The 57,671-nt window shown below is 68.8% G+C and carries 47 protein-coding genes and 4 pseudogenes (2 of these 51 cut by a window edge); 27 read left to right on the plus strand and 24 right to left on the minus strand.

All coding sequences use genetic code 11. From position 1 onward, the window contains the following. From ACWC2B_RS18360 to ACWC2B_RS18380, 5 genes are all read right to left on the minus strand, one after another. Nucleotides 1–286, minus strand: the beginning of a protein-coding gene (locus ACWC2B_RS18360; protein WP_450717695.1) for a glycoside hydrolase family 43 protein. 1,142 nt of this gene lie to the left of the window's left edge; the window shows 286 of its 1,428 coding nt (coding positions 1–286); the start codon lies at nucleotides 284–286; the stop codon falls past the left edge of the window. Nucleotides 287–333: 47 nt separating this feature from the next. Further along, nucleotides 334–2,676, minus strand: a complete 2,343-nt coding sequence (locus ACWC2B_RS18365) for a beta-L-arabinofuranosidase domain-containing protein (protein ID WP_450717697.1) — start codon at nucleotides 2,674–2,676, stop codon at nucleotides 334–336. A gap of 152 nt (nucleotides 2,677–2,828) precedes the next feature. After that, nucleotides 2,829–2,963, minus strand: coding sequence for an RICIN domain-containing protein (locus tag ACWC2B_RS18370; RefSeq protein ID WP_450717949.1), 135 nt, complete (start codon nucleotides 2,961–2,963; stop codon nucleotides 2,829–2,831). After that, nucleotides 2,960–3,406: a hypothetical protein gene (locus ACWC2B_RS18375; RefSeq protein ID WP_450717699.1), complete on the minus strand. Its 447-nt coding sequence runs from the start codon at nucleotides 3,404–3,406 to the stop codon at nucleotides 2,960–2,962. Before ACWC2B_RS18375 ends, ACWC2B_RS18370 begins: the two co-directional genes overlap by 4 nt. Before the next feature lie 337 nt (nucleotides 3,407–3,743). Beyond that, complete coding sequence (locus ACWC2B_RS18380) at nucleotides 3,744–4,145, minus strand: transposase (protein WP_450717701.1); 402 nt, start codon at nucleotides 4,143–4,145, stop codon at nucleotides 3,744–3,746. Here ACWC2B_RS18380 and ACWC2B_RS18385 point away from each other — a divergent pair. Both ACWC2B_RS18385 and ACWC2B_RS18390 read left to right on the plus strand, forming a co-directional pair. Further along, complete coding sequence (locus ACWC2B_RS18385) at nucleotides 4,132–5,064, plus strand: phage tail tape measure protein (protein ID WP_450717703.1); 933 nt, start codon at nucleotides 4,132–4,134, stop codon at nucleotides 5,062–5,064. The two genes, ACWC2B_RS18380 and ACWC2B_RS18385, sit on opposite strands and share 14 nt — an antisense overlap. Beyond that, nucleotides 5,061–5,723 (plus strand): hypothetical protein, encoded by a 663-nt coding sequence (locus tag ACWC2B_RS18390; protein WP_450717705.1) that lies wholly within the window; start codon nucleotides 5,061–5,063, stop codon nucleotides 5,721–5,723. The genes ACWC2B_RS18385 and ACWC2B_RS18390 overlap by 4 nt, the downstream gene beginning before the upstream one ends. A gap of 860 nt (nucleotides 5,724–6,583) precedes the next feature. Here the strand turns inward: ACWC2B_RS18390 and ACWC2B_RS18395 are convergent. Beyond that, nucleotides 6,584–7,319: pseudogene (locus ACWC2B_RS18395) on the minus strand (IS6 family transposase). A gap of 200 nt (nucleotides 7,320–7,519) precedes the next feature. Between ACWC2B_RS18395 and ACWC2B_RS18400 the strand changes: the two are divergent. Continuing rightward, entirely contained in the window at nucleotides 7,520–7,651 is a 132-nt protein-coding gene (locus tag ACWC2B_RS18400) for a hypothetical protein (protein ID WP_450717707.1), read from the plus strand. Between the two features lie 531 nt (nucleotides 7,652–8,182). Here ACWC2B_RS18400 and ACWC2B_RS18405 read toward each other — a convergent pair. Further along, the gene (locus ACWC2B_RS18405) at nucleotides 8,183–8,320 is read right to left on the minus strand and encodes a hypothetical protein (RefSeq protein WP_450717709.1); all 138 of its coding nucleotides are present in this window, start codon (nucleotides 8,318–8,320) and stop codon (nucleotides 8,183–8,185) included. Between the two features lie 282 nt (nucleotides 8,321–8,602). Beyond that, nucleotides 8,603–9,670 (minus strand): hypothetical protein, encoded by a 1,068-nt coding sequence (locus ACWC2B_RS18410; protein WP_450717951.1) that lies wholly within the window; start codon nucleotides 9,668–9,670, stop codon nucleotides 8,603–8,605. 877 nt (nucleotides 9,671–10,547) lie between these two features. On the opposite strand from ACWC2B_RS18410, the gene ACWC2B_RS18415 reads away from it, so the two are divergent. From ACWC2B_RS18415 to ACWC2B_RS18445, 7 genes are all read left to right on the plus strand, one after another. Further along, nucleotides 10,548–10,856, plus strand: coding sequence for a transposase (locus ACWC2B_RS18415; protein WP_450717711.1), 309 nt, complete (start codon nucleotides 10,548–10,550; stop codon nucleotides 10,854–10,856). Between the two features lie 8 nt (nucleotides 10,857–10,864). Beyond that, nucleotides 10,865–11,299 carry an IS3 family transposase gene (locus ACWC2B_RS18420; protein WP_450717713.1) on the plus strand — a complete coding sequence of 145 codons (435 nt, stop codon included), beginning with the start codon at nucleotides 10,865–10,867 and terminating at the stop codon, nucleotides 11,297–11,299. Next, nucleotides 11,296–11,784, plus strand: a complete 489-nt coding sequence (locus ACWC2B_RS18425) for an IS3 family transposase (RefSeq protein ID WP_450717715.1) — start codon at nucleotides 11,296–11,298, stop codon at nucleotides 11,782–11,784. The genes ACWC2B_RS18420 and ACWC2B_RS18425 overlap by 4 nt, the downstream gene beginning before the upstream one ends. 297 nt (nucleotides 11,785–12,081) lie before the next feature. Further along, entirely contained in the window at nucleotides 12,082–12,888 is an 807-nt protein-coding gene (locus ACWC2B_RS18430) for an SGNH/GDSL hydrolase family protein (RefSeq protein WP_450717717.1), read from the plus strand. 232 nt (nucleotides 12,889–13,120) lie between these two features. Further along, nucleotides 13,121–13,927, plus strand: coding sequence for a GNAT family N-acetyltransferase (locus tag ACWC2B_RS18435; protein WP_450717719.1), 807 nt, complete (start codon nucleotides 13,121–13,123; stop codon nucleotides 13,925–13,927). 48 nt (nucleotides 13,928–13,975) lie between these two features. After that, nucleotides 13,976–21,502, plus strand: a complete 7,527-nt coding sequence (locus ACWC2B_RS18440; protein ID WP_450717721.1) for an SDR family NAD(P)-dependent oxidoreductase — start codon at nucleotides 13,976–13,978, stop codon at nucleotides 21,500–21,502. Between the two features lie 272 nt (nucleotides 21,503–21,774). Continuing rightward, nucleotides 21,775–24,189, plus strand: a complete 2,415-nt coding sequence (locus tag ACWC2B_RS18445; protein WP_450717723.1) for an MMPL family transporter — start codon at nucleotides 21,775–21,777, stop codon at nucleotides 24,187–24,189. A gap of 447 nt (nucleotides 24,190–24,636) precedes the next feature. On the opposite strand, the gene ACWC2B_RS18450 is transcribed toward ACWC2B_RS18445, so the two are convergent. From ACWC2B_RS18450 to ACWC2B_RS18460, 3 genes are all read right to left on the minus strand, one after another. Further along, entirely contained in the window at nucleotides 24,637–25,920 is a 1,284-nt protein-coding gene (locus ACWC2B_RS18450; RefSeq protein WP_450717725.1) for an erythromycin esterase family protein, read from the minus strand. Nucleotides 25,921–25,975: 55 nt separating this feature from the next. Then, nucleotides 25,976–26,584, minus strand: a complete 609-nt coding sequence (locus ACWC2B_RS18455; RefSeq protein WP_450717953.1) for a CatB-related O-acetyltransferase — start codon at nucleotides 26,582–26,584, stop codon at nucleotides 25,976–25,978. 89 nt (nucleotides 26,585–26,673) lie between these two features. Next, nucleotides 26,674–28,200 carry an FAD-dependent monooxygenase gene (locus tag ACWC2B_RS18460; RefSeq protein WP_450717727.1) on the minus strand — a complete coding sequence of 509 codons (1,527 nt, stop codon included), beginning with the start codon at nucleotides 28,198–28,200 and terminating at the stop codon, nucleotides 26,674–26,676. Nucleotides 28,201–28,331: 131 nt separating this feature from the next. Here ACWC2B_RS18460 and ACWC2B_RS18465 point away from each other — a divergent pair, with 131 nt between their 5' ends. From ACWC2B_RS18465 to ACWC2B_RS18490, 6 genes are all read left to right on the plus strand, one after another. Next, nucleotides 28,332–28,922: a TetR/AcrR family transcriptional regulator gene (locus ACWC2B_RS18465; protein WP_450717729.1), complete on the plus strand. Its 591-nt coding sequence runs from the start codon at nucleotides 28,332–28,334 to the stop codon at nucleotides 28,920–28,922. A gap of 348 nt (nucleotides 28,923–29,270) precedes the next feature. Continuing rightward, nucleotides 29,271–30,158 carry a LysR family transcriptional regulator gene (locus tag ACWC2B_RS18470; RefSeq protein WP_450717731.1) on the plus strand — a complete coding sequence of 296 codons (888 nt, stop codon included), beginning with the start codon at nucleotides 29,271–29,273 and terminating at the stop codon, nucleotides 30,156–30,158. A gap of 1,587 nt (nucleotides 30,159–31,745) precedes the next feature. Beyond that, on the plus strand, nucleotides 31,746–33,788 hold the full coding sequence (locus ACWC2B_RS18475) for a galactose oxidase-like domain-containing protein (RefSeq protein WP_450717733.1): 2,043 nt from the start codon (nucleotides 31,746–31,748) through the stop codon (nucleotides 33,786–33,788). A 339-nt stretch (nucleotides 33,789–34,127) separates the two neighbouring features. After that, the gene (locus tag ACWC2B_RS18480) at nucleotides 34,128–34,337 is read left to right on the plus strand and encodes a hypothetical protein (RefSeq protein ID WP_450717735.1); all 210 of its coding nucleotides are present in this window, start codon (nucleotides 34,128–34,130) and stop codon (nucleotides 34,335–34,337) included. A gap of 406 nt (nucleotides 34,338–34,743) precedes the next feature. Beyond that, nucleotides 34,744–35,082, plus strand: coding sequence for a hypothetical protein (locus ACWC2B_RS18485; protein WP_450717737.1), 339 nt, complete (start codon nucleotides 34,744–34,746; stop codon nucleotides 35,080–35,082). A gap of 98 nt (nucleotides 35,083–35,180) precedes the next feature. Further along, entirely contained in the window at nucleotides 35,181–36,092 is a 912-nt protein-coding gene (locus ACWC2B_RS18490) for a hypothetical protein (protein ID WP_450717739.1), read from the plus strand. A gap of 55 nt (nucleotides 36,093–36,147) precedes the next feature. Here the strand turns inward: ACWC2B_RS18490 and ACWC2B_RS18495 are convergent, their stop codons facing one another. After that, nucleotides 36,148–36,864, minus strand: a complete 717-nt coding sequence (locus ACWC2B_RS18495; protein ID WP_450717741.1) for a TetR/AcrR family transcriptional regulator — start codon at nucleotides 36,862–36,864, stop codon at nucleotides 36,148–36,150. Nucleotides 36,865–37,074: 210 nt separating this feature from the next. On the opposite strand from ACWC2B_RS18495, the gene ACWC2B_RS18500 reads away from it, so the two are divergent. The 5 genes from ACWC2B_RS18500 to ACWC2B_RS18520 all read left to right on the plus strand — a co-directional run bounded on the left by ACWC2B_RS18500 (nucleotide 37,075) and on the right by ACWC2B_RS18520 (nucleotide 41,558). Further along, the gene (locus ACWC2B_RS18500; RefSeq protein WP_450717743.1) at nucleotides 37,075–37,422 is read left to right on the plus strand and encodes a darcynin family protein; all 348 of its coding nucleotides are present in this window, start codon (nucleotides 37,075–37,077) and stop codon (nucleotides 37,420–37,422) included. Continuing rightward, nucleotides 37,422–37,856, plus strand: a complete 435-nt coding sequence (locus ACWC2B_RS18505; protein WP_450717745.1) for a hypothetical protein — start codon at nucleotides 37,422–37,424, stop codon at nucleotides 37,854–37,856. The genes ACWC2B_RS18500 and ACWC2B_RS18505 overlap by 1 nt, the downstream gene beginning before the upstream one ends. Then, nucleotides 37,853–38,665, plus strand: coding sequence for a multicopper oxidase family protein (locus ACWC2B_RS18510; RefSeq protein ID WP_450717747.1), 813 nt, complete (start codon nucleotides 37,853–37,855; stop codon nucleotides 38,663–38,665). The genes ACWC2B_RS18505 and ACWC2B_RS18510 overlap by 4 nt, the downstream gene beginning before the upstream one ends. 154 nt (nucleotides 38,666–38,819) lie before the next feature. Further along, complete coding sequence (locus ACWC2B_RS18515; protein ID WP_450717749.1) at nucleotides 38,820–40,766, plus strand: exo-alpha-sialidase; 1,947 nt, start codon at nucleotides 38,820–38,822, stop codon at nucleotides 40,764–40,766. Between the two features lie 495 nt (nucleotides 40,767–41,261). Then, a complete protein-coding gene (locus tag ACWC2B_RS18520) occupies nucleotides 41,262–41,558 on the plus strand; it encodes an acetyl-CoA synthetase (protein WP_450717751.1) in 297 nt (98 codons plus the stop codon). A gap of 98 nt (nucleotides 41,559–41,656) precedes the next feature. Here ACWC2B_RS18520 and ACWC2B_RS18525 read toward each other — a convergent pair whose 3' ends face one another. From ACWC2B_RS18525 to ACWC2B_RS18555, 7 genes and pseudogenes are all read right to left on the minus strand, one after another. Next, on the minus strand, nucleotides 41,657–44,332 hold the full coding sequence (locus ACWC2B_RS18525; RefSeq protein WP_450717753.1) for a glycosyl hydrolase: 2,676 nt from the start codon (nucleotides 44,330–44,332) through the stop codon (nucleotides 41,657–41,659). A 286-nt stretch (nucleotides 44,333–44,618) separates the two neighbouring features. Then, complete coding sequence (locus ACWC2B_RS18530) at nucleotides 44,619–45,095, minus strand: hypothetical protein (protein WP_450717755.1); 477 nt, start codon at nucleotides 45,093–45,095, stop codon at nucleotides 44,619–44,621. A 56-nt stretch (nucleotides 45,096–45,151) separates the two neighbouring features. Continuing rightward, the gene (locus ACWC2B_RS18535; RefSeq protein WP_450717757.1) at nucleotides 45,152–45,472 is read right to left on the minus strand and encodes a hypothetical protein; all 321 of its coding nucleotides are present in this window, start codon (nucleotides 45,470–45,472) and stop codon (nucleotides 45,152–45,154) included. A gap of 361 nt (nucleotides 45,473–45,833) precedes the next feature. Then, nucleotides 45,834–46,136, minus strand: coding sequence for a hypothetical protein (locus ACWC2B_RS18540; protein WP_450717759.1), 303 nt, complete (start codon nucleotides 46,134–46,136; stop codon nucleotides 45,834–45,836). 359 nt (nucleotides 46,137–46,495) lie between these two features. Further along, complete coding sequence (locus tag ACWC2B_RS18545; RefSeq protein WP_450717761.1) at nucleotides 46,496–47,989, minus strand: DUF4246 domain-containing protein; 1,494 nt, start codon at nucleotides 47,987–47,989, stop codon at nucleotides 46,496–46,498. 203 nt (nucleotides 47,990–48,192) lie between these two features. Beyond that, nucleotides 48,193–48,363: pseudogene (locus ACWC2B_RS18550) on the minus strand (IS5/IS1182 family transposase); the annotation flags it as partial. A 172-nt stretch (nucleotides 48,364–48,535) separates the two neighbouring features. After that, complete coding sequence (locus tag ACWC2B_RS18555) at nucleotides 48,536–49,630, minus strand: serine hydrolase domain-containing protein (protein WP_450717763.1); 1,095 nt, start codon at nucleotides 49,628–49,630, stop codon at nucleotides 48,536–48,538. Between the two features lie 210 nt (nucleotides 49,631–49,840). Between ACWC2B_RS18555 and ACWC2B_RS18560 the strand changes: the two genes are divergently transcribed. Beyond that, on the plus strand, nucleotides 49,841–50,596 hold the full coding sequence (locus ACWC2B_RS18560; protein WP_450717765.1) for a helix-turn-helix domain-containing protein: 756 nt from the start codon (nucleotides 49,841–49,843) through the stop codon (nucleotides 50,594–50,596). Nucleotides 50,597–50,760: 164 nt separating this feature from the next. On the opposite strand, the pseudogene ACWC2B_RS18565 reads toward ACWC2B_RS18560, so the two are convergent. Beyond that, nucleotides 50,761–51,012 (minus strand): annotated as a pseudogene (locus ACWC2B_RS18565) (leucine zipper domain-containing protein); the annotation flags it as partial. 94 nt (nucleotides 51,013–51,106) lie between these two features. Continuing rightward, on the minus strand, nucleotides 51,107–51,841 hold the full coding sequence (locus ACWC2B_RS18570) for a TetR/AcrR family transcriptional regulator (RefSeq protein WP_450717767.1): 735 nt from the start codon (nucleotides 51,839–51,841) through the stop codon (nucleotides 51,107–51,109). A gap of 152 nt (nucleotides 51,842–51,993) precedes the next feature. Between ACWC2B_RS18570 and ACWC2B_RS18575 the strand changes: the two genes are divergently transcribed. Beyond that, the gene (locus tag ACWC2B_RS18575; RefSeq protein ID WP_450717769.1) at nucleotides 51,994–53,448 is read left to right on the plus strand and encodes a serine hydrolase domain-containing protein; all 1,455 of its coding nucleotides are present in this window, start codon (nucleotides 51,994–51,996) and stop codon (nucleotides 53,446–53,448) included. A gap of 32 nt (nucleotides 53,449–53,480) precedes the next feature. Here ACWC2B_RS18575 and ACWC2B_RS18580 read toward each other — a convergent pair whose 3' ends face one another. Together ACWC2B_RS18580 and ACWC2B_RS18585 are read right to left on the minus strand one after the other, a co-directional pair. Next, a complete protein-coding gene (locus ACWC2B_RS18580) occupies nucleotides 53,481–53,900 on the minus strand; it encodes a hypothetical protein (protein WP_450717771.1) in 420 nt (139 codons plus the stop codon). Nucleotides 53,901–54,082: 182 nt separating this feature from the next. Then, nucleotides 54,083–54,475, minus strand: a complete 393-nt coding sequence (locus ACWC2B_RS18585; RefSeq protein WP_450717773.1) for a hypothetical protein — start codon at nucleotides 54,473–54,475, stop codon at nucleotides 54,083–54,085. Nucleotides 54,476–54,941: 466 nt separating this feature from the next. On the opposite strand from ACWC2B_RS18585, the gene ACWC2B_RS18590 reads away from it, so the two are divergent. Next, nucleotides 54,942–55,583, plus strand: a complete 642-nt coding sequence (locus tag ACWC2B_RS18590) for a histidine phosphatase family protein (RefSeq protein WP_450717775.1) — start codon at nucleotides 54,942–54,944, stop codon at nucleotides 55,581–55,583. Between the two features lie 123 nt (nucleotides 55,584–55,706). Here ACWC2B_RS18590 and ACWC2B_RS18595 read toward each other — a convergent pair. Further along, nucleotides 55,707–55,922, minus strand: a pseudogene (locus ACWC2B_RS18595) (hypothetical protein); the annotation flags it as partial. A gap of 231 nt (nucleotides 55,923–56,153) precedes the next feature. On the opposite strand from ACWC2B_RS18595, the gene ACWC2B_RS18600 reads away from it, so the two are divergent. The 3 genes in view from ACWC2B_RS18600 to uppS are tightly spaced (at most 1 nt apart) and all read left to right on the plus strand, a layout consistent with a single transcriptional unit that may run on beyond the window. Beyond that, entirely contained in the window at nucleotides 56,154–56,756 is a 603-nt protein-coding gene (locus ACWC2B_RS18600) for a DUF6230 family protein (protein ID WP_450717777.1), read from the plus strand. After that, nucleotides 56,753–57,142 carry a DUF6114 domain-containing protein gene (locus tag ACWC2B_RS18605; RefSeq protein ID WP_450717779.1) on the plus strand — a complete coding sequence of 130 codons (390 nt, stop codon included), beginning with the start codon at nucleotides 56,753–56,755 and terminating at the stop codon, nucleotides 57,140–57,142. Before ACWC2B_RS18600 ends, ACWC2B_RS18605 begins: the two co-directional genes overlap by 4 nt. Nucleotide 57,143: 1 nt before the next feature. After that, nucleotides 57,144–57,671: the start of a polyprenyl diphosphate synthase gene (gene uppS, locus ACWC2B_RS18610; protein WP_450717781.1), read on the plus strand. It continues 1,344 nt past the right edge of the window; 528 of the gene's 1,872 nt are visible here — the first part of the coding sequence; the start codon lies at nucleotides 57,144–57,146; the stop codon falls past the right edge of the window.

Here is a 57,671-nt window from a genome sequence, read left to right on the forward strand (position 1 = left end):
ACCGGCTGCCGTCGGGAGAGCGAACCAGCGCGGGGTCGCGCACCCCGCGCGTGCCCACGGTGGAGCGCAGGATCGGTGCGCCGCCATTGAGATCGTTCCAGTGCAGGCCGTCCGTGCTGTGCGCGAGGTACAGCATCTGGCCGGTCGCGGAGTCGCCGGTGAAGTGCACCATCAGGTAGCCCGGTTCGGCGGCAGCAGCGTGCACGGCCGCGCCGAAGACTTGCGAGGCGAAGAGCAGACCGACGGTGACGATGATCGCCGCCAGTCGGGAGAGAACCGCGGACATGCGCATCTCCTGCGTTTTGCAATCGAGTTCGGGGTGCTGTGGAGGCCCTAGTTCCGCACGATGCGCCAGCGGTTGTCGGCGGTACCGTTGTCCGAGTCCTGGACCGCGAACGCGCCGACAGCGGTGGAGTTGTTCGCGATGGCGAGCAGTTTGCCGCTGTGCTCGTTGCGGATCTTGTAGGTCCCGTCGCCCTGGTCGAGCAGCGTCCATCTGTGGTCGGCGGTGCCGTTGTCCGACCACTGCAGGACGGTGGCGTTGTCCGCCGTGGACATCCCCTGGACGCCGAGCACCTTGCCGCTGTGGGCGTTGCGGAAGCGGACCGCGTTTCCGTCGGTGATCATTTGCCAGTCGTGGTCGGCGGTGCCGGAGTTACTCCACTGCAAAGCGCGGCCGCCGTCGGCCGTGGACATGTCCTGGATGCCAAGCACCAGCCCGCTGCCCACGTTGGCGAGGCGGACAGTTCCGGTGCCGCTGGTGTTCCAGTAGACGGTGTAGTTGTGGCCGTGTGCGTTGTGGAACGGGCCCAGGTTGACGGTGGAGCCGTTGGCGGTGGCGGTGAAGGCGAGTGAGCTGCTGCTGGTCCGGGTGATCGAGGACGTATTCAGCGACGGGAGGGCGCTGAGCGCGGAGTCACCGTAGTCGCCGGACAGGACGACCGGGCCGTAGGTGATCGCGGCGACGTTCGCGCTGTCGTTGGCCGCTCGCATGATGATCCGCATGGGCAGGCGGACGGTGACCGTGTCACCGGAGGCCCACGAGCGGCTCACAGTGGCGTAGCTGCCAGGAGTGGTGGCGATGGTCTGCGCGACGCCGTTGACGCTGATGGCGGCCCCGGTGGTCCAGCTCGGGATGCGGATGCGCATCGCCCAGGTTCCGCCGGCGTTGCCGGTGACGCGCAGGGTCGTGGTGTCGCTGTCCGGGTACGACGTGGCCTGGGTGACCGTCATCCCGCGCTCCGACCAGGTGAGCACCGAGGGCACGAACAGGTTCACGATCAGCGCGTTGTCACGGTGGAAGTAGATGGAGTCCATCAGCCTGGTGTGCATTTCCAGGCCCGTGCCCTGGCAGCACCAGAAGGTGCCGTAGTCGGTGCTCCAAGTGCCGCCGCCCCAGGCAGGGCCGACGCCGCGCCGGCCTCCCGGGTTGAGCGGGGTGAAGTAGGTGACGTGCCCGTGGTCGTCGGCCGGGTTCTGCTGGCCGATCATCTGGTTCAGCCACGCGCGCTCGTAGTAGTCGAACAACACGGCCCGGTCCGGGTCCAGCGCGAAGAGCTCACGGGTGAGGGTGAGCATGTTGACGGTGTTGCAGCTTTCGCAGGTGTCCTTGTTCAGATATCCGGCGAGGGCGTTCGGCGCACGGAAATGCTCCGCCTGGCTGTTGCCGCCGATGGCATAGGTGTGGGAGCCGACACAGATGTTCCAGGCGTTGGTGGCGATGTCCCGGTAGCGGGTGGTACCGGTGGCCTTGTACTCCCGAACGGCCCCGATCCACTTGGGCACTTGAGTGTTGGCGTGCAGTCCGTTCAACGTGTCCTGGTTGGACGCCAGCGGGTCGAACACCGCGGCGTGGTCGAAGCGCTGGGCGACGGTGAGCCACCGCGCGTCATTGGTCTGCTGGTAGAGATCCGTCAGTACGGCGTTCATGCCGCCGAACTCGGTCTCCAGCATGGCCTGCATCTGCGCACTGCTCAGCCTGCCGGTGCGCAGGTCGACCCATCCCGCCAGGGCGAGCAGCACGTCACGAGCTTGGGTGCTGCCGATGTGGCGCCATACGTCCAGCAGTCCGACGAGCGTTTTGTGGATGGTGTAGTACGGCACGTTGCCGTTGGCCAGGGTGCGCTGCTCAAGAGCGGTGAAGTCGGACTCGGGGTAGCCGGAAAGATACCCGGCGTTGAAACCGGCGGCGCTGTTGTTCGCCTGGCATTTCGCCAACTCGGCAACCATGTACGTCGCCTTGTCCCGGCAGACCGTGTCCCCGGTCACGGCGTACAACTGCGCCCATGCCGTGAGGAAATGCCCTTGGACGTGGCTGCGGAAGGGGAACGTCGGCGCGTCCCATCCCCCGGTGGCAGCCGCGCCGTTGGTGGACAGACGGTGGTTGGCACGGAAGTTGTACAACAGGCGGTCGACATCGACGAACCGCAGGTAGTTCCGCGTACGGTCCTGGTTGTCCAGCCAGCGGCTTGCGGTGAGCCGGACCTGGCCGAGCTCGAAAGGCTGCGCCAGAACTCCGACGGCGGTCCGCGCGGAGGGGGTCGCGGCGCGGGCGGAAGAGCCGCCGATGAAGGGCCCGGTGGCAGCGGCCGCGGCGGTGGCCCCGGCTATGTGCAGAAGCCTCCGTCTGCTGACTGAGGGCCTGTTGGCTGAGGGCCTGTTGGCTGAGGACGACATCTTGCGCCTTTCGGTGACGAGAGAGTGTTTGCTCGGTCGTTGTGGTGCCGGGTCGCGACTGCCGGGGTGGCTCCCGAGCCACAGGAGCCGCTAGCCGGTGACGCGCGGGAAGGACCATCGCTGGTTGGAGCTGCCGACGTCGCAGTACTGGATCAGCGCGGCGCCGTCGGCCGTACTGCCGCCCTTGACGTCGAGGACTTGCCGCTGAGGCGGTTGACCAGGACGAACTCGCCGCCGGCTGCGGGGCGCAGCTGCCACTGCTGGCTCGCCCGGCCGTCGGTGGTCATCTGCACGACCGCCCCGCCGTCCGCCGTCGAGGCCCCGCCACGTCGAGCGCCTTGCCGCTGCTGACGCAGGTGAGGGTGTGGTAGCCGTCGCCCGTGGCTGGAAGGCCCACTGCTGGGCGGGCCTGCTGATCGAGGGCCACTGGATCACGGGGGCATCGTCCGCCGCCGAAGCGCCGGAGACCTCGGGCCCCTTGCCGCTGCGCACGCTCCCGGATGCATTCCCAGTCGCTAAGATCGGCCGGGGTGATCGGGTTGACGTAGGTGCCGTCGCCCTGGTCGCCGCCCTGGTCGCCCCACGCGTCGGCCGGAGGTGTGGCCGCCGCGGCTCGGCCCGATGGCAGCAGGCCCGTCAGCGCGAGCGCACCGGCACCGGCACCGGCACCGGCACCGGCACCGGCACCGACCACGGTGAGCCGGCCGAACTGTCGTCTTGTGATGTCCATCATCCGTCCTCGGTCAGCGTTTCCCCGCGGGCACGTTGCGTCTGGAATGCGGGAAGTTCGGAGCATCAGGCTCCTTTCGGACGCCGAACCGTTTCCCCATCACAGAAGTTCGATATCTCGAACACCTGTCGAACTATCGGACACAACGGCGCTGAACGTAAGGGGCGCCCAGCGCAGAAGTCAACGCATGTGACAACACTTGCGACCGAAGTCCCCTACGCCATCCGGGATTTCGAATGAACCGGCGCTCTCCGGACACCCGGCGCCGGATCTCGCGCCGACAGTCCTCCACGGCCCTAGAGGCAATACCAGGACTCTGCTGGTGATGTCGGCCAGGTCATCCGGTGGCTGAGCACAGAGTGCGGAAGTGCGTGGCCCGGCGTCGTGTTCTGGGTGTGGTGTCGATCCGGTCGGCGAGGCGGGCGACGTTGCAGGCCATCGCGGTGAGGACGTGCTGGACGTGGGTGCGAGCCAGGCCCCGGTAGCGGGAACGTCGTAGCCCGTGTGCTCGGACGTTCTGCGAAAGGGTGGCCTCGATGCCGGCGCGGATCGCATAGCGGCGCTGCCACTGTTCGGTCTGCTGGTCGAGCCGGTTGCGCGTCTGGATCTCGTGCAGCGCTCGGGGCAGCACAGCGATGGAGCGGGGCCGGGTCGCGGAGGTGGTGCACTGGGTGCGGTCCGGGCAGGGACGGCAGTCTGCCTCGGCGAACCGGGCCTGCAGATACGTGTTCTCCTTCATCCTCAGCTCGGTCCAGGACACACTTGTGGCCCCGCGCGGGCAGATGGCCTGCTCGTTGTCCCAGTCGACGGTGAAGGCCGCCTTGCCGAAGCCCGAACCGGCCTTGGCCTGGCTGCTGTGGTCGGCGACGACCGGGCCGAGCAGCGTGACGCCACGAGGCCATGGACCGGCAGAAGGTCGCCGGCAAGCTCCAGGCCCAGCTCGGCGCCACCGGCCCGGTAGCGGCCAAGTACGGCAGGGTCGCCGGCGCCCTGTACTCCGGGGCGATCGTCGATTGGTCGAGGACGGCGCCGAGGTCATCAAGGGCATCGCCCAAAACGGCCTTCTGCCGCCCGAGGCGACGCAGGCGCAGGTCCAGACGATGGGCAAGCGCGTTGCCGACACCGCCGCGGTCATGGGCGAGGACGTCGGCAACGTCTCGCGTGTGGTCGGAACGATGCTGCAATCCGGCATCGCGAAGTCCGCCGACGAGGCGATGGACGTCCTTGTCCGGGGCTCGCAGAACGGCACGAACGCGGCCGAGGAACTCCTCGACACCTTCTCCGAATACCCCACGCAGTTCCGCGACTTGGGGATCGACGCGCAGACCGCGATGGGCCTCATGCAGCAGGGCCTCCAGTGCGGAGCACGTGATGCGGACACCGTCGCCGACGCGTTGAAAGAATTCGCGATCCGCTCGAAGGACATGAGCAAGACGTCCGTCGACGCGTTCACGTCGATCGGCCTCAACGCCGACACGATGGCCGCCACCTTCACCAAGAGCGGCCGGCCGCCTCCAAAGCCCTCGGTGATGTTCTCCAGCGGATCAAGGCCATCAAGGACCCGGCGGAACGCAACGCGACCGCCGTCGCCCTCTTCGGCACCAAGGCCGAAGACTTTCAGGGGGCGCTCTACAAGCTGGACCGGGCGACCGCCGTGAAGGCGCTCGGCGCGGTCAAGGGCGCCACCGACAAGGCCGGCGACGCGATGCGCGACAACGCATCGACCAAGATCGAGCAGTTCAAGCGGACGCTTGAGACGAACGTCGTCAACTTCATTGGCGGCAAGGCCATTCCGGCAATTGAGGCGCTCGCCAAGTGGGTGGACGGGCGGGATCGGAAAGGCGTTCCGGGCTCACGCATCGTCCCGGGCCGCGGGTGGCGGTATCCGGTGGGCGGCCAAGGTCTTGCGGATCGTGGAGGCCGCGACCCGGTGCCCGAGCTGGCGCAGCTCGCCCTGGATGCGCACCACGCCCCACCGGCGATTATCTCGGGCGAGTCGGAGGATCAGCTCCGCGAGCCTGGCGGGGATCGGCGGGCGTCCCGGCGGTTTCGGCTGGCGCCACTTCGCTGCGACGAGCTCGCGGTGCCAGCGCAGCAGCGTGTCCGGGGTGACGATCCGGTGCCCACGCAGCGTCTTCGGCCCGATGTGGGCGAGGCTGCGAGTACAGCCCGATCCGGCCACGCCGGGCGCGGCATCGGGCTCACCCGGCGCAGGATCGCGACCTCATGCCGGAACGCGAGGATCTCCGCGTCCTTGGACGCCGAGGACCGGGCGAGGAGCGTCAGCCAGGACAGCACCGTGACCAGGAGCCGGTAGACCAGCGGGACAAGCACGGGAACTGATCATGGTCATGCCGAAGCTGCAGGCCAAGCAATGTGGCTGAGTTTTCGACCAGCACAGGCCTTGCCCTGGTCGTCCGCCTAAAGGAGCGTCAACGCTCGACTTGAGCAGGGTGCCGCGGGGTGGACTTCACCCCGGTCGTGGTGTCGATGGCCCGGCGCCAGGTGGCCCACGCCCTGATCGATGCCTCCCTGCTTGGCCTGCTGCTCGGCCTGGGCGACCACGTCGAGCGCGATGATCCGGGCGTACGTCGGGTTGTTCGCCGAGCTCTACAAGTTGGCGCAGGACCGGTGACCGGCCAACCCGCCCCCACCACGAGAACTTGCTTGCCCCAACCTTCGAGGACGGCTGGACCAACGACTCCGCCCGCCCCGCTGCCACCACAGGGCGCCTTCCAGGATCCTGAACATGAACAGGGCCCGCGTTTCAGAACTACCGGACGCCATGAAAGCCGGGGAGCATGAGCACTTTGTCACCGACGTCGCCGAAGGGCCCGTCGGAAGGGACAGCCATGGCGGTGGTGATGGTGAGTCCGAAGATGCAGGCAGTTCCGAGGATAACTGCGGCGATACGGCGCATGAGGTTCCCTTTACTGTCCAGGCAGTGGGGCTTGACCCAGTGGATTGTTCGAGCCATCGCATGGTTGCCCGACTCGGTGGGCAGACATGCGCCTGTCACTCGAACGGGACAAGCAGAAACGCCCACCTGTACGACCCCTCTCATTTCACTGTCTGACCAGCACCGCCCGAATTACTCCCAAGGGCCTTGTCGCGTTGTTGAGGTCGGGGTGGTCTGATGGTGTGTCAGGGTGTAGTTGTGCCCCGGGCGTACCGGGGTCAGGCGCCGGCGGGGCGTCCGGTGGCCTGGGTCCAGGTGCGGAAGCGGTCGGTCATGTCGGTGCGGCAGGCGTGGGCGGCGCGCAGGTGGCGGCGGGGCCGGAAGCGGGGGTGAGATTCCGGAGAAGGCGGAAAGGAACCGTTGTGCTCCGCCGGCTGGGCGGAAGCGTTTCATCGCGCGCTCGCGCTGCCTCGTGGGCTGGTGGCTGTTCTCCACGCGGTTGTTCAGATACGTCGGCGAGCGGCTCCACCGAGGGCATGACGGTGCGGTGGGCGGCGCCGTAACTGCGCGGCTTGTCGGTGACGATCACACGGGGCACGTACTCAGGGTCCTTGAGCAGGCGCCGGAAGAACCTCTTCGCGGCCTGCGCGTTCCGCTTGGGCTGCACGAGGATGTCGAGGACGTTGCCGTCCTGGTCAACGGCCGCCACAGGTAGTGCTGGCGTCCATGGATACGGATGAAGACTTCGTCCATGTGCCACTTGTCGCCGGGCCGCGGGCGGCGCCGAGGCAGCCGGTTCGCGTGGTCCTGCCCGAACGTGGCGCACCACTGGCGGACGGTCTCGTAGGAGACCTCGACGCCGCGTTCCAGCATGAGCTCCTCGACCTCGCGGTAGGACAGCGGGAACCGGAAGTACAGCCACACGCAGTGGGAAATGGGCTCCACCGGGTATCGGTGGCCCCGGTAAACGGCGCTGCGGACTCCACGACCAGCCCCCCTCCCCGAGACACTCAACCCCAAGATCGTCTCACGGGCCCAACTCGACGTGACAGTGCCGGCCGAGGAGCTCCTTGCCGCTGTCGACCCGAAGTCGGCCGAGCTTGTACGGCGGGCTGAACAGGCCACAGCAGGACTGGTGCAGTGACATGACATCCCGTCAAGTGGCCTCAGCGCCAGGCGCGTTACGGCAGAACCCGATAAGGAGTGATTGCTTCATGGACATTGAGCAGGCGCGCACCCGTATTGCCGCGATCCGGGCGGCCGGTGACACCGTGTGCGACATCGGTGAATTGGACCGGTTGTGGGCGGTACTGGAGACCGTGGGGGCTTGGGCGCTGTCTACGTAGCGCGGACGCCGACGCTCGGCCAGGACGGCCCGGTACAGGCCCATCTGCGGGCGCAGCCGCCTGTCCAGGGTGGAGTGCGGCCGGCGGGACCTGGCCTTCACCGCCCGGCGAACCATGCTACGCGGTCCCAACATCCCTGATTCCAGGTCGACTTCCAGACTCCGGCGCCAGAGCAAGTGATAGAGGACCGGCAGCACCGCCAGCCGGTCGCCGACCCGCTCGGCTCCGGCCAACAGGGCTCCTGGTTCGGCGAATGCCGCCGCCAGCTCCGAGGCCGCGGGTTCCCGGTGGTTGCGCGGGTGCCGATAGCCGGCCAGCCATCTGATGTTCGCCAGCAACACCGGATCGATCGCCCCCCATTCGGCGAAAGGTCCATCCGGCGAGCTCGCAGGCCCGTGCAGTCGCCGCGAACGCCTCCGCACCGTCCGGCTCGATGTGCTCATGCAGACGGACGTCCACCACGAGTCCACCACCGTTATCAAGCCGAGCGAAGAAATCCGGGACGTGTCCCCGGCGGCCCCGCCGCCCCGGTCAGAACAGTCGGAACGGCTGGCCGACCAGGCCCGTGACCTGCGGATCGAAGTCCATCAGCATTGCGTGGTGCCGTTCCAGATGGGACTCGCAGGGCAGTTGCCCTGCCGTCGTAGCCGCCCAGTAGTCACGGGTCACGGACCGCTGCCCCTTATGGGACTTGACTTGACAACCATCGCGCCCAACTCGACTGTAGGCCCTCAGCGCGAATGCCCCTTTCTCTGCTCCCGTGTCCTTTGTTCGGCCCAAAGGACACGGGAGCAAGACGGACGAGTCGTCGGGTCGCGTTCGGGCTGACGGGTTCTCACACTCGATCTCATGTGTGGTGGCAGATTTTCACCGCGCTACGTGCCGAGTGTTGGCGTGTGTTTCAGCCAGGGGTTCGAGCGCGCTGTGGCCGCCAGCCGATCGCGGGCCGGGTCAGCGGGCGGAGTCGAACTCGCGCACCACCTGTGGCAGGGCCTTGAGGACGGTTGTGGAGTGGTCGAACTGCCCGACATCGCTTAGCTGCTGGACAGTTCCGTGGGAGGCCAGCTGGCGTTGGCAGTACAGGGCGTTCGCGAAGGAGACGTCCTTGTCACCCCTGGCGTGGAAGAGGTGCACCGGGACTGAGGACCTCCAGTCACAGGTGTTGTCCATCACCTGCAGCTTCCGTTGCAGAATCCCCGTGGGCTTGCGCACCTTCTGGAGGAACTCATCGGTGAACAGGTCCTTCGAGGTCGCCGGCAGCGCGGCCGCGATCTCCGACGCCTGGTGGTTGCCGTCGAACAGCGTGTCCACCTTCTTGTCGTAGGGGGCACGGAATGCCTGGTCCGCCGTGTCGTACAGGCCGTACATCCGGTTCCACGCGGTGGTGAAATAGGCGAGGTAGAGGGATGACCGGGCCACCTTGTCGGCTGCTGCGGCCGCCTCAAAACCGCTCAGGTCGAAGGGGCCGGAGACCGGGACCAGAGCCCCCGGACGGAAGTACGGGTCGACGCCCTGTTGCAGGGCCCGCCCGACCAGCATCGTGGCCGGTCCGCCCTGGGAGAACCCGCTGACCAGTACACGCCGGTCGAGCGTGCGACCATCCTGGCGGGCGAAGGCACGAGCCGCCCGTAAGGCATCCACCGACGCGCTGACGGTCGCCTCCGGGTTCCCGTACGGATGGATCCCAGGGCCCTTTCCCAAGCCGAGGTAGTCCGGTGCGGACACCGCCCGGCCGGTCGAGGCGAACAGCAACGCCGTGGCCCGGTCGGTGGACTCGTCGTTCACCGAGGCCACCTCCCCTCGGTACACCTGCGTGCCGTGCAGCCAGGACACCACCCGAAGATCGCGGACGTCGCTTATCGGCATCGCGACCAGCTCGCTCGCGGTGGTGGACTTGCCGTTGATGTCGACGGTGCGATAGACGATCCGGTGGGCCCGGACGCCGTAGCGGACCTGTGCCGCATCGATGCCGGCCTTTCCCAAACGAGCCGCGACCTCCTTGGCGCTCAAGTCCGCCACCGGGGTTGCAGAGATCACCGAACCACGTGCTGCGGGCTGTTGGTACGCGACAGGGGAGGCGGGCGAGGAGGACCGCTGAGGGTCAGTGCCGCACCCTGCCCCTGTCAGTACGGTCACGGTGCACACCAGAGCGAGCACACCGCGCTTGGCTGACCTTCCATGGAGCCGAGAAAAGTTCATGTCTGGACTCTGCTGGTCCCGGCAGGCTCGGCGCATTGGGACGAACACCCCACCTGGCAGGGGGATTTCCCTACCTCTGATCTTTGGGCAGGGTGAACTGCTCAAGCGTGGAGCCGACCAACTGCCACAGGACGCAACAACGTGCCGAAGGCACGGCAAAGGACACCGGGGGGAACGCCAACACCGCCGCCCCCGTCGAACGAGCCATCCGCATCGCCCTCCTCGAACGCTGACCAACCAGCCCGAACCCCGACACCAGAGCCACGGCACCCGGCCACACGTGGTCGGGTAGCCAGGGCACGGCAACGTGACCCGACACCCGGCCACAGGCCTCTCGCTGGTGGTCTGCACACTGAAGCCGGTAGTAGCTGGGCGCGCGAGCTGCTCGTCGGCCTGTCGACGGCCATGTTCGGCGCCGGGAAGCAGCCAGGCCCGGTGGCTGGCTCTGCGCGGATACCGATTCGTCGGTCACGCCCGTCGGGCGGACTGGTGTGGGGTACATCCCCATCGAGTGGGATGGAGCCTGGCACGAGTCCTCAGCTGGCGTGCGCTATCTCCGCGGTGCCTGGGATCGGGGCGTCTTTGCCTCGGGCTTGCCCGGCTCGATGGTGCGCGGGTCGACGGCTTCCAGGGGAGCCCACCCGGTGTCCCTCCCCTCGTAGCGTGGAGTCCGTGATTGCAGGGGGAGTTGAGGCTCATGGAATCCACGCAACGGGTGTATGACGCCGAGTTCCGTGGCGGTGCTGTACGCATCGTGATCGAGACGGGCAGGCCGATCCCGGAGGTCGCCGAGGAGCTCGGTGTCCGGTCCGGCACGCTGCACAGCTGGGTGTCGCGGTGGCGGCGTAACAGCTCGGCATCCTCCGACCGGCCCGCGCCGGCCGCGCCCGGCAACCCGGTCAAGGAGTCGGAGCGGGCCGAGCTGAAGCGGCTGCGGCGGGAGATGGGCGAGAAGAACAAGCGGATACGGGAGCTGGGGATGGAGCGCGATGTCTTCAAACACTGAATGGCCTTGTGGGTGAAGTAGCTGCGGCGGCCCCGGCCCAGGTGGCCGGGGTGATTAGCAACTGCAAGGCCCAGCAGGACATTCCGCACACCCTGACGTGCCGCGCCCTGGGCGTGAGCCAGTCATGGTTCTACAAGTGGCGCCACCAGCCCGTCACTGGCCGCGAGGTGCGGCGCGGGAAACTGGCCGACGCGATCAGGCAGATCTTCGACGCCTCGGGCGGCACGTATGGCTCGCCGAAGGTCCGGATCACGCTCGTGCGCCAGGGCTGGAGGGTGTCGGTGAACACCGTCGCCCGTCTCATGGCCGGACTCGACCTGACCGGACGGAAGATCCGCAGGCGCCGGGGGCCGACCAGACCGGGCAAGCGGCCCGTGTTCCCGGACTTCGTGCGCCGCGACTTCACCGCCGATGCCCCGGACCAGGTCTGGCCGGGGACATGACGGAGATCGTCACCGGCGAGGGCAAGCTGTATCTGGCCACCGTGATCCATCTTTTCTCGCGACGCCTGCTCGGCTATGCGATGGGCGAGCGCCACGACGCGGAGCTGGTCGTCGCCTCCCTGCATATGGCCGCGGCCACCCGCGGCGGCGGCGTCAGAGGCGTGATCTTCCACTCGGACCGCGGCAGCGAATATCACTCCCGGCGCTTCCGCCGGGCCTGCCGCCGGCTCGGCGTGACCCAGTCCATGAGCCGTGCCGGCTCATGTTTCGACAACGCCGTCAGCGAGGCGTTCAACAGCGTGCTCAAGGTCGAGTACCTCCATCGGCACCCCCTCGCCACCCGCACCGAAGCACGGCTGAAGACCGCCACCTGGACCACCGGTTTCTACAACACCCGTCGGCTACACAGCGTGTGCGGATACCGGAGCCGGACCGACTACGAACGAGACCATCAAGCCGGCCCCACCATGGAGCTGGCCGCTTGAAAGATCTCCACGGCGCGAAGGGATTGACAGATCTGAATGTGGGCAAGGTTGCTCAGCCGTTGTGGGGGGCGGCGCTCGCGGAAAGGGAGTTGGAGGTGAGCGGCAGCTGGCCCGGCGGGGAGCCACCTGTCTGTGCGGGTCGGCGCGCTCCCGGCGCATAGTCCATTGGGCGCGCCCGTAGGGTGTCCGGCACACTGCCTGGGGCTGCTGTGAGCCCTCGTGGGCTCCGTGTCCTGTCCGTGTCCTCGTCGTTGGCGAGGTATGACGAGAGCTATCAGGCTGCGCCACCGTCTTGCGGTGACGTTCGCAGGCCCGTTGTCCCTCCTGCTGGCGTGTGCGGCCGCCCCGGCCGCGCACGCCACCGGTGAATCGGCCAAGAAGACCAGCCCTGTCGGCGGCTATACGGCCCTGGGCGATTCGTTCGCCTCGGGTGTCGGTGCCGGTGACGCCGGTGGCGAGTGCCGTCGCAGCTCGCTCGCGCACACCGCGTTGTGGGCCGCCGGACACCACCCGGGGCGGTTCGACTTCGCGGCCTGCTCAGGGGCGAGCAGCACCGATGTCACCGCGACGCAGCTGTCCGGGATCAACGGCGGCACGACGCTGGTCAGCATCACCGTCGGCGGCAACGACGTCGGTTTCGCCGAGGTCATGAAGACGTGCACCCTGAACAGTGAGAGCGCCTGCCTGGAGAGCGTCGCCCGATCCGAGCACGTCATGGACCATGAACTGCCCGGAAAGCTCGACGCCGCCTACCGGGCCGTCAAGGCCAAGGCCGCACATGCCCGGGTGGTGGTGCTCGGCTACCCGCACCTGTTCACCCAAGACACCTGCCTGATGGGGCCGGTGAGCGGGCGGGAACAGTCCGCGCTCAACACCGCAGCCGACCACCTCAACAGCGTCACCCGGGGTCGCGCCCGCGCGCACGGGTACGTCTTCGCCGACGTCACGGCCGCCTTCACCGGCCACGAGATCTGCTCCGCGGACCCGTGGATCCATGCTCCGTCACTCCTCACCGCGGACGTGGCCTACCACCCCACCGCGGAAGGCCAGCGCGAGGGCTACCTCCCAGCCCTGGCCACGGCAGCCGGCCCCGGCCATGCCTGACGGCGACGGCAGGGGGGAGGAGGGAGTTCCGGCAGGGGGTGCATCCAGTGTCAGATCCTGCTCGCACACCACGGACGCCAACACGCGGGACGGGACGAGCAGGTGAATGGATCCCCCGAACGGTCCCTCTCCCGGAGTAAGACGACGGATCTCCCGTCGTATCGCGCTACTGCGTGTCACGGTGGACGCCGCCGTCGGCTGCCGGTGACATCCTCACCCCGGTGGTCCGCTCATGCGAGACGGGCTCGTGAAAGGGACGTTCACTGTGGCCTCGCCTGAACTTGCCGGAAGCCCCTCTTCGGCCGGGCAGAACTCGTGCTACACGCTGTCGTTGGCACGGCACGTGCAGGACGTGCGGGCTGCCCAGCGGCTCCGCCACCTGGTGTTCGTGGAGGAGTTGGGGGCTCGGTCCGGTACACCGCTTGACGGCCATGAGATGGACGGCCTCGACGAGCACTGCGACCACCTGCTCGTACGCGAGACGGGTACCGGAGCTGTCGTCGGCACCTGTCGGCTGTTGCTGCCCCGGAGTGCTGCAGCCGCTGGGCGTCTCGACGCCGAGGCGGACTTCGATCTGAGCGGGCAGGCGCGGCTCCACGGTGACCTGGTGGAGATCAGCAGGGCTTGCCTCCATCCGGCTCACCGCGGTGGTGTCCTCGTTCCGCTACTGACGCTCGGCGTCGCCCGATACGTCCTTGCGGCCGGCCATGCATGGGTCGGCGGAAAGTGCATGGTACCGCTCGGGGATGGCGGTGAACTGGCCTCCAGAGTATGGCAGTTGGTCGCTCCTGGGCATTTGTGCCCTGCGGAGTACCGGGTCAGCCCACGGACGCCCCTGCGCCGGAGTGACGTAACCGCGCCACCGGACCCTTGCCTGATTCCGCCTCTGGTGCGCGGTGCCCTCACGCTCGGCGCGTGGGTGTGCGGAGAACCCGGATACAACCCCAGGTTGGACGCGGCCGCCCTGTACCTCCTCATGCCGATGCACCGTGTCGACCCGGTGCTGTTGCAGGGCCTCCCCGACCTCTCCCCTTCGTGAAACCGACCTCCCCCCCAGGTCGATGACGCCGAGCCACAAGGAGCAGCCATGAAGTCGCACCGTCCTGACCTTGGTGTCCCCATCGCTGTAGTGGGTGCCTCCTGCCGGCTGCCGGGTGGGATCAGCACGCTGGACGGGCTGTGGTCGGCGCTCGTCGAGGGGCGGGATCTGGTCGGTGAAGTACCGCGGGACCGGTTCGACCCGGATCGCTGGCTCGACCCCGTTGCGTGGCGGCCGGGGAAGACGTACACCGTTGCCGGTGGGTTCCTGGACGACATCCATGGTTTCGACGCCGGGTATTTCGGGATGTCGCCGCGTGAGGCCGGGCGTCTGGATCCGCAGCAGCGGCTCTTCCTGGAAATGGCGGTGGAGGCGCTGGACGACGCCGGTATCGCCTCCGCGTCGCTCGCCGGGTCCGACACGGCGGTGTACGCGGGCGTCTCCAGCCCGTCCTTCGGGGTGATGCAAGGGCTGCAGGAGATGTCGACCGATCCTTACACGATGACGGGTGGCGCCCTGTCGAACGTCGCCAACCGGGTCTCGTACTTTCTTGACCTGCATGGGCCCAGCCTTGCGGTGGACACCGCATGTTCCTCCGCGCTGGTCGCCCTGCACCACGCCTGCGAGGCGGTGCGCACCGGGCGCTGTGGGATGGCGCTGGCGGGCGGGGTCCACGTCCTGCTGAGCCCTTTCGAGTTCCTGGGGTTCGCCAAGGCGTCAATGCTGTCCCCCACCGGGCGCTGCCGTACTTTCGCCGCGGCGGCGGACGGCTATGTACGGGCCGAGGGGGGCGGTCTCGCGGTCCTCAAACCGCTGTCCCGTGCGCTGGCGGACGGTGACCGTGTGCACGCGGTCATCCTCGGCAGTGCCGTCAACACCGACGGGCGCACACCGGGGCTGGCCCAGCCCAGCCCGGAAGCTCAGGCGGCGCTGTTGCGCGAGGTGTACGAGGCGGTGGGCGTCGAGGCCGACGATGTCGCGTATCTGGAGATGCACGGCACCGGTACGCCGACCGGAGATCCCACGGAGTGCCGTGCCGTCGGGCAGGCCCTCGGGGTGAGGCGGGCGCCGGGCCGGGTGCTCCCGGTGGGGTCGGTCAAGAGCCAACTGGGCCATCTGGAACCGGCGTCCGGCATGGCCGGGATGTTCAAGGCCATGCTGGTCCTGCGGCACCGGCGGGTGCCCGCGAACCTCCATGCCCTCCCGCTGAACCCGCAGATCGACTTCGACGGCCTGCAGATCGCCCCCGTCACCGAAACCCGCCCTCTGGAACAGTCACCGGGCGGGCGGCCCGTGGCCGGGGTGAACTCCTTCGGTTTTGGAGGCGCGAATGCTCATGTCGTCCTCGCCGCCGGGCCCGAACGCCAGCCGGCCGCATATCGCGATGTAACAGGTCCGCTGCCGGTCATGGTGTCAGCCCGTACCCCCGAGGCGGTTGTCACGGCGGCCGGTCGTATGGCCGAGCGCCTCGACACCTGCGCCGAGCAGGACTACTACGACCTGGCATACACCGCTTCCCGTCGGCGCGGCCACCACGAACACCGGGCAGCGGCGCTGGCGGACAACCCCGTCGAAGCCGCCGACATCCTTCGCCGGTTGGCCTCCGGGGAGCAGCATGTCGCGGGTGCTCTGACGGCCGCTGCCGAGCGAGGGCAGGTGGCGCTGGCGTTCTCCGGCAACGGCTCGCAGTGGGCCGGGATGGGGGCGGACCTGCTGGCGGCCGAGCCCGTCTTCCGGGAGGCGGTGGCCGATGCGGACGAGGCGCTGCGCCCACACCTGGGCTGGTCAGTGCTGGAGGAACTGGCCGCCGACGCCGGACGCCGACGGCCGGAGACCACCGATGTCGCCCAGCCGCTGCTGTTCGCCGTGCAGGTAGGGCTCGTCGCGATGCTCAAGGGCTTCGGGGTCCGGCCGGCCGGCGTCGTCGGGCACAGCTCCGGTGAGATGGCCGCCGCATGGGCGGCCGGTGTGCTCGAACTGGACGCGGCGGCACAGGTGGTCGTGGCACGCTCGCGAGCCCAGGCGTCGACGGCCGGGGAATGGGGCATGGCGGCGGTCGGCGCGGATGAGGATTCCGCCCGACTGCTGCTGGAGCCGTATGCCGGGCGGCTGGAGATCGCCGGGATCAATACCGCGCGGGACGTGACGGTCAGCGGTGACAAGGCCGCCCTGGCGGCACTGGGCCAGGACCTTCGGCAACAGGACGTCTTCTTCCAGGACCTGGGCCTGGAATATGCCTTCCACAGCCATGCCATGGACGGCCTGGAGGACGGCCTGCTGGCAGCACTGGCCGGCCTGAAGACCCACCGCGCGCACACCCCGTACGCGTCGGCCACCACGGGGACGGTGCTGGCCGGTCCCGAGATGGACGGGGCGTACTGGTGGCGCAATCTGCGCCACCCGGTGCAGTTCGCGTCGGCGGTTGGGCACCTGCGCGAACTGGGCTGCGACATCTTCCTTGAGGTCGGCCCGCATCCGGTGCTGAGCAGCTATCTGCGGCGCTCGGCACATGCCCAGGGGCTCTCCCGGGTCACCGTCGTGCCCACCGTCAGCCGGGACATTCCTGGCCCGGTGGCGGTGCGCACCGCGGTCAGTCATCTCGTGGCGGCGGGGGCCCGGGGCGTCACGGACGCCTTCTTTCCGCAGCCCGGCCGCGTGGTGGATCTGCCTGCCTACCCCTGGGAGCGCGAGTCCCACTGGAACGGCAGTCCGGCTGTCTGGGTGCGCCGCTGCGGTGACGGCAGCACCGACCACCCTCTGCTGGGTGAACGCGCGACCGTGGCAGAACCCACCTGGCACGGCGTCTTCGATCCCGCACGCGCTCCCTGGCTGGCCGGCCATAAGATCGCCGATGCGGTGCTCATGCCCGCAACAGGCTTCACGGAGATGATGCTGGCCGCCGGCCGACGGGCCTGGAGCACTGCCGTAGAGGTAACCGACCTCACCATCCCCCGAGCGCTCGTACTGCCCTTCGACGACAGTCGGCAGGTCCAGATCCAGACCACGCTGACAACGGACGACGGTCTGGCCCGGATCGCCAGCTGCGGTGAGGGTAGTGATGCCTGGCAGGAGCATGCCCGGGGACGGGCCCGCAGGCTGCTCGAACCCCGGCCCGAACGCATCGACGTCGACGCTCTCGCGGCCGGGCTGACCGAGCGCCGGACGCCGCAGGAGTTCTACCGCGGGATCGAGCGAGCGGGTGTCCGGTACGGCCCGGACTTCCTCGTGCTGAGCGACGATCTCCTCATCGGCGAGGGCCAGGCTCTGACCCGCTACACCACCGAGGCCGATCTGTCCGGCTACGAGGCACACCCCGCTCTGCTGGACGGAGCCGTCCAGACCGGCCTCGTCCTGATCGAAGACCTGGCCGTGCAGGGGATTCCGCATCTTCCCGCGTCCCTCGACCGGGTCCGCGCATGGCAACCGCTGCCTGCCACCGGCTATTTCCACGCCCGGATCCGGGCCCGGTCCACTCGTGAGTCGCTCCTGGACCTCACCGTCCTCGACGCCGACGGGCAGGTCTGCCTGCTCCTGGAAGGCGTCCGGCTGCGGCGGATCGACAAGCCTCCCACCGCCGGCGCACGCCACGTCACAGTGATGCGCGCGGCCTGCCGCCCCGGCCACGATGCAGGACCCAGCCCGCTTCCCGGCCCCCATGAGGTCGCGCGCGCATGCGGCCCCGGCGTGAACGAGCTGCGCGCGTCCTTGCGCCGCGGCGACCGCGCCCATGCGTTTGACGTGGCACGAGAACTTGCAGCGCACTTCGGTATGGCGGCCGTCGCGAGCGTACTGCCCGACGCGGGAGCCAACGGTTTCACGGTGGCCGAACTGACCGACACGGGCGTATCGGACCGATACGTGAAGCTGCTCGGTCTGCTGCTGGAGACCGCGCAATCTCACGGGCTCGTCACGTTCAACGGCCACGAGTGGCGGATCGTGCGCTCTGCCGTCCCGCAGGAGCGCTTCCGTGAACTCACCGACCGGTATCCGAGCCTGGCCGTCGAACTCACCTTGCTCGGCTCCTGCGGAGCACAGCTGCCCGAGGTGCTGCGAGGCCGCGCCCCTGAGGACGTCCTGCTCACCGAGACCAATCGGCCCCTGCTGGAGGAGATGTACACCGGGGGCGGCATGTCCTGGTTCAGCGCACGAGCAGCCCGCACAGCCCTGGAGACCCTGGTCGGCGCCTGGCCCGCCGACCGGCCCCTGCGCATCCTGGAGGTCGGCGCGGGAAGCGGCGGCACCACCGGGCTCCTGCTGCCCGTACTGCCGCCCGAGCGAACCCACTACGTGTACACCGACATCTCCGAAAGCCACTTCCCCCGGGCCCAACGGCGCTTTCGCGCCCATGACTTCGTCACCTACCGGACGCTGGACCTCGACCAGGACCCCGTGCCGCAGGGACTGCCCGAGGCATCCTTCGACATCGTGGTCGCCGGCCACGCGCTGCACACGGCACAGGACGTGCAGCGCGCGCTCGACCACATCGGCCGACTCCTCGCGGACGGCGGCCACCTCCTCGCCACGGAGAACCACGACCCGGCCGCCTCCGCACTCCTCTTCGGTATCCTCCCCGGCTTCTGGCAGCAGCACGACACCGGCTTGAGGCCCAACGGCCCACTCTTGTCCGCCGGCACGTGGACACAGGTCCTGGCACGGGCCGGCTACGACGATCCGGTCGTGCTGGGCCAGAACGAACACGACGCCTCCGTCCTCCTTGCCCGGCGACCGCACCGCACCGCACCCGCCTGCGCCCCGGTTCCGGCCGCGCCCACCGAGAAGACGCGCACCTGGCTCGTCGCCGCGGACCCGCAGCACACCCCGCTTGCCGACGCACTCGTCCGACAGCTCCGCGCGAAGGACGGCCCGGACGCGTGCCGTGCCGCCCTGAGCACCGAACCCGCCGACTGGCAGACCCTGCTCGACGAACGACCCGGGGACACCGGAGTCGTCCTGCTGCTCGGCCAGGACACCGGCGCCTGCCCGGACCTGGACATGGACCGCACGGTGCGCCGCCTTGCGACGCTCAGAGCCCTGGTCACGTCCGCCTCCCGGCGCAACGATGTCGACCTGTGGCTGGTCACACCCCCCACCGGGGTGCTGCCGGCCCCCGAACGCCCCCTGGCCCCCGAGACCGCGACGGTGTGGGGCGTGGGACGCTGCCTTGCCGCCGAACACCCTCAACTGTCCGTCCGCCGCATCTCCCTGGAAACCGGCGACCGGCCCGAGACGGACGCCGCCCGGCTGGCCGCGGAACTCGCCGACCCCACCGCCGAGGACGAAATCCTCCTCACCCTCTCCGGCCGCTTCGTGCCCCGGATCCACGCCCGGCCCGCGCAAGCGACCGCCCAACCTGCCCCGGAGGGAACCCCCTTCGCGCTGCGGATGCGCGCCCCCGGGCGCGCCTACCAGCTGGCCTGGGTACCCGCCGACGTTCCCTGTCCCGGGCCGGACGACGTGCTCATCTCCGTGCGCGCCGCAGCGCTGAACTACCGCGACGTCCTGCAGTCCCTCGGCGTGATCCCGCTCAGCGCGCCGAAGGACGGAGCGTCCGGCAAGGACGGAGCCCTCGGCCTGGAGTGCGCCGGGGTGGTCACCGCGGTCGGCTCCGGCGTCACCGGGTTCGCTGTGGGAGACCGGGTCTTCGGCTTCGGCTGCGACACCCTGCGCTCCCATGCCACCATCCAGGCATCCTTGGTCGGCCACGTCCCCGACGGCATGGATTTCTGCCGGGCCGCCACGCTGCCCGCCGTGTATCTCACCGTCCATCACAGCCTGCACCGTCTCGCCCGGCTCGCGCCCGGCGAGACGGTCCTGGTTCATGGGGCGGCCGGCGGAGTGGGCCTGGCCGCGCTCCACTACGCGGCACACGCAGGCGCCGAGGTCATCGCCACCGCCGGCACCCCCGCCAAGCGCGACCTGCTACGGCTGCTCGGCGTCCGGCACGTCCTGGACTCCCGCTCTCTGGACTTCGCCCACCAGGTGAAGGACCTCACCGGCGGCCAAGGGGTCGACGTCGTCCTCAACTCCCTCGCAGGCGAAGCCATCAGCCGAGGGCTGGAGACGCTCAGGAGCGGCGGCCGCTTCATCGAGCTCGGCAAACGCGACCTCTACGGCAACAGCCGACTGCTGCTACGTCCCTTTCTCAAGAACCTCACCCTGTCAGCAGTGGGCGACATCAACGAACTGCTCACCCACCACCCGGAAATCGCACGTGTCGAGGGCCCAGAAATCACCAAGCGGGTACGCGACGGCGTCTACCGGCCCATCCTGCACCACGTCTACCCCGCCGACCGGATCACCGACGCCTTCGAGGCCCTGCAGCACTCACGCCACATCGGCAAAGTCGTCATCTCCCTGGACCCGCCGCCGCACCTGGAGAACGAGCCGACACCAGTCACCCTGGATCCTCAGGGGACCTACCTCGTCACCGGGGGACTCACCGGCTTCGGCGCCGCCACCGCCCAGTGGCTCACCAGTCAAGGAGCACGTCACCTCGCGCTGACCGGCAGGCGCGGTGCGAACACGCCCGAAGCACCCGCGCTCCTCAACGCGCTGCGCCGGCAAGGCGTGCAGGTCACCACCCATGCCGCGGACGCCTCCGACGTCACGGCCATGCGTGCCGTCCTGGACGCCGTCGACACCCCCGAACACCCACTGCAAGGCGTCGTCCACGCGGCCGCGGTGTTCGACGACGCGCCCTTGACGGAGCTCACCGACGAACGTCTCCGGCAGGTACTCGCCCCCAAGGCGGCAGGCGCCGCCGTCCTGGACGAACTGACCCGCGACCGTGACCTCGCACTGTTCCTGCTGCACTCCTCGGTCACCGGACTGATCGGCAATCTCCACCAGAGCAACTACGTAGCGGCCAACGTGTTCCTGGAGGCCCTGGCCCGCGCCCGCCGACATGCGGGACGGCAGGCGCTGGCCGTCGGCTGGGGAGCCGTCGCCGATGTCGGCCACGTCGCACGCAACGACATGGGCGCATACCTGCGGAGCATCGGCCTGCCCCCGGTCCCCCCGGCCGAACTCCTGCAACCGCTCGGCTCCCTCCTTGCCTGCGGCAGCGACGTGACCGTTCTGGCCGAAGTCGACTGGAAGCAGGCGCAGCGTCTGAGCCCGGCCGCCTCCGCCGCCCGCTTCTCCACCGTCCTGCCCGCCGACCAAGCCATCCACCAAACCGATGACAGCCTGCTCCGGCAACTGGCCACAGCGACACCCGAGGACGCCCTCGCCCTGCTCACCGAAGCCCTCACCGGCGTCCTCGCCAGCATCCTGCAGACGACCGCGGACCGGCTGCCTGCCCACCGGGCCCTGGCTCAACTCGGTCTGGACTCCCTCATGGGCATGGAGCTCAAGAGCGCCATCCAGCACAGACTCGGCTGCGACCTCCCCATGCTGGAAATCGTCAACAGCGCCTCGATCAGCGACCTCTCTCGACGCTGCCTCCACCGGCTGAACCACCGCCCGACAAGCCCCTCGGAAACACCTTCACAGGAGCCGGAACCCGTCGGCCTCAATGGCCCGGCAGTCCCACCACAACCGGAACCAGCAAGCAAAGAAGAAGAACGAGAATGAACCGCACCGTCGAAGCCGTGAAGGAACCATCGAAAAGCATTGGCGGCCCCACACCCACCGCGTTTGGCAGCCAGGCGCGCTACCGACCCTCGCTTCCCCACCGCTACCTGTCCGTCCGGGTCTCTCGTTCGTCTTGACGCCGCCGGTCTAGCCCGCCTTGCTGAAGACCGTCGGGCCCAGCAGACGGCCCGACGGAAACTTGTTGCCCCGGCTCCCCGGGGCGGACAGCCTCCAGCCTGCACTGATCGTTCCAGACAGGAGTCGGCTTGCCCATGGACCGCCCTACCCGGTACGGGTGCTCCACCCGCCCTGGTCTGTCCGCACTGCTGGAACGGGTCGCATGCTTCAGTGTGCGCAGACGGCGGGCGATCCTCGTTGCCGCCGCACTGATTGTGATCGTCAGTGTTCCGTCCGCACTGGGGTTGTCCTCCCGCCTGGTCAACGGCGGATGGATTTCCCAAGACTCCGCCTCAGCACGTGCGCGAACGCTCCTGGACACGACATTCCATGCGGACCCGGCGGACGTCCTGCTCCTGGCCCACGCGAACACGACGGTGGACAGTGCCCCGGCCCGTCAAGCGGGAACGGCACTGACCGACCGTCTGCTCCAACAGCCGGGTGTCACCAGTCTTGAGTCGTACTGGACCAGCCTCCGTGCGCCCAAGCCGACGGCGACTGCCAGCAGATCGAACGCTGCGCAGCCCGCCACGGCCGACACATCCCGGCTCCGCTCGGCGGACGGCCGCACTGCCCTGGTCGCTGTGCGCCTAGAAGGCGATACCCATCAACGACGCACCACCACTGACCGCATCCTGAGCTACGCGAACGGCCGACACGGCCCTCTGCTCGTGCAGGCTTCCGGCGCGGCCATCGTCTCCCACGCGCTGAGCGAGCAGAGCGAAAGAGACCTGGTCCGGACCGAGATGCTCGCACTTCCCGCCACCTTGCTGCTGCTGGTGCTCATCTTCGGCAGCGTCCCGGCCGCCTGCCTGCCCCTGGCCGTCGGCCTGGTGGCCACATCCGGCAGCGCGGCTCTGCTGCGTGCCCTGACCACGGTGACCGAGGTGTCCACCTTCGCACTCAATGTCACCACGGCGGTGGGGCTCGCACTTTCGGCCGACTACAGCCTGTACCTCGTCACCCGGTACCGCGAGGACATCATTGCGGGGTACACCCACGACGAGGCGCTCAACCGCTGCGTCCGCACGGCAGGACGCATCGTTGTCGTCTCCGCCGCTGCCGTGGCACTTCCACTCCTGGGACTGCTGTTCTTCCCCCTGTATTTCCTGCGCTCACTCGCCTACGCGAGCATCAGCGTGGCCATCCTGGCAGCCGCGGCGTCTTTGCTGATCGTCCCCGCTGGACTGGCCTGCTTCGGCCATCGCATCGCCCATGGCGACGTGCTCGCCCGATGGCGACGTCGCACCAGCTCGAAGGGCGGAGCCTGGCAGCGCCTGGCACTGGCCGTCATGCGCCGCCCCGTCTCGGTCACCGTGGCCTCCGTCGGACTTCTGGCGGTTCTCGTACTGCCCTTCCACCACGCCGCTTTCGGCTTCAGCGACGAACGAGGACTGCCCCCCAACGCCCCCGTGGCACAAGCCGCGCGCGCCCTGCGCACCGCCTTCCCCCGGCCAGGCACCCAGATCGACGTGGTCCTCCCAGGCCGACGCCGCGCCGCCGAATCGAATACCCCAGGCGGCGCCACCGCTCTGGACGCCTATGCCCGGAGCCTGTCGCAGCTGCCAGGCGTGCAAGCAGTGCGCACAGTCACCGGCAACTACGCCAACGGCGCACCGGCCAGTCCCGTTTGCCACCCACACGCGAACCCCGTCGCGGCCCCGCCGTCCGGATGTCCCCTGTTCCAGCGCTACCGCAGCCAGTCCGGCGTGTGGCTGTCCATCACGACCCCGAGCGACACCTACGCGCCCTCCACGGTCGACCTGGTGCGCCGCATCCGCGCCCTGCCCGCCCCAGTACACCCGCTGGTCGGCGGGCCGACAGCCGAATTCCTCGACACCCAGACCATCATCTCGCACCGCTTGCCGGCCGCCCTCCTTCTGGCCACCACAGCGACCTTCCTGCTGCTCCTCGCCTACACCCGCAGCCTGTTCCTTCCGTTGAAAGCGCTCTGTCTCAACCTGCTCAGCCTCACCGCCACCTTCGGCGCCATGGTCCTCATTTTCCAGGACGGGCACTTGCGCTGGCTCGTCGGCGACTTCGTCCCCACGGGCACGATCGACGTGATGATGCCCATCGTGGTCTTCTGCCTGGCATTCGGCCTGTCCATGGACTACGAGATCCTGCTCCTGTCCCGCATCATGGAAGCCCGCACCCGTACCCATGACACCGAGCAGGCCACCGCCGCGGGCCTGCAAGCCGCAGCACCGCTCTTCACTGCCTCCGCTGCCCTGGTCGTCACCGTTCTGCTGGCCCTGGCCACCGCAGAGGTCGCCTCCGTGAAACTCATCGCTGTCTGCACGACCCTGTCTGTCCTGCTGGACACCGTCCTCATCCGGCCGCTGCTTGTGCCCGCAGTCATGAAGCTCGCCGGATCCGCCAACTGGTGGCTTCCCCACCCCTTGCACCGTTTCCTGCCGCCTCGCCACATGGCTGCAACAGCCCCAGGGCACTTCGCCACGTCGCCCCCGACAGCGCCTTCATCTCCACGCTGGCTGGATGACCAGTGACAGCGGTGAATACGCGACTCCGTCACACCGCACACGCCCGAGACGCGTCGATGCTGTTGGAGGAGGTGTCGGCACCGGTCACGCCGACCTTCGTCCGCAGTGAACCGCGCCGCCCGCGAGCTGTTCACCGCCTGGTCCCTGGGTCGGCTCGATGACAGCGACGCCGTGGTAGTGGTCGACGAGACCGGGGATGCGAAGTCCTCTGCCGATGCTGTCGGTACCGCCGCCAATACTCCGGTGCCCCCCGGCGGGGTGGTTCTGTGCCAGGTCGCCGTGCACCTGCCCCTGGCCACCTCCCAGGGGCATGCCCCGAGTTGGCCCAGAGGATCATCCGGTGCTCGCCGGACAGCAGACCTCATCTGTGTGCGTCACTGGCGTGCCGGAGATACCTTCTGGTACTTCGCACCATTTGATTGCGCGCCTCCGCGCACGAGGGCGTCTCACCGGTCAGATGTGGATGTCATCGGCGACGGTCGAGGTCGGGGTGTTGAGGATGCTGTCGAAGGCGTCGAGGACCGGGGTGTGTATGTAGGTGCTCTGTATCCGGATGCGGTCAGGGCCGGTGCTGCCGGGGGCCTCGTGGCGTGCCTGGCGGAGATCGGCGATGCCCAGCCCGAGGCCGGCATCGGTGAAGGCGGCCTCGATGCTGCCGGGCTCGGGCGGCTGCAGGGCGGTGCTGGCGATGGTGAAGCCAAAAGGTGTTTTCTCGTCGCGGGGCATCTCTGCTGTGTGTCCCGTGGTGCTGGTCAGGCCGAGTGCGAAGTATTCGTCTCCGAGCGCTCTGTGCAGGTGCTGTCCCATGGGGAGTCCGGTGAGGTGGCCGTTGAAGGAGACGGGTGTTTTCTGAATGTGGGCGTTGTGAGCCGCCAGCACGACGCGGGTCCCGGGTTCGAAGCGCGCCAGGTGCCACAGGACCGACTCGGCCATGTAAACGTCGCGGGCCGAGGTGTCGGCGGTCAGCCCCTTTCCCGCGAAGAGGTCGGCCATGGCGCGGAAGGTGTAGTCGCCGTGGCAGGCGCCTTCGAGGCGGCGCACGGCGATGTCGTAACTCTGTTGGTCGCCGCGGGAGATGTACAGGGGTGCGAGGGAGCGGAACCGGGTGAGCAGGCGCGTCAGGATCGCGGTGAGGGAGTCTTGTTCGGCGGTGGCCAGGCGTGCCCACGCGGGCGCGGCGACGGCCCCGGAGCCACCGGCGAACGATTGGGCGATCCGCATCGCCGTCTCCAGCGCCGGGAGGGTTTCGGGATCGATGTCGCGCAGGTAGTCGGCGACCGGGGTCAGGGCAGGGAGCAGGGATCCACCCGCGGCCGGGATGTCGATGCCCGCGAAGCGTACTGGTGTTGAGGATGTGCGGTTGCGCCGGCGTATCCAGCGCAGCGGTTCGGCGATTCCCACGGGGATGGTGTTGGCGAGATGGGCCGACAGGTCGTCGTCCGTTCCCTCGCCCTGAGCCCAGGCGTCGAGGGGGAAGCCTTCGCTGTAGCCGTATTCGAAGGCCAGGACGGTGAAGCCGCAGCGTTCGACGAGGAACCGCAGGATGCGCTCGCGCATGATGGCGAACTCTTTGATGAAGTGGGAACTTTCACCGATCGCGACGACGCGGGCGTCGCCGATGATGCCGCGCAGCGGTTCCAGGTCGTCGAGGGGAGCATCACGGTCGAGGTGGGTGAGGGGGACGGCGTGGGTGTGAAGCCAGTTGGCGAACGGGTTGTGGTGGGGCGAAGCAAGCATGCTGACGGCTCGATTTCGAAGTGCTGGAACTGTGGAGTGCTGGTACACGGGTGGATTACTGGGGCGGGGGTGCCGCGTTCTCCAGGTCGTCGATGCTGCCGGACATGATCGTGCGGAGGTGTTCGGTGAGGTGCTGGAGCGGCCAGTCCCACCAGGCCAGGGCCAGGAGGCGGTCGATGTCGGCGTCGCTGTAGCGGCGGCGGATGAGGCGGGCGGGGTTGCCGCCGACGATGCCGTAGTCGGGGACGTCGTCGACGACTACGGAGCCGGAAGCGATGATCGCTCCGTGGCCGATGCGGACGCCGGGCATCACCATGGAGCGGTAGCCGAACCAGACGTCATGGCCCACCACGGTGTCGCCACGGCCGGTCAGGCCGGTGATGAGGTCGAAGTGCTCGGCCCAGGACCCGCCCATGATCGGGAAGGGGAACGTCGAAGGGCCGTCCATGCGGTGGTTGGCGCCGTTCATGATGAACCGCACGCCCTCGCCCAGCGCGCAGAACTTCCCGATGACCAGCTTCTCCGGCCCGTAGTGGTACAGCACGTTGCGGGTCTCGAACGCGGTCGGGTCATCGGGATCGTCGTAGTAGGAGAACTCCCCGGCCTCGATCAGCGGCGAGGTGATCAGCGGTTTGAGCAGCACCACCCGCGGCTGCTCCGGCATCGGATGCACCACGGTCGGGTCGGCGGGAACAGGCTGACTCACGAATTGCTTCCTTTCTGACGTCGCGTCTGCGATCGGTCTTGTCGTTCTCACGGGGTGCCGAACCAGCCGGAGAGCGCTTCTCGCAGCGCGGGGGCGGCGCCCTGTACCGGTTCGTCGACGGCCGCGGCCCAGGCGATGTGGGCGTCCGGGCGGATCAGGAGGGCGTCGGCCGGGCGGTCGTTGGTTTTGGCGGTGTGGACTTCGACGCGTTGCTGCCAGCCCTGAGCGACTTCCCGGAGGTCTGGACGGTCGGCGAGGTCGAGGAGGATGGGCCGTGCGGTGTGCATGAGTTGGGCGACGGTGATGGTGCCCTGGTCGGTGTGCAGGGTGAGGTCGGGCGCGAAGGTGCCGGTCAACGCGTGGTGGTGGGAGCCGGGCATCGGGTAGCGGATGTCGGTGCCGGCGACGAGCGCTCCCATGCGGCGCAACGGCTGCTCGTCGACGAGCAGTTCCTGGAAGACCTCCCGGAGCGCTTCGGCGGCCGAGTCGTGCCCGCGCCGTAGTGCCACCTGCGCCCGGGTGTGCAGCATGGTGCGGGCGCCGGCCAGGTGGCGTTCGTGGTGGTAGGTGTCCAGCAGGCCGGCCGGTGCCCAGCCGTGGATGTCGGCGGCCAGCTTCCATGCCAGGTTGACCGCGTCGAGCATGCCGGCGTTGAGGGCAACGCCGGTGGCGGGGAACAGATGTGCCGCGTCGCCGGCGAGCAGGACGCGCCCGGCGCGGTAGCGCTCGGCGTGGCGCGCCTTGAAGGTGAACCGCGACAGCCGGAGGGGCTCACCCAAAGGCAGATCGGCACCGAGCACGCGGCGGATACTGTCCTGGAGTTCGGCGACGGTCATGGGGGTGTCGTCGTCGTATTCGGTGGTCTCGTCCTCGATCGTGTAGAGGGAGACGACCTCGGAAGCAGGCGATGCGCCGACTCCGAACAGTCCTCGATCGGTCCGGGTGAAACCCGCGCTGATCGTTCCGAAGCCGGGGACATCCAGACCGCCGCTGCCGAGCACGCTCACCGAATCCGGCAAGGTGACCTGCGCCAGCCGGTTGACCTCCGGGTAGGTGGTGCCGGGGAACGGAATGCCGGCCCAGTCACGGACCCTGCTGCGCGCGCCGTCGCACCCGACCAGGTAGCGGGCGGTGATCCGGTACGGGCCGTCCGGGCCGCGCACGTCCACGGTCACCGCGGCATCGTCCTGGCTCACCCCGGTCACCTCGTGTCCGCGGCGGATGTCGACACCGAGTTCACCGGAGCGTTCATCGAGCAGCCGCTCAAGCCGCTGTTGCGGCAGCGGCAGGGCGTGCATCGGCGGATCTGCCAGCCGCGTGAAGTCCAGATGCACACCGCCGAACGGGAACCGCGGAGCCGGGACGGGGTCGGCGCAGGCTGCTTCGAAACGCTCCAACAGGCCCCGGAAGTCCAGCAGTTGAAGGATCTGGCCGCCGAGACCACCGGCCTTCGGGGTATCCCGGCGCTGCGGCTGCCGCTCCAGCACCAGCGGTCGCACACCGGCCAGGCACAGTTCCGCGGCCAGCATCAGGCCGGTCGGGCCGGCACCCACAACGATCACATCAGCGTCCATCACTGGCTACTTCTCCCCCAGTTCTTCGGTGGCTTACCTACGGCACGGCACGGACCGTGCCGCTGCCAGAGTTTGATCAACAGAGCCACACCCTGTCAATACGGCACGTGTCGTGCCGCTAGGGTGGCGGCATGAGCGAACGCAGCGCCAGGCGCACCGACGATCGAGCCGAGGCGATCATGAGGGCCTCGCTCGACCTGGCCCTGGAGGTCGGCTACGCCAAGCTCAGCATCGAGGCGGTCGCGGCCAGGGCGGGCGTCGGCAAACACACCGTCTACCGCCGCTGGTCCTCCCGGGGCCTGCTCTTCCTCGACGCGGTCCTCAACCTGAGCACCGACGGGCTGAGCCACCCCAACACCGGCGACGTCGTGGCCGACCTGCGCGAGACGATGACCAAGGCTGTCGACCTGCTGGGGCGGCCCCCGTGGGGCCCGTTGTACCAGGCCCTCATCGGCGAAGCTCAGCACGATCCCGAAGTCGCCGCCGCGCTCAACCAGCGTTTCATCGAGCCACAGACCGCCGACACCCTGGCTCGCCTCAAAGCGGCCAAGGACCAAGGGGAACTCGCGCCCGACTTCGACCTCGACCTGGCGTTCGACATCTTGTCCGGCCCCCTGTACTACAGACTCCTCGTCACGCAGAAGCCGATCACGCACGACTACATCGACCGTGTCCTGCAAGCGGTCTTCGCCGGGATGAGCCCCAGGCCGCACGCGCGATAGAGGCGCTCGCCCGCCGGCGAGGAGCCGAACTCGCCCCTCAACGGGGAGCTTCGCCGCGTCCGCCGTCAGCTCCGGGAGGAAGAGCCGGGTGACGTCGCAGTCACACTCCTCCACGGATCCTGGGCCCCCGTCGCGTCGCCGGAGCGTCCCGGGCGGCGGCCGCACGGCTTCCTCCACGGTGTAGGGACACAGCCGCACGCTTTCGACACTGAGACGACGTCCCTGCTTCTTCTCCTCGCTCTCCTTGGCCAAGGGCATGTGATCAGCTTCCTGGGCGGAGCGCGGGGCGGCAACGAGGAGTCCGGCAACGCAGCGTTAAGCGATAGGTTTACGTTCGAGGGAGGGCTGATGGAGCTCAGGGACATCGAGATCTTCTTGGCACTCGCCAGGGAACTGCACTTTGGGCGGACGGCCGAGCGGCTGCACATCACCACGGCCCGGGTCAGCCAGTCGATCCGCAAGGCCGAGCGCCGCGTCGGCGGACCGTTGTTCGAGCGGAACAGCCGCAGCGTACGGCTCACCGTGCTGGGCGAGCAGCTTCAGCAGGACCTGTCAGCCGGCTACCGGCAGATCTCGGACGGTATCGCGAAGGCACGTGCCGCCGGGGGCGCCGTGTCAGGGACGCTGACCCTGGGAACCATGGGACCAATGGCACGCACCATCAAACCCGTCCTCGACCTCTTCGAATCCACCCACCCGAACGTGAGCCTGCGCCACCGGGAAGTCCAACCACCCGCACCGCTGGACCTGTTGCGCTCGGGCGACGCCGACGTGGCACTGGTGTACCTCCCCGTCAGCGAGCCAGACCTGACCGTCGGCCCCGTCGTACACGTCACCGACGTCCTCCTGATGGTGTCAACCAGCCATCCCTATGCCGAACGCGAGTCGATCTGCCAGGAGGACCTCGGCGACCACTGCGCGTTCCTGCCCGGACGGCTCCCCGCTTCCATGGAAGCCGCGGTCCAACCGTTCCACACCCCTTCTGGCCGCCCGATCGCCCGCAGCCCACGGCTGCCCTCCACCTGGCACGAGGTGCTCGGCCTCGTCACCGCCGGACACGGGGTTCTGGGCGCGACACGCGATGCCGCCCTCTACTACTCCTGGCCCGGTCTCACCTTCGTCCCCGTTCGAGACATGCCACCGGTACGTTGGGCGCTGGTGTGGCGAACGGCCGACGAGAGCCCACTCATCCGTGCCCTCGGTCACGCGGCCCGCGAGGTCTCATCGGAGTACTGAGACGCCTTTGAGCACCGCCCGCGTTCCGCTACCAGCGGGTCTCCCCTTCGCGACGCACTTCTCCGTGCGGTAGGTGGTCGACGGGGCGGTCGTATGGAGAAGGGCGCCCGCGAGAGTGACGGGCAGGGCCTTGTTCATGCAGTGGTCAACCCTCTTGTGGGGGAAAGGCCGCCGGGCTGGGCGAAGACGCAGCTGGTCCGATGCGCGGGGCCCCGGAACGCGGCGTTCCGTCACGCCGGCATAGGGCTGGCCGCCTTCCCCGGGGCGGAGGCAGGGTTACACGGAGGCCCGTCGGGTGTCCGCGCAATCGTGGTGGATGGCTGGCAACCGGGAGATGCTGGTCGCCGTCGGCGTCCTCCCCTTGCGGCAGGAGAATCTCGCCCGCCTGGAGTTGTGGCTGAGCGGCATCGTGAAGCAGTTGCCACCGCACCAGGCGCGGATCATCCGGCCCTTCGCTGAGTGGAGCATCGTCCGGGACGCGCGCCGTCGCGCCGCCCGCAGCCGATACACCGCCGGTGCCGCAGCCATGAACCGGGCGCACATCCGCGTTGCGATCGAGTTCTTGGCCTGGCTCGACACTCACCAGCTCCCGCTTAGCGCTCTCGGCCAGGAAGACCTCGACCTCTGGCTGACCACCCACCCAACCCGCCGTCGAGGACTCGGAGCCTTCATTCGCTGGGCCGTAGCCCGACGCCTCACCGGAAAGCTCACTATCCCGGGGAGGCCCAGCAGCACACCCTCCCAGTTCCTCGGCAGCCAAGAACTCCACGAGCAGCTAGGGCGATGCCTCAACGACCTAGACGCCGTTCAGGGCGAGCACGGAGTGTCCGGCTCCGGTTGCCCGGAGCCCGGCGGGGAGGAACACGGCTCGGTCGACCCGAAGACCGTCGGCGTTCAGGGCAGGACCGGACACGTTCTCCAACCCGGCCGCAGCCCGTGCGGGTCCGCCTCGATGTCCTGGGGGCCACGGACCAGGTCACGACCAGCGCCGCCGGGACGGTGTGAGTGCTGTCCCAGGACCGCATCGCGGCCTCGTCGATCGGCCCGTCACCGGCCAGGTCCAGCATCTCGCCGTCGCGGACCGCGTCGAGCAGCCACTGCTCCAACCCATCGGCTGCCATCCGAGCATGCTGGCCTGCCCCACCGCACGACGGCAAGCAGCCGACACAAAGCACCGCCCAGTCGTCGACCAGGCGTACCCCGCGCCTGATCCATCGGTTGAGGCTACGGCTCAGCCCCTGGATGAAGCCGACGTGAACGGGCGCTCGCCGATGAGCAGCCTCGTCGATCCTGGGCACCGGCCGCGCCGCAGGTGGGGCGATGGTCGCTGGCCGGCGGCCCCTTTGGCCTTCAGACGATCACGCGTACGGTGAGCCGTCAGCTTTCGGCCCGCCGCGGAGGCTGAAATTGCCCGGGACAGGCGGGAGTTGACTGCGGTCTACTGACCCGGCGCGCAGTAAAGCAAATCGCGCGCCGGCGTACGACGACGTGTTTCTAGTCTCTATGGCGCCGCTGTCCGAGCACCGCGTACCGCCACACAATGAGCTGTTGCCTGAAGGATTCGATTGCATCAACGGGGGTGCTGCGATGAGCAGGTGGGTTTACGTCGGTGGAGGCTCCGGTCCGAACGGGACCGGGGGCGCGGCGCAAGTGCTCGGGGTGCACGCGGCCCTGCTGCCGGTGGGACAGCAAGGGCGGGTGCTCTACTTCTCGGGCAGCCAGTGGGTGGAGGCCCCCTTGTGGGAGGCCATCGAGAACGAGCCGAATCCGCCGGCCGACTCCCGGTACCCTGCGGGGAAGGCTCAAATCGATCACACCAGGCTGTACGACTGCGCGACCCGGCAGGTGTCCAACCCGGGGTCGCCGGATGACGACCTGTTCTGCAGTGGCCACGCGTTCCGGCCGGACGGGCGGCTGGTCGTTGCGGGCGGTACACAGCATTGGCCCGACCCCGCCGAGGGGGATCTGCACCACGCCCACTGGAGCGGCACGCGTTCCAGCTGGTTGTTCGACCACACGGCGCAGTACCGGGCTCAGCCCGGGGGAAGAGTGACTGCGCTGTGGCGGGGCGAGCATCTGGATCTTTTCACCACGGGCACCGACGGGGCCGTCTGGAGCGCCTGGTGGGAACCCGAACCCAACTGGCAACCCTGGTTCCTCATCCACCCCGAAATCAAAATGCAGCCCGGGGCGACGGTCACCGCGCTGTGGCGGGGCGAACACCTCGACCTCTTCGCCACCGGCACCGACGGAGCCGTCTGGAGCACCTGGTGGGAACCCGAACCCAACTGGCAACCCTGGTTCCTCATCCTGAAGGGGCAGTTCTGGGTGTTCGCGGGAGCGCTGAGCCGGGATCCGGCGCAGCGGGCCGCAGGCGCACCCATGGGCGGTGGGCGGTGGTACCCCACGCTGGTAACGCTGGCGGACGGCGGTGTGTTCGCGCTGACGGGGCATCCGCTGATCGGGATGTACGGGGACCGGTTCTACGACTACGACAACCGGCACAACAACACCAAGCCGGAGATCTACCGCCAGCAGAACAACGCCTGGCAGGGCGTCGACAAACAGCTTGGCGTGAGCGGAGCCCACGACTATGCGGTCTACTATCCGCGCCTGCACGTGCTGCCCCATACGGGCGAGGTCTTCGTCGTGCAGCCCCTCTACAGCCGACTCGTGACCACCAACCCGCAGTCCGGAAACCTGTATTCGGCGAACCCTGAGGACACCTCGCCGCCCTACGCGGTGGACGTCATGGACAAGAGCCTCTGCTACAACCCTGTCGCCAAACAGGTCACGCGCGCGTTCACCGGGCCGCAAGCGATCGACGGCATGTACCTGGACCGCTTCTTCACGAGTCAGCCCACCACCTCCGTGATGCTGCCGTTGCATCACGAGGAGAACTACCGTCCACGGGTCCTGGCCTGCGGTGCCCAGCAGGCCGTGGTCACCGACCTGGGGGCCGCCGGCCCGCAATGGGTGACCACGGCGGCGCGCGCGTTGACCGACCCTGCCTCGGGCCGACCGCCCGTGCGCTACTTCTGCACCGCCACCCTCCTGCCGACGGGAGACGTACTCGTCTCGGGGGGCGTCACCAAGGAGCAGTACAAGGAGGCCGACGGAGTCCGCACGACCGAGCTGTACCACCCGTCGGCGGCCGGCGGCAGCTGGAGCATCGGCGCGGTCGCGGCCGAGACCCGGGGGTACCACTCCGTCGCGCTCCTCACGCCGGACGGCCGCGTATGGACGGCCGGCTCGGAGTTCAACGACACCTCGACCCCGAACCTGTCCATCGAGCTGTTCGAGCCCGACTATGTGGCGGTCGCCGACCGCGTGACCATCAAGTCAGCGCCGGGCGCCGCCCGTTACGGCCAGGCCTTCCGCGTCGACTACACCCCAGCCTCCACCGCCGCTGCGATCGCGAAGGTCGTCCTCATGCGGTGCGGCTCCGTCACGCACTCCTTCGACGGCGACCAGCGGTACGTAAGCGTCCCCTTCACCAAGGCGGGCACCTCACTCACCGTCACCGCCCCGCCGGACGGCACCGTCGCACCCCCCGGCGCCTACATGCTCTGGCTCATCGACACCAACGGACTGCCCTGCAAGACAGCACCCTTCATCAGGCTCGGCTGAGTCCACAACCCGGCTCAGCCTCACCAGGCCGTCCCGCCAAACCCGGTACAGGTCCGCGTACCGGACGTCCCGCATCAGAGGGTGTCCTGTGAGTGCCCGGCGTACTGGCTCCGGGGGCTACTCAGGCACGAGTGAGGCGAAAATACAGCGGCACATTCCCGGTTAGCGAAACCGGGGATCCGCTGAATACTTGTAGCTCCACCGCCACTCCCTGCCCGGCACGTCGAAAGACAGCACCACGACGACAGCCCACAACTCCACAATCCGCTCGCCCTCGCCGGGAGATCCCTATGCAGCGGGGTAGCCGAGGCGGACAAGGGCTCCGGCGCCGCCCAGGTCATGCTCGGAACACAGCTGCAACTCCAGTTCGCCCGTGCCGTGGTGGCCGAGCTCCAACACGTCCCGGATGCCCGGCGGCCCGCGCCGCGACACCTAGAACTTCACCCTGGACACCCCAACCCCACGTTCCCGAACCTGACCATGCTGCGCGACAACTCCACCGGCCTGTACGCGAACATCAACCACAACGAGACCGGCGACGGCACCTGAGCCATCCAGTGGCCCTACCAGCCCGGCCCCAACTGGCCCAACCCCGCGACCAACGAGATCTTCTACCACCACCCCAGGGAGCAGGGGCAGCCCGGCCATCGGCACGCTCACCGACGGCGGTGCCGAACCAGCCCTCCCCGAACGCACGTTTCAACGCCGCCCGGTATAGCGCGGCCAGGTGCTGGGCCCGCAACCGCGCACGTACCCGGTGGGGGTATTGTCGAAGGACGCGGCGGCGCGTGAGCGATGAGAGAGGCGGATGGCAGTGGGCAGCGGACCGGCAGGCGGGCGGGGTATCGCCCGATTGTTGGCGGTGTGCGCTGTGCTTCTCGGCCTGTTCCTTATGCACGGCGCGCCCGCCTCTGCCGCCTCCGGCTGCCATAAGGGATCGGCTCAGGACGCGCCGATGTCCGCCCACCACGACGCATCGGCCCGGAACATGCCGGTCTTCGGCGGCCACGACGCCGTGGCGATGATCACGGCCCCGACGAAAGTGGCTACGCCTCACGCAACAACCGCCGTCCAGGCCGCCAGCACATCGGGAACACACGGGGCTCTGTGTGTCTCGACCCCCGCACAGGAACGGATCCCGCTGCCCGCAGCCGGTCTCGCCGCCGTGGTCGCCGTCGCAGTGGCGGACGCGTGGGCACTGGCTCGGCTGCGGGCCGCCGGCCGGACGCGGCGGCGCGGGCCCCCGGCCGACGGAAGACATCTCCTGCTCCAGGTGTGCATCGCACGGACGTGACAGGCGCCGCCGGCCCGGCTACCGGCCGGGTCCGGCCCCTTGTCCTGCCCTTCTACGCGCCCACAAGGTGGTGCGCCCACCCGGAAAGCCCCACATTGATGTTCGCATCCGCCCGTTTCACCGTCCGCCGCCGTACCCTCGCTGCGGTCGGCACCGCGGCCGTACTCGCGCTGACGCTGGCTGCCTGCGGCTCCTCGTCCATGCCCGGTATGGACCACGGCGCCGCTTCCTCCGCCGCTTCGCCCAGCGCGTCGCCGTCGATGGATGACATGCCCGGCATGGGCCGCATGGCCGCCGGCAACGGCCTCTCCGACACCGAGGACGGTTACCACCTTGTCTCCCCGGACGGGTCACTGCCATCCGGCAGGCAGGCCGGGTACCGCTTCAAGGTCACCGGCCCGGATGGCAAGCCGGTCACCGCCTTCGCCGTCGACCAGACCAAGCGAATGCACTTCTATGCCATCCACTCCGACCTGACTGGCTTCCAGCACCTCCACCCGACCATGGCCGCCGACGGCACCTGGACCGCAGACCTCGCTGCGCTCGCCCCTGGTACATGGCGCATGTTCGCCTCCTTCACCCCCGACGCCGGCGCCGGGAAGGGCCAGGACTTCGTGCTCAGCCGCACTGTCACCGTCCCCGGCACCGAGGACAAGGCCCCGCTGCCCGCCCCGGCCACCACCGCGGAGGTCGACGGGTACACCGTCACCGCCAAGGGCGAGCCCATGGCCGGCATGACCCATCCGCTGACCGTCACCATCTCCAAGGACGGCAAGCCCGTCACCGACCTCCAGCCCTACCTGGACAGCTACGCCCACCTGACCGCCTTCCACGAGGGCGACACCGCGTTCGCCCACCTCCACCCCACCACCAAAGTGACCGGTGACCACGGCGGCCCCGACCTGGCGTTCCAGGCGATGCTGCCCACCTCGGGCAACTGGCGGCTGTTCCTGCAGTTCCAGACCGAAGGCACACTCCACACCGCCGCCCTGACCCTGCGCGTCGGCTGACCCCCTCCGGGGCGCCGCCACCCACCCGGCGGCGCCCCCGCCCCCCTACGGGTAATCACGTCGCTGGTACACCGAGGGCAGTGAGGATGTCGCGGAGGGTGTGCTCGAAGAGCGGTTCGGGGTCGGTGAGGGCGAAGTCGAGGTGGCCGAAGACCTCCACGGCGACCGCTCCGTAGAGCCGGGCCCAGCAGGACACGAAGACGTAGATGACGTTCAGCGGGACGACGGCCTCGTCGGCCAAGTGCTCGCGCACTTCTTCCAGTTGGGTCGCCCACGTGGCGTCGAGGTCCTCGGGCGGCTGCATGCCGCCGCGGTGCCACAGCTGCACCATCAGCTCCAGGAGGATGCCGCCGAAGCGCCAGCCGGGGTCGTGGGCGGCGGTGCCGGGCGAGGTGTCGGCGTCCGTGAGCGGCTTGGCGAACAGCAGGCCGAACTCGCGGGGGTGGGCCAGCGCCCAGCGGCGCAGTTCCCGGCAGACCGCCCGCAGCCGCTGTCCCGGATCCGCGGCGGGGTGTTGGTCGCGTGCGGCAGCCAGGGTGGCGGCCAGCTCGTCGTAGAGGTGGGAGGCCAGCGCCTGGATCAGGTCGTGATGGCTGGCGTAGTAGCGGTACAGGCCGGGTGCCGTCATGCCCATCTCGCGGGCAATGGCCCGCAGCGTGACGGCGGCCGGGCCCTGCTCTACCAGGAGTTGCCGCCCGGTGCGCAGGATCTCGTCGAACGCGTCCTCGCGGACCCGGTGACGGCGGCTCGGGACGGGGGCGGCAGGGCTCATGGGCGGCCTTTCGCGACGTACGGGGCGGGCGCGGCGCCCAGAGCTCCGGGCAGGACCGCTTGACAAAGTAAACACGTATCACTTTAGCTTGCCTCGAAAGTTAACGGTGTTAGCAATTGCTGCCCAAGGCTCCGGCTGCCACTGGTAGGCCCGAAAAAGGCTGCCCTACCGCAGAGCTGACTGTGCATCACCTAGATCTGGGGGGATCCCATGAAGTACGGCATCGTCTTGACCTACACCGTCACGCCGCGCTGGCTGGCGCTGCCCCGTGAGGAGCGCAACGCACTGCGCACAGCGCACATCGAGCCGGTCTTCGCCGCCTACGCGGACCGTGTCACGGCGCGCTTCTTCGACGCCGAGGCGTTCCACGCCCGTCTGTCGGACTTCGCGGTTCTGGAGACCGAGGACCTGGCGGCCTACTACTTCTTGATCGAGGAACTGCGCGACTCCCCGCTCATCAGTCAGGGCTACCTGACCTTCGGCGAAGTCTTCCTGGGCGTCGAGGGCGGCTTCCAGGAGTACGAGCGCATGCGCAGCACCCAGGCCGGGTCTCGGTGATGCACTCCCCGCTCGCCGAGGCGGCGCGGGCGGATCCGGCGCCCCTGCCCCGGCGGTGGCCGATGCGTCTGATGCGGGCCGCCGCCGTGCTGGTCCTGCTGGACACGCTCCTACAGGCGGCTCTGGCCGGGCTGTTCGTCACGGGCAATGTGGACCTGCTGGCCGGGCATGCGGCGAACGCCGGCCTGCTGAGCGCGCTGACGGTGCTCCAGACCCTGGCGGCGCTGCTGGTGTGGCGCCTGCTGCGCGGCCCGGCCTGGCCGACTGCCGCGAGTACCCTGCTGATCGCCCTGGTCAGCGGCCAGCAAGGACTCGGCGAGGCCCGCGCCCTTGCTGGGCACCTGCCGCTGGGTATGGCGATCTTCGGCTGCGCGACCGCCCTGACCTGCTGGGCATTCACCCACCGCCCCGCCGCCACCGGAGCGGTCTCGTGAAGCAGCTGCCCACAACCCCCTTGAGCCGACGCGGTTTTCTCGGCCTGACGGCCGGAGCGGGGGCAGCCATCACCCTGGGCGCGGCCGGCTACTCCCAGCTGGCCGGGACCTCCACCGGGCGCCTGCTGACCAGTGCGGGTCCGCAGCCCGAACCGTTCAGCGTCCCACTACCGATCCCACGTACGGCCCGGCCGGTCAGCACCACAGACGGCGTCGACACCTACGAACTCGACCAGCGTGAAGGGCAGGTCGAGATCCTGCCCGGCCGGAAGACCACTGTGTGGGGCTACGACGGGATCTTCCCCGGCCCGACGTTCACCGCCCGTTCCGGACGGCGCACCGTTGTGCGGGTCAGCAACAACCTCACCGTGCCCACCGCGATGCACCTCCACGGCGGCGTCACCCCGCCGGAGTCCGACGGCTACCCCACCGACCTCGTGCTGCCAGTCCGTTGCGCACCCCCACAGGCGGGCAGCGGGGCCGCGTCGGCCCACCGGATGGGCATGGACCATGCCGACGGGCACACCACCCACGCGTACCGCACCTACGAGTACCCGCTGACCCAGCGGGCGGCGACCCTCTGGTACCACGACCACCGCATGGACTTCAGCGCCCCGCAGGTCTGGCGCGGCCTGGCCGGCATCTTCCTCGTGCACGACGACGAGGAGGACCGGCTCCCGCTGCCCGGCGGCGACCGCGACATCCCGCTGATGCTGTGCGACCGGGCCTTCGACGCGGACGGATCCTTCCGCTACCCCGCCCTGAACCCCACCTGCACCGGCCAATCCGGCGTCCAGGACGCCGCGTAAATTCTTGGTTGCGATGAGGCCCGGGAGGGTTCCCCGCCTTGCCGCTTGGCATGTCCGGTGCAAGCATCCCGGGTTGCGAACCCGCGTGCACCTTGCGCGAACGTCCTTCACTTCCGTGTTCCGGGCAACCCCCCGGCTACAGAAAGGATGTTCAGTGCCACGCTTACCCGTCAGACCCTCCGGACCCATCAGAACCTCCCGGCCCTTCAAGCTCCGTCGCACCGCTGCGATCGCCGCGCTGGCCGCCGCGCTCCCCGCCTTCTGGCTCGCCGCACCCCTCGCCCACGCCGATACCGCCAACGGCGGCTTCGAGGCGGGCACCCTCTCCGGCTGGACGTCCACCGGGACCACGTCGGTCGTCAACTCCGGCGCACACAGCGGAACTTATGCCGCCCGCGTCGGCGGTACGTCGCCCACCAACGGGGACTCCTCGATCACCCAGACCTTCACCCCGGCCGCCGACGAGACGCAGCTGTCCTTCTGGTACGACGTGACCTGCCCGGACACCCTCACCTACGACTGGGCGACAGCCACTCTCAAGGACAACACCGCAGGCACCACCAGCACCGTACTGGCCAAGACCTGTACCAACGGGCAGGGCTGGAAGCAGGCGGCATCGGCGGTGACGCCCGGCCACTCCTACACCCTCACGCTCGTCAGCCATGACGACAATTACGCGGGGGATGCTACCTACACGCTCTACGACGACGCGGCCCTGACCGCCACCACGCCGCCGCCCGGACTGACCCAGGTGAGCACCGACCCGTTCACCAACACCTCCAGCCAGCACGCCACCGAGCTGGAGCCGGACACCTTCGCCTACGGCAGCACGATCGTCGCCTCCTCCCAGGTCGGCCGGTTCACCGACGGCGGTTCCTCCGACATCGGCTGGAACACCTCCACCGACGGCGGTGCGACGTGGCAGCACGGCATGCTGCCCGGCATCACCGTGTACCAGGGCGGCGGCAGCTGGGCCCGGGTCTCCGACCCGGCGGTCGCCTACGACGCCAAGCACGGCACGTGGATGGTGTCGGGTCTGGTCATCGACGCCAACGCCAACGGCGCGGGCGTCACCGTCAGCCGCTCGGCGAACGGCACCAGCTGGAACAACCCGGTCCTGGCGGTCGGCAATGACGGGCAGGGCTACGACAAGGAGTGGATCGTCTGCGACAACACCTCCACCAGCCCGTACTACGGCAACTGCTACATCGAGGTGGACCTCACCTCCTCCGGCAACCGCGTCATCATGAGCCGTTCCACCGACGGCGGCGCCACCTGGTCCGTCCCGGTCTCCCCCTCCGGCAACCCCAGCGGCCTCGGCGGCCAGCCCCTGGTCCAGCCCAGCGGCACCGTCGTCGTCCCGTACTCCACCAACGGATCTTCCATACGGGCCTTCAACTCCACCAACGGCGGCGCCAGTTGGAGCTCAACGTCGCTCGTCGCGAACGTCTCCAGTCACGGTGTGGCGGGCGGGCTGAGGGACGGTGAGGGTCTGCCCTCCGCCGAGATCGACGCTGCCGGGAAGATCTACGTCGCCTGGCAGGACTGCCGCTTCCGTTCCGGCTGCCCGGCCAACGACATCGTCTACTCCACCTCGACCAACGGCACGTCCTGGTCGGCGGTGACCCGCGTCCCCATCGACGCGACGAACAGCGGCGTGGACCACTTCATCCCGGGCATCGGCATCGACCACGCCACCTCCGGCAGCACCGCGAAGCTCGGCCTTCACTACTACTTCTACCCACAGGCCAACTGCACCGCCTCCACCTGCCAGTTGGAGGTCGGCTTCCTCTCCTCAGTCAACGGTGGCAGCACCTGGTCCACCGCGACCACGGTGGCCGGGCCGATGTCCCTGTCGCAGATCGCCTCCACCACCCAGGGCAGCATGGTCGGCGACTACATCTCCACCTCGGTGGTGGGCGGCAAGGCGGTCGCCGTCTTCGCCGTCGGCAAGACACCGACCAACGGCCAGGCGTTCGACGAAGCCCTCTACACCGCCGGCGGACTGCCCCTGCGCGGCGGCACGGTCAAGTCCCAGCAGGCCACGGCCATGCAGAACAATGCGCACCCGGGCCGGACCCTGCTGAGCACCGCACGCTGAGTCCAGCCGCATAGGTGTCTCCTCGGCGTCTTCGCGTGGGCGCACCCGAGAATGCCCGGGTGCGCCCACCTCGCCGTCCGCGGGAGCGTGGCCTGGCAAGGTGTGAGACCGCACCGGTCGGAGGAATGCGGAACCGGGCGGAAGGCCGGCACGTCACAGCGGCACGCTGCCGTGCATGAGGCCGAGAGCGAGGACGCCATGGTGGATCTGCTCGACGGGAGAGGACGGAAGCCTCGGCCGCCTTGGCCGTGGTTCGGGCTGGCCCTGGTCGCCGTGTCCTGCGCCCTGGCCGCCTGCGGCACCGGAGCCACGGGCTCACCGCCGCACGACGCTCCTCCGCCCCCTTCCACCGACGTGTCCCCGGCCGCCACGACGACCAGGCCCGGCGACCGGAAACCTGCCTCCACCCCTCCAGAGCCCGCGGCACCCGCACCGAGAACGACGCCCGCGCAGACGCCGACGAGAGCCGTGCCTTCGCCCACTGCTCCAGGCTGCATGGCCGGCGCCATCACCATCCACCACCGCATGGAGGATGCGTCCGTCCAACGGCTGTGCGTGCGGCCCGGTGCGACAGTGACGGTGATCCTGCCGTCCCGCCCCGGCGGGTGGCCACCGCCGCACAGCAGCAGCCCGATGCTGGCCACGGTCACCGGGACAGCCGTCGACCCGGATGGCAGTGTACGGGTCACGGCCCGCGCGGCCCGGACGGGCGCCGCGACGGTCACCTGGGGCACGGAAGGAGCGGAGTTCTTCACGCTGCACCTGGACGTGGCGGCGCACCAAGTCCCGTGACATGCCCAAACGTTGTGGACGCCCAACGGCCGGTACGGACCCCGCGAAAGGGGGCCGCACCGGCCGCCCGCACCGAGAAGTCGGCGGGTGCGGAGAGATCAGTCCGTACGCCCCTTCAGATGTCGCGGGTCGAAGGACCAGATGCCGCGCCCGTGGGTGGCGGCGTACAGGTTGCCGTCGGGGCCGAGGCGCAGTTGCAGCACGGCGGTGGTGGGCAGGTTCTTGCCGAGGACCTGCCACTGGCTCGCACCGGCCGGCCGGTAGAAGACGGCGAGGTCGGTGGCGAGGGTGAGGCCGCCGTTCGGCAGGAGTTTGACCGAGTCAGCCGGGACGTCGGGCAGGTTGGCGGAGATGTCCGTCCAACTGCCGCCGCCGTCACGGGATTCGAAGATGTGGCCGACGCCCGCACCGGGGCCTTCGGTCCACTTCCGGGAGAAGCCGTTGACCGCGACGTACACATGCTGGGCATTGGCCGGGTCGACCTCGAAGCCGGAGATGTAGCGGTTCGGGATCGTTCCGTCGACGGGCAGGTTGAGCTGGTGCCAGCCGGTGCCGTCGGCGTTGCCGACCGCGATGCCGCGGCTGAAGCCCTGGTTGTTGCAGGGCCCGCACCAGCCGACGTACACCGTGCCACCCGAGGATGCCACGGCGGTGGCCACGTGGCCGTCACCCAGGTCGTAGGCGTTCTTCCACTCGGTGCCCGAGCGGATCGCGAAGCCCTTGGTCTGCACCCACACGTGACGGCCGCCGGCCACCCAGGTGTTGGTGTCCTTGGCGTCGGAGGTGATGGGGGCGATGAAGCGGGCACCGCTGCCGCCGAGGTCCTTGTCGGGCGGGGCGACCTCGTATTCGGTGGCCTTCGTCGGGTCGGTGACCCAACTTCCGTTGTTCACACCGCAGTTCTGCGTGACCCACATGTCGAGGTAGACGTACTCGTTCGCGATGTTGCAGCCGTTGGCCGGGTCGGTGATGGTGTCGCCGCCGTCGCCGCCGAAGTTGGAGCCCATGACCTTGTCGTGGCCGCGCAGGATCGACTGCCCGTTGTCCTGGAGGCCGCCGGTGACCGAGACGCCGCCGTGGTCGAGGTCCTTGCCAACACCGACCGAGTAGTACTGCAGGGTGTCGAGGGTGCCGTCGTTCAGCGACTGCCAGTCCTTGGCGTGGCCGCCGGAGTCGACCGCGCCGTTCAGCGGCCGCCGGTAGATGCCGCCGTCGTTGCCGACGTAGGCGTACGTCTTGCCCTTGTACGAGCCGACCGCGACGGCGTGCTGGTCGGAGTGGGTGGTCGGCGAGCAGTCGCCGGTCTGCTTGGCCGGATCGATGCTCCAGCAGGGGAACGGGAAATTCCAGTACGGGCCGGGAGTGATCCAGTTCGTGCCGCCGTTCTTGGTCTCGAAGACCTCTTCCAGGCCCAGGTAGACGTGGTCGGCGTTGTTCGGGTCGACCTGGAGGAACTGGTTGTACCAGGACTGGATGCCTGGCATGTAGCCCGCGCCCTGCAGCGCCGAGCCCGAATTCCGCAGCTTGGTGTAGTCGGCGATCTGCGTCCAGGGTCCGAACGGCGAACCCGACTTGGACACGTACACGCCCTTGAGCCCGCTGTCCGGGTTGCTGTTGGTCTGCGCCGGTGACTGGTCGATCGCGTACAGGCGCGAGCCGTCGGCCGCCGCCCCGAACGTCACGTTGCCGACGTCGTCGCTGCTGGTCGGCAGGTCACCGAGACCGCTGGTGCGCTTCCAACTCCCGTCGCCCTGCTGGGAGTACAGGCCGTTGTAGGTGTCGCCACCGCGCCAGCCGACGGCGAGCAACACCTTGCTCGGGTCCTTGGGATCGACCGCGATGTCGTTGGCGATGTTCTTGTACGGAGCCGACTCGTCGCCGGCCTTCGAACCACCCGGCAGATAGTCCGGGTTGGGGGCGAATTCCAGCTTCCACGGGCCCGACAGCGTGGTGGTGGAGTGCGACCACACGCCCCGGCTGGTGGCCGCCCACGCCTTGGTGCCGGCGAACCGCAGGGCGTGGATGACCGTGGACTCCAGCTCGGCCCCGCCCACCCGGCTGCCCGGCTGGAACTGCCCGTGCTGCGGATCGGCCAGAACGTAAACTCCCGTGCCCACGAAGGAGGTTGCGCCGGTATTGGACTCGCCGGTCGCATACCAGAGCCTCTTGGAGCCGTCGAGCGCGAGGGTGCCGGTCGACAGCGAGGGCAGCTTGTCGGCGATCGGCTCCCAGCGCCCGCCGCCGGTCTTCGACCGGAAGACGCCCCCGTTGGCGCCGCCCGCGTACACGTAGCCCTGGTCGTCGGCGGCGATCCCGGTGATCCGGCCCGTCACCTTCCCCGATCCGCCACTGGAATTGGAGTTGATGTCGCGGTAGCGCGGGTCGTCGGAGTCGTACGCCTTCCTCGTGACGTGGTCCCAGTCGCCCGCGGTGTGCCGCATCGACTGGAGCTGCGCCCAGGCCGCCCCGTACGCGCCTGGGGCCACCACGCCGGGAGCGGTGCGAGCCTCGGTGTACTGGGCGGTGCCCTCGGCGGAGTTCTCCGCCTCGTCCGAGCCGTCATCACCTCTCTCGGACGCGGCGAACGCGGACATCCCCTTGCCCGCGTGCACGGCTTTGGTGTGCTGCTTGCCGATGTCGGCCTGGTGGCGCGCGTTCCAGGGCCGGGGTCTGGTGTCACCGGATGCCGCGAACGACTGGGTGCCCAGTAGTCCGAACGCGGCGGCCACGACGGTGCAGGTGATGAACCGTCGCCGGTGCCGTTGGGGCATCATGCGCTCTCCTCCCTGCGCCGGGCACCGGATACGGCCCGACGCGGAGGAGATCTTGGCGTGTGCGCGACATCCCGGATAGGGGCCGGAGAAAAGGATGACCGGGAGTTTGCCGTTCTGGCCCGCATGGCTCCAACCGCCGCCCCGCGAGGGCCGCTTGGGGCCGAAAGCAGCGATGCCGACCGCTGTGCGGAGCACTGGGATGGTCATGGCGACGCCCACTGACCGCCACCACGACCACGTGGAGCCTCACCCGACGCGCTCCCCTTCGAACCGGGGCTACATCGGCTCACTCGTCCAGGTCGGTCAGAGCCCAGCGGCGGCGGCCACCGTCTTCCCGGTCGGTGTCCGTGCCACAGGAGACGACACCGAGCGCGGTCACCTCGCGCAGCAGGTCCTCGCCCTCGGGGCCTTCGGGCGCGGGACCGCTCTGGTGGGACAGGATGAGGATGAGGGCTTGGTGGTTCTGGTCGGCCAGGTGCAGGCTGATGCGCCGACCCCCATCGGTCAGCGCTGCTCGGGCCAGGAGCACGGTCAGCGCCGTGATGTCCGCTTCCCGTTCATGGTCCAGCCGGTAGCCCCACTCCGTCAGCTTCGTGACGACGTGCCGGCCTGCCTTGACTGGTGACCAAGGAGCGTTCTCCAGCGTCCAGTTCGCCGCCCTGCGGTTCGCGATCCGCGCCGCAAGCCGCGGCCGTACGAAGACGGAACCGGTCGTGGCGCTCTCGGGTCTCGCGCCCGGTGTCCATAACAGAGCCAACTCCACCCGGTGCCTGGCCCATCCATCTCTTCCAACAGCAGCCACGCGTCCGGCGTACTGGGTCATCGTGAAGCCCGCGAGGCTGCCTCAGCCCACAGCAAGACCGTCCCGGCGCCGAACACCACCAGATGCACGGACAGGGTGCGCCACAGCCGCAGCAGCGCAGCCAGCACACCCCCGACGATCAGGATCCACGTCGCCGTCCAAGCGAACTCCACCCCATACCCGGCCTGCTGCACCAGGTCCTCCCGGCTGGGCGCACCGAAGGACAGGCTGCTCATCATCATGCAATAGACGAGCCCGGCCATGGCCAGCAGCCCGAAAACACCGGTCGCCACGGCACACGGCATGTCCGCCTGACGGCGGGATCGCATCGCGCTCATCCGCCGATCCTGCCTGACAGGCCCCGGACGCACATGAGTACCCGTACTCACCTCGCAACGGCCGGAAAGGCTTGGGGCACCGGCGCCTGCCGGGCCCGTTCGTCTGCCCGGCGCCATAGGCCAGGACGGGCCGGGCGACCGGAGGCAGGCTTCGCCGACGCGCCGTTGTGATCGCAGCTTCAGCTACCGAGATACGCGGCGAGAACAGCCGAGGCTGCGGCCGTCATGAGGCACGTGTCCGCTATCCACGCTCGCGTCACGCTCCGCACCGCGAGAACCGGATCGGACCGCTTCCCTACGGCTCGCCGGTAATCATTGACTGTCCTGGCCGCCCTCGTCGTACTCCCCACCCAGCGATCCATCAATGCTCCGCCGAACACGGCCGGATACACCGCCGCCCGTCCCCGCACCGGATGACGAGCGACCCCCTCGCGTCAGCCGCCGCCTCCACGACAGCCCTGCACGGGATCCGGTAGGTGAACAACGGGTTGATGACCGCGATCTGCTCCCCCAGCACGATTCTGGCACCCAAGATACGGCGGGCGAGCGCCACCGTGAAGAAACAGGCAGACGCCCCGCTCAGCGGGCCCGACGCCGACCACGAGTGGACTTTCGCATCGAGGAAACAGACGAGACCGAAGAGCCCGAAGAACAGCGTGAACACCCATGAAAGCACCACCGTCGACTTCCTCCGGAGTACCCCACGCCCCTCAACCCCCCGGCCTCCCACAGAAGACAGACCGTCGTCCAGCGAGCAGGCGTGAGCCGTGCCGGTCAGGAGATTTCCAACGCCCGCCCCGGGGCAGCCCAGCTGCGTCCACGCTCCCCAGCCGGCGAGCGACGCTGACGGCGGCCCGCCGCTGTTGGGCAGCGGGTCCACCACGAACAACAGCGCGCCGATCCACTTCGCCCTACTACAGGACAGAGCGTCGCCATCTACCTGTCGCAGTCGGCCCAGGCCGTCAGGGAGCGCGTTCCAGGCCGGGTGAGGCGTGCGGTGTGAGCGGTGTGGCGTTGGCCGGCTCAGTGCTCACAGAGGGAGAACTCTCGCTCGTAGAGCTGCTCGTTGTGTTCGTCGACGAAGAACTTCCGTTCATGCATGAGCTGTTCGCGGTAGCCCTTGGCCTGCTCCAGCGTCATGGTCGAGGTGTCGGACCATGGCTGCTGCTGCGGTATGTCGGAGGTCGAGACGATGCGCTTCGACGGGTCGACCAGGAAGAACGCAAGGATTTTGCGGTGTCCCGGCCGGGTGGGGTCAGCGAGGCGGAACGAGCCGACGCGGTGCTGCAGGATGTTCGGGAACGCCAGGCAGCGGCCCGCCGGTGTCGATGCCGAACCAAGGACCTGGTTCAGTGGGTCCTCGTTGTCCAGGCCATAGACGTCACTCACGCCGGTGTCGTCGTTCTGCTCGTAGTCCGGGTCGTCGACCGCGGCCCGGAAGCTCAGTCGGCTTTGGGTGATGTTCTCACTGTCCCAGTAGTAAATGGCGGTCGAGACGATCCGCTCGTTCATCATCCCCTCGACATGCCAGGAGCCACCTGCGTACTCCGGCTTGTCCGGGGTGAGTTGAATGGTGGCGAGCTTGGCTATGACCTGGAGACGCCGACCGCGCAGGTCCACCCGAGCGGTGTCGTCGGGTGCCGTGGGAGCCCTGAACTCCGGGGCGTCCGGAACGACCGGGCGGCGGTTGGCCCACCAGTCGTCCATGGCTTCCTCATATGCGGCGTACGCGTCTGCGTCGTCGCTCTCGGGGGCGACCGGCTCGCCCTCGTCGTACCAGGAGTACGGATCCGCCTTGATCCGCGGGGGCCGCGGATGGCGCAGATCGGTGAGCACGTTCTCAAGGAGCGGGAGCATGCGGCCGAACAAGTCCGGTAGTACGGAGGCAAGTTCGCGGTGCTCCACGGGGTGGACGTTGTTGACGTACGAGAGGAAGGAAACGTCGCCGTCGTCACCGACCTCGATGTCCGTGGGCAGCCACTGGAACTTCTCCGAGAATTGGTACTTCGTCCAGTGGTTCTTCGCTGGGCTCTCCCATGCCCGCTCGGGCCCGCCGCTCACCTCACGCACGTTGCAGAACAGCGAGGGGTGAACCAGATCCAGTACCTGGCCGTCGGATCCCGGATGCCAGTCCTGCTCCGCTTCAGGGACCTCTTCCAGAACCCGGACGGCCTCCCGCAACCGGGACCTGAGCTCGTCGTCGATCAGCGAGTCCGATTGCCACACGCCGTCGACGGCGGACACCTCGATGCCCGTACGCCCGTCCCGCAGCTCGGCGTAGTAAGCGAGTTCGGCGAGCACATAACGAATCTGCGCCTCCGTCATGCCCTGGTCGACCGCTTCCTGCGTCCACCTGGCAACAATTTCCGAGTCATTCATCTTGGCGAACCAGTCCGGCTTCGACCGTATGTGGGCGCTGCACTCGATCATCTCCAGTTCCCGCCGGGTTCTGGGCGGCGACATCGACATCGAATGGGAAGTGGCGAAGGGCAACGGGAACGCGGCCAGGTCAGTCAACTCTCCAGGTCCTTCCAGGTGGTGCGTGGTGGCGGGAAGGCTACTCCAGCGGACTGACACACCCCCGTACCGCGCAGCCGCTCCATGCTGTTGAGTGCCGCTCAACAGGAGCATGGGGGGGGCCGTGGAGGGAGCGCGTGATCGATCTACGTGGCGCCTGCAGCGGCCTGGTGTCTGTGCGGGTCCGGCTCAGTGAACCTCCTTCATCCTGAATAGCTGCAGGTGAGGAGGGTGTGGACGGCGGCGACGCATCTGCCGATGCGGTTGGTTGAGCAACGTGCCTTGCGGAAGAGGCGCCATGTCTTGAGTCGGGCGAAGGCGCGCTCACCAGGTGCGCGCAGGCGGGTGTGGTCACGGTTGTACGGCTGGTAGTGATGTCACCACCCCCACGACGAGGTGCTCTGCCATGTCACCCACCCCTCTGGCCAGGCTATTTCACTCCCCAGGGACAGGATGAAAGAGGTTCACCGAGGCAGGACGCCGACGGCTTGCCCCGAGCGGTTCCCAGCGGGCGTCAGACAGGTCGCCGGGTGCCTGGCGGAATCGTCACACGGTGGGTGTGATGGCGCTATCCAGGGCCTGGACGAACAGGTCGAGCGGCGGGCATCCCCAGTCGCCGTTGACGTTCATCGCGGCGATTTGCCGGCCATCCTGTGCGCCGTACAGGTAGGACCAGTTGCCGGTGATCATCCCGCCGTGCCCGAACACCCGGGTGCCATTGGGCAGTTCGACGGAGGACAGGCCCAGACCGTAGCTGTAGCCGTCCAGCCACTTGCCGTCCGGGACGGGCGTCATGGTGAGCATCTCGTCCAGTTGCGCCGGCGGCAGCAGGCGGCCGCCCAGCAGGGCGCCGAGGAAGGTGATCAGGTCGCCGGTGGTGGAAATCAGCTCGCCGGTGGCAAAGCCGTAGGTGGCGTCGAGCTCGGTCACGTCGTGGGCCGGTGCGTCGGGTTCCTGCAGGGTCAGGCGGGAGTAGCTGTGGGTGTGCGGGCCGCGGAACCTGGTCTCCTGGTTCGCCAGATACGTCGAGTCGAGCTTGAGCGGACGCAGGATCCGCAGATCGAGCACGTCGGTGTAGGACATGCCGGTGGCTTTCTCGATGATCATCCCGGCGAGGACGAAGTTGGTGTTGGAGTATGAGAATTCCTGGCCGGGCTCGAACTCCGCCGGGTGGGCGAGGGAGATCTTCACCAGTTGCTCCGGGGTCCACCGGTCGAAGCGGTGCGCCAGCAGTTCGGGGCTGGCGTAGCGGCGCAGCATGTCGGCGTCGAGGGTGAAGGCGAACAGGCCGCTGCGGTGGCTGAGCAGGTGCCGGACCGTGATCCGGGTGCCGTCGTGGCCGTTGCCTTGGATCAGGCCGGGCAGCCACTTCTCCACGGAGTCGTCGAGGTTCAGCACGTATTCGGCGGCCAGTTGGAGGATGACGGTGGCGGTGAAGGTCTTGGTGATGCTGCCGACCCGGATCTGCTCCTCGGCCAGTCGCTCGCGGCCGGTGCCGTACTCGGCAGTGCCTGCGGAGCCGAACCACTGCTGGCCGGAGCGGCGGATTTCGGCGACCATCCCCGGGAAGCCGTGACCGGTGACGGCGGTGTCCAGGACCTGCATGACGGGGGCGGTGGCGGTGATCTGAGTGGTGGTCATCTCGGGCTCCTCCGGTAGTGGCCGCGTTCTTCGCGACACGAGAAAGGCTATGTTGCGTTCACTAAACTGGCAATTGAAGATCTGGCAAGAATCTCTATCTGTGCAGCTAGAAGGCCATGAATTCTTGCAATGAGCTTGCCAATGAATGCAAAAGTCGCGCCGCACGTGTTGCAATGAAGCGGACGTGGACGCAGCAGGAGGAGGGCACCCGTGCCAGGAGGCAGACTGAGCCAGCAGGAACGCCGGCAGATCGCGACCGGCCTGGCCGAGGGACTCTCCTACACCGAGATCGCCAAACGACTGGAGCGGCCGACGTCCACCATCACCCGTGAGGTGATGCGCAACGGCGGCCCCATCGCCTACCGGTCCGACCGGGCACAGCAGGCGACCGAACGCCGGGCCCGCCGCCACAAGCCGACGGCTCCCGCGACGGCAGCGGCCGTCGGCTCCGACGCCTTCGGGCGCGACCTGGCGACGGTGCACGCGTACGCGCAGCGGTTCACCGAACTGCTGGTGGCCACCGGCATCCCCAACATGATGGCAAGCGTGCTGGCCTGCCTGTACACCTCCGACGCCGGCAGCCTCACCACCGCCGAACTGGTCGAGCGACTGCACGTCAGCCCGGCATCGATCTCCAAGGCGGTCCGATACCTGGAGGGCCAGGAGCTGATCCGGCGCGAGCGGGACGCCCGGGAACAGCGGCGGGACCGGTACACGATCGACGAGGACGTCTGGTTCCGCGCCATGCTGGCCAGTGCCCGCATGAACGCCGTGCTGGCCGAAGCCGCCCAGGAGGGGGCCGACTTGCTCGGTGCCGACACGCCCGCGGCAACACGGCTGGCCAACATGGGCCGCTTCCTCGACCGGGTCGGACAGGACCTGGTCCGCTCCGCCGAGCACTGGCGCGAGGCCTTGACGACCGAGCGACACACAGACACCCACTCGCCGGGCCGCTCGCGTTCGTAGCGGCGGATCACGGTAACGGTCGGGCGGTCGGGCGGTCGGGCGGTCGGGCGGTCGGGCGGTCGGGCGGTCGGGCCAGGCAAGCCGGTTGAGCCGGTGGCGGGTGAGGATGCGGTGCACGGTCGAGGGCGGCAGTCGCACGATCGGGCCGATCCGCGCGGGCCCCAGCTTTCGCACCGCAGGTCACAGACTCGGTCTTCCACCGCGGACGGTGTCCGGTGCGGGGTCCTGCCCGGCCTGCTGGACCGGTCGGCCAGCCCCGTATCGCCTTCGCTCTTCCAGCGGCGGACCCATGTGCAGGCCGTGGGCCTCGATATGCCCATCTCGGCTGCGACATGCGCGACGGGGCGGCTCGCCAGGACACGTTCGACCAGCAGCCGCCTACCGAAGACGGTCAACCGGGCATTACGGCGGGACACGAAGACCTCCGTGCGGTGAGTTCCTAGACAGCTCCCACCGCACCGGAGGTCTTCGCCGTGTTCAAGACCTACCGCGTGTCAACAACGCTTGTGATCAATACGCCTGGGGCGTGAGTCGGGCCGCCAGACCGTCGAGGACCCGATCGAGGCCGTACGCGAAGTTGTCATCGCGGATCCGCTGCGGGTGCACGTCCTGCTGGGCGGAGCTTCCGGCGCGGAGCCGCGGGTGCTCCCGCGTGGCCTCGTCGAAGGCCGGTCGCAGGCCCGCCACCCACTCCTGCTCGGTCTTGCCGCTGCGGGCGATCAGTGAGAGGTAGGCGGCCTCGGCGGTCGCGATCCCGATGACGTACGCCATGAGTGTGCCCATGGCCTGGTCCATCTCGTCCGCGGGGAAGCCCGCCGCCTCGAACTGTGCGAGCAGCGCCGACGACATCCGCATGGCGTTCGGGCCGATGTGGACGAGGCCGACCTGGCCCAGTTCGGGGGCGATCCACGGGTGGCGCAGGGTCATCGCCCGCAGCTCGGTGGCGGCGTGCGTGACGGCCGCGCGCCACCGGGCGCCCTCGGCGGCGGTCGGTACGTCCGGTTCGCCGTAGACGTCGTCCACGACCAGCTCGATCAGCTCGTCCTTGCTGGCCACGTGCCGGTACAGGGAGGTGGCCGCCGCACCCAGGCGGGTGCCGAGCTTGCGCATGCTGAGCTCCCCGACGCCCTCCGCGTCCAACAGGCGGATCGCTTCGGCGACGATCTGCTCGCGGGTCAGGTGTTCCCGCTGCCGGGGGCGCGGCCGGGTCCACACCGAGGTGGTCGGCTTCTCATCGGCTGGCATGCGGCCCTCGTCTCTGCTCGTCCCACGGCCATCGTCCCCACCAGGCTAGCGCACGCTGTACGCACCTTGCGTACGGCGTTACGTCATGCGTACAGTGTTCGCATCGAGAGAACGTCGTACGCAACGGTCGTACGCAACAGATGGGGGCTGACATGTCGAAGAACGTGAGCTGGGACGCGCAGGGCACTTGGGAAGCCCAGGGTGACTGGGGGACGAGGGACTCGACGGGCAGGAAACTGGACCTCGTCCACTGGCAGAACCGCCTCGACGCACTGCGCGCCAAGCACCACGTCCCGGCCGCATCCCTCGCGGTCCTCGTGGACGGAACCGTCCACGAGTTGGCCAGCGGCGTCCTCCACCGCGGCACGGGCGTCACAGCAACGACCGACTCGGTCTACCAGATGGGGTCGATCGCCAAGATCTACACCGCCACCCTGATCATGCGCCTCGTCGAATCGGGGCGACTGGACCTGGACGCGCCGGTCGTGGACGTGCTGCCGGAGTTCTCGGTCGCCGACCCCGAGGCCACCAGGACGATCACCACGCGTCAACTGCTCAGCCACACAAGCGGTCTCACCTGCGACTTCACCTACGACAGCGGGCGCGGCGACGACTGCCTCGCCAAGTACGTCGAGGCCGCGAAGGACGTGGCGCTCGACTGCCCGCCCGGCACCGCGATTTCGTACAGCGGCATCGGGTACAACGTGCTCGGCCGGATCATCGAGGTGGTGACGGGCCAGGTCTGGGACGAGGCCCTGAAGGACCTGCTCCTCACCCCGCTCGGCCTCACGCACACGATGACGCTTCCCGAGGAGGCGCTGCGGTTCCGTGCGGCGATGGGGCACCTCGGCGAGCCGGGCCAGGAGCCGGAACCGGCACCGTCCTGGGACCTGATGCCGCGCTCGGCCGGTCCCTACGGCAGGGTCATCGCCACCGCCGGGGACCTCGCGCGCCTCGCGCGGATGCACCTCGCGGGCGGGGTGGCGGAGGACGGCACGCGCGTGCTGTCCGAGGAGAGCGTCGCGCTGATGCAGCGCCGTGTGGTCGACTGCCCCGACAAGTGGACGGTCAGCTCGGACGGTTGGGGCCTGGGCTGGACCCTGTACGACTGGAACGGCGTCCAGGGTTACGGCCACGACGGTGCCTCCATCGGGCAGTACGGCTATCTGCGCGTGGTGCCGTCGGCGGGTGTTGCGATCGCGCTGCTCACGAACGGCGGCGGTGCGCGTGAGCTGTACGCGGCGCTCTACCGGGAACTCCTCGCCGAGTTGGCCGGTGTGACGATGCCGGCGCCCTTCGCCCCGCCGGCCACGCCGCCCGTGGTCGACTGGGCTCCGCTCGTCGGCACGTACCGGCGCGAGGGCGTGGTCATCACGGTGACGGAGCGGGACGGGGCGGGGCACGCGCTCTACGAGTTCGTCGACGGCATGAAGGACTTCTCCGAGCCCCTGGACATAGACCTGATTCCGGTGACGGGGACGGTCTTCGCGGGTACCGGGGTGGGCGCGGCGTTCAGCGAGGACTACATGCCCGTGGTCTTCTCCACGCTGGAGGACGGCACGGCCTGCGTCTACATCGGTATGCGCTGCGGCCCCAAGGTCGCCTAGAGCCTCTCCAACCCTGATCCGCCGGACAGGCCCTAGCTGGGCAACCGGTCGCGCCAGGCACGAATCCGTACCGCGGCGGCTTCCAGGTCACCGGCCAGAACGTCCGCCTCGGCCCGGGTACCCGGTGGCGTGCCACCATTTCCGCCGAGCACCGCTTCCACATCACGCGGTTGCTCGACCAGGCCCACGAGGAGCTGGCGCAGCTGCGCGACGCGCAGAGCGGCACCACCTCCGAGGTGGCCCGGGAACTGCTGGAGCACCTCAGTCAGAGTGCCGAGCTGATCGACCGAGCCGTGCTGCATACCGCCGCCGCGGCCGTCGCGGCCGGGGTGGCGCTTGAGGAGGTGGCCAAGTGGTCCCGCCTGCCCGCCGAGAAGCTGTCGCAGGTGCTCGCCGCAGGCCGCAGCGAAGACCGACGCCGAGGGCTGCCGAGCCAACGGCCCTGGCGCCACGGGCCGACTCTACGTCCGAAGAGCATGCCGAAAAGGAGCGCCCCGGCATCCGGAAAGTACAGGAGTTCGCGCTCGGCCAGCTCTACCACTGCCTCAAGAACCGCCGGCTGTTTGACGAACTCGCCGCTTTCCCACCTCCGGGCGAAGCCCTTGGTGCGGCGGCCGCATAGGCCGAGGAGCGATCAAGCCGGAGGTTTCACCCAGGGAGCCAGACGTTCCCCGACTGCGAGGTTCTCGCGCCAGTACCGGAAGACGGTTCCCTGAACGATGTCGAGCTGCCCGGCCGCAACCAGGCCGGAAGCGAGACTCGGCCCGCCCGCATCGGCTTCGAAGGCAACTAGTACGGGAGGTGCCTCGCCGACCTGCCGGGCAATGAGCTGGACCTCGTCAGGCGTCGGCGCACGGAACACAGGATCCTGGAAGGCGGCCGGGCACGTGACAAAGACAGGGTCGCTGAACACCAGCTCCAAGCCGTGGACATACGAGATGTCGTGCCCGGCGCCCAGACGCAACCGTCCGGGGTCCCAGGCGACAATGTCCCAGTCCCACCATGACCCTTCGGGAAGCTCGATCACGGCTCGTTGCCCGCCCTGAACCGCGCCGTCAATCGGGAATCACCAACCCAAGCTCACGCAGCCGCGGAAGGCAGACCTCCAGGCACGCCTCCAGAGAGACGGAGTCCGTGCGAACCAGGAGATCATCCCGAAGCGGAGCCCCGCTCGCGACGAAGGTCCAAGGCTTCGTCGCATCGCGTATGCGCTCGGCGTCAACCTTGAACAACACCGTCACACCCTGCTCCGCCAACGACTCCATGACCCGCGCCACGTCCATCGCATCCCCACCCCCTGCCTGAATTCGAACGGCCAGAAGGCTACACCGGCCTCTCAGGACCCGGCTTGACCGCTTGGCACCGTGAGGTGTCTACCGCCTCGCCAGCACCCGAGCCCGAGCCGAAGAACCCGCTTGAGGGTTCTGAGCCGTCTCTTCCATAGTTGCGGACCGCAATCAGGCAGGACGCCACCTACAGGAAGGCACGCACTGATGCGCACTCTCTACGTCGTCACCCATCCGGAGGCGACGCACCACGTCGAGGGAGTCGTCGGCGGATGGCATGACTCGAAGTTGACACCCGCCGGCGTCCGCGCGGCCCTCTCCATCGCCCAGACGTTGCGGGCCCAGGTCCCCAACGGCGCCCAGGTGGAGCTGTTCTCCTCGGATCTGCGGCGCACCCTACGGACGGCCGAGAAAGTGGCCGAACTGTTCGGCGTGAAGCCGATGATGGACCGCAGGCTGCGGGAGAAGTCCTACGGTGAGGCGGAGGGCAAGCCGCAGGAGTGGCTGGACCGGCGCTTCGTCCCACCGCCCGCTGCCGGAGAGCGAATGGACCACGACGAAGGCGTGGAGGGCTCCGAGACCAAGGCTGCGTGGGCGCAGCGCATCTACGCAGCAACGGACGAGATCCTGCAGAGCCCTTGCGAACATCAGATCATCGTGACGCACGGCGGCTCCCTGACATTCGTCGTGGCGTCCTGGATCAAGATGCCGATCGAGTCGGCCGGCTATGCCAGTTTCCGGGCCCCCGCCGGGAGCATCACCACGCTCCGCGAAGATGACTTCTTCCACAACCGCCAAGTCGTCAGCCTCGGTGACACCCGTCATCTCCACTCCGCCAAAACTGGCTGAACTCACCCGACCCACCTCCACGGGCAGCCGGCGGTCACGATGCCGAAGACCTGAGCCAAAATCGACAATGCTGAGGGTACGGACGGAGCTGATCAGAACTGAGCGCTGGCTGCCGGGTTCAGTTCAAAAAGTGGTCCGGATGTGAGGCACCGTCTCCAGGCGGTCCAGGCGGTCCAGGCGTTCGTAGAGGGCGCGGATGAGGCGGGCGCGGTTCTGGACGCAGTTCACCGTGCCTTCCAGCCGCATGGACAGCAAGTCTTCCGCCTCACGGAGGACGACGTCGGCGAGTGCCCTGAGGCCACGGCTTTCGGGCAGCCGGCTCGCGCGGCGCCGTACGTCACGCGATCACGCCCCGTCGCCCGTGCCGTGGGCTGGTCCCCGGCCTTTGCTGCTCCAGCGGTTCCGCCCTTCGCTGCTGAGGCTCTGCAGGCCGCTCGCCCTTGGCTCTGTCTCCGCATAGGGCGATGCTTCACGGCGGGTTGGTCTGTCCACCCGGCCGAAAGCGACTGTCGTCGTGATCGGATCGGTTTGCGGCGGTACCTGGGCGCGTGACGGTCGTTGGTACAAGATGTGACCAATAACATCGAATGTCTGACTGGGAGGGCAGGGCGCACGAGCAAACTGCGCTTCGCCCTGGCCCTTGCTCCGTTGTCCATCGGCGCCACCACCCTGCTGGCCGGAAGCGCGGCAGGCGCGGTCTCGGTGGCCTTCGCCGGCCAGGTGCCGGTCACGGTGCACGCCGAGCGGGTCTCGGGCTCCGGCCTGACGGCCTCCCCGGCGGCGTCCGGGCGTAGCGGGCTGCTGCCGGCTCTGGCGACGCAGATGGAGCACGCCAGTGTGGAGAACGTCTGCGTCACGTCCACCGCTCAACTGCCCGTCATCGGATCATTGACCGCGGTCGTCCGTGTCAAGCAGGCCTCCGCGACCGGGCTGACGGTGCAGGCAGGCACAGCATCCGCGCGGTCCGTCTCGGTCTCCGGTGCAAGGCTGACCACTCCGCAGCTCTCCCCCACCGGGCCCACGGGCCTGTTCAGCATCGGCGCGGACAAGGTCACCGGCGAGGAAGTCCGTACCGAGCCACGGGCGTTCACCGCCGGGACGATCACAGCCAGCGGAGTCTCCGTCGACCTCCAGCGCGGCACGGGCGGCTGCGAGCGGGAGGGGCGCCGGTGAGTATTGCGGCCGTTACCGATGGGCGGCGGGGCTGGCGGGAATGGCGCTCCAGCCGCCCGTTCGCCGCGGGGCTGTTGCTGGGTCTGGGCGGCCTGGAGCTGATCGGTGTCTCATGGAGCGGCCTGGGGTTCTTGCGCTTCACCGGGACTGCGGGGGCCGCCTCCTGGGCTTTGGGGGCGTTGTTCATCGTGGCGGGGGTGACGGTCTGGCGGACTCCGCCCCTGCGCTACTTCGCCGGTGTCCTGGCCGGGGTCCTGTCCCTGGTCAGCCTGGTCGCCGCCAACCTCGGTGGCCTACTGCTCGGCTTCCTGCTCACCGCTGTGGGCAGCGCGCTGGCCGTGGCCTGGATCCAGCAGCAGCCTGCCGACGACGAGAAGGACGCGTGACATGAGCCCTTTCGCTGTGCTGCCCGCCCGCCGGGGATCCCTCTACCGCGGTTGCGGCATTCATGATCCCGCCCTGCGCCGCGGGTACGAGACGTGCCGACGCGGCATCCGCTCCACCGGGGAGATCGAGTACGCCGTCTCGCTGCTGCTGCCTGCGCCGCTGCGGCTCGCCGTCTGGGCACTGTACGGGGCGCTGCGGGCTGTCGACGACCTGGTCGACACGGCCGATACGCAGACCGGTGAGGCCGTCGGCGCGGGGCGGGCCGAGCGGCTGGAAGGCTGGATCGCGGCGTTCGACGCGGATTTGCGCGAGGGCACCAGCAGCGACCCGGTCCGGCTCGCGCTGCTCGACACCATGCTGACGTGGAACCTGCCGCCGGAATTCCTCCACACGCTGTTCGAGGAACTACGCCAGGACGTCCACGGTCGGCACTTCGCCACCTGGCAGGAATGGCGGCGCTACAACAGCCTGGTCAACACCCCGTTCGTGCTGCGCACTGTCTCGCTGCTGCTGCGGGCAGCGGGCCTG

The organism is Streptomyces sp. NPDC001415 (assembly GCF_053597395.1).

Excerpts from the sequence above, each read along its gene's own strand:
- ACWC2B_RS18520 (WP_450717751.1), top strand. The coding sequence starts at position 41,262 with ATGGCCGGCGCCATCACCATCCACCACCGCATGGAGGATGCGTCCGTC.
- ACWC2B_RS18460 (WP_450717727.1), bottom strand. The coding sequence starts at position 28,200 with ATGGACGCTGATGTGATCGTTGTGGGTGCCGGCCCGACCGGCCTGATG.
- ACWC2B_RS18465 (WP_450717729.1), top strand. The coding sequence starts at position 28,332 with ATGAGCGAACGCAGCGCCAGGCGCACCGACGATCGAGCCGAGGCGATC.
- ACWC2B_RS18450 (WP_450717725.1), bottom strand. The coding sequence starts at position 25,920 with ATGCTTGCTTCGCCCCACCACAACCCGTTCGCCAACTGGCTTCACACC.
- ACWC2B_RS18455 (WP_450717953.1), bottom strand. The coding sequence starts at position 26,584 with ATGCCGGAGCAGCCGCGGGTGGTGCTGCTCAAACCGCTGATCACCTCG.
- ACWC2B_RS18485 (WP_450717737.1), top strand. The coding sequence starts at position 34,744 with ATGTCCGCCCACCACGACGCATCGGCCCGGAACATGCCGGTCTTCGGC.
- ACWC2B_RS18380 (WP_450717701.1), bottom strand. The coding sequence starts at position 4,145 with ATGAAGGAGAACACGTATCTGCAGGCCCGGTTCGCCGAGGCAGACTGC.
- ACWC2B_RS18500 (WP_450717743.1), top strand. The coding sequence starts at position 37,075 with ATGAAGTACGGCATCGTCTTGACCTACACCGTCACGCCGCGCTGGCTG.
- ACWC2B_RS18495 (WP_450717741.1), bottom strand. The coding sequence starts at position 36,864 with ATGAGCCCTGCCGCCCCCGTCCCGAGCCGCCGTCACCGGGTCCGCGAG.
- ACWC2B_RS18415 (WP_450717711.1), top strand. The coding sequence starts at position 10,548 with ATGGAATCCACGCAACGGGTGTATGACGCCGAGTTCCGTGGCGGTGCT.
- ACWC2B_RS18425 (WP_450717715.1), top strand. The coding sequence starts at position 11,296 with ATGACGGAGATCGTCACCGGCGAGGGCAAGCTGTATCTGGCCACCGTG.
- ACWC2B_RS18505 (WP_450717745.1), top strand. The coding sequence starts at position 37,422 with ATGCACTCCCCGCTCGCCGAGGCGGCGCGGGCGGATCCGGCGCCCCTG.
- ACWC2B_RS18475 (WP_450717733.1), top strand. The coding sequence starts at position 31,746 with ATGAGCAGGTGGGTTTACGTCGGTGGAGGCTCCGGTCCGAACGGGACC.
- ACWC2B_RS18480 (WP_450717735.1), top strand. The coding sequence starts at position 34,128 with ATGCTCGGAACACAGCTGCAACTCCAGTTCGCCCGTGCCGTGGTGGCC.
- ACWC2B_RS18555 (WP_450717763.1), bottom strand. The coding sequence starts at position 49,630 with ATGACCACCACTCAGATCACCGCCACCGCCCCCGTCATGCAGGTCCTG.
- ACWC2B_RS18440 (WP_450717721.1), top strand. The coding sequence starts at position 13,976 with ATGAAGTCGCACCGTCCTGACCTTGGTGTCCCCATCGCTGTAGTGGGT.
- ACWC2B_RS18570 (WP_450717767.1), bottom strand. The coding sequence starts at position 51,841 with ATGCCAGCCGATGAGAAGCCGACCACCTCGGTGTGGACCCGGCCGCGC.
- ACWC2B_RS18490 (WP_450717739.1), top strand. The coding sequence starts at position 35,181 with ATGTTCGCATCCGCCCGTTTCACCGTCCGCCGCCGTACCCTCGCTGCG.
- ACWC2B_RS18470 (WP_450717731.1), top strand. The coding sequence starts at position 29,271 with ATGGAGCTCAGGGACATCGAGATCTTCTTGGCACTCGCCAGGGAACTG.
- ACWC2B_RS18365 (WP_450717697.1), bottom strand. The coding sequence starts at position 2,676 with ATGTCGTCCTCAGCCAACAGGCCCTCAGCCAACAGGCCCTCAGTCAGC.
- ACWC2B_RS18575 (WP_450717769.1), top strand. The coding sequence starts at position 51,994 with ATGTCGAAGAACGTGAGCTGGGACGCGCAGGGCACTTGGGAAGCCCAG.
- ACWC2B_RS18590 (WP_450717775.1), top strand. The coding sequence starts at position 54,942 with ATGCGCACTCTCTACGTCGTCACCCATCCGGAGGCGACGCACCACGTC.
- ACWC2B_RS18400 (WP_450717707.1), top strand. The coding sequence starts at position 7,520 with ATGGACATTGAGCAGGCGCGCACCCGTATTGCCGCGATCCGGGCGGCC.
- ACWC2B_RS18525 (WP_450717753.1), bottom strand. The coding sequence starts at position 44,332 with ATGATGCCCCAACGGCACCGGCGACGGTTCATCACCTGCACCGTCGTG.
- ACWC2B_RS18375 (WP_450717699.1), bottom strand. The coding sequence starts at position 3,406 with ATGGACATCACAAGACGACAGTTCGGCCGGCTCACCGTGGTCGGTGCC.
- ACWC2B_RS18535 (WP_450717757.1), bottom strand. The coding sequence starts at position 45,472 with ATGAGCGCGATGCGATCCCGCCGTCAGGCGGACATGCCGTGTGCCGTG.
- ACWC2B_RS18435 (WP_450717719.1), top strand. The coding sequence starts at position 13,121 with ATGCGAGACGGGCTCGTGAAAGGGACGTTCACTGTGGCCTCGCCTGAA.
- ACWC2B_RS18445 (WP_450717723.1), top strand. The coding sequence starts at position 21,775 with ATGGACCGCCCTACCCGGTACGGGTGCTCCACCCGCCCTGGTCTGTCC.
- ACWC2B_RS18370 (WP_450717949.1), bottom strand. The coding sequence starts at position 2,963 with ATGACCACCGACGGCCGGGCGAGCCAGCAGTGGCAGCTGCGCCCCGCA.